Raw genomic sequence first — 57671 nt, 5'->3', positions numbered from 1 at the left:
TAAAATTAATTTTTACTTTCCAACCCGTACTTATCGATCATGTAAATCAACATCGTCATGTTCAGGGCGCCCATATCAAGTTCCCTTTTGTTTACCTGCTCGAACACATCATTCCTTGCATGATGCAGGTCAAAATATCTCGAGCCATCAGGCGACAGCCCGGCCAGGGGCGTGCCTAATAACCTGTTCAATGGACCTATGTCGGCGCCACCACCACCATCGCTGAACTGGTACACACCATAAGGAACAAACAGCGGCACCCAGGCCCGGATCCTTTCGAGTTTATCTTTCGCCAACGTAAAGCCGAAACTGCGCGGAGTGAATCCACCAGCATCACTTTCGAGGGCAAATACATGTTTTTCAGCTTTCCCTTTTGCTTCCTCTGCATATTTGTTACCACCACGGAGTCCATTCTCTTCGTTGGCAAACAACACTATCCGTATCGTATGCTTTGGCTTATATCCACTGGCCTTCAATGCACGCAATACTTCAATGGAATGAACGCAACCTGCCCCATCATCATGAGCGCCTTCAGCCGGGTCCCAGGAGTCGAGGTGCCCGCCTACTGTTATAAAGCGGTCGGGGAATTCAGACCCGGTGATCTCACCAATTACATTGTGCCCTTTGGCATCAGGATGGAACCGTGCTTCACTGCGATAGAAGATCTTGACTTCCTTTCCTGACCGGAGCAAGCCTATCAGTTTGTCTGCATCTTTCAACCCGATGGCAGCAGCAGGAATTTTCGGGTATGTGGAATCATATGAAGTAGTGCCTGTATGGGGATGATTATCGGCAGAGGCAGAAACGGACCTGATCATTACGGCAGCAGCACCGTATTTCGCGGCCAGGCTTGGTCCCTGGCGGCGGTATGCTCCGGATTCACCATAAGATTTTCCGGTTGACAGGTTACGGGGATTGAAGATGTTGTTATATACTACTATTTTCCCCTTGACCAGGTCCTTCTTTGCATCCAGGTCTTTGAAATCTTCAATAAGAATTGCAGGCAGGTAAATTCCATCCTGGTTTGTGCCGACAGAATTTCCCAGTGCCAGGATGTCGAGCCTGTTCTTCTCGGCTTTGCCGCCAACTGCACCAATGGTGTACCAGGATTCTTCCTTACCTCTTTCCCAGTGTGGCACCATACATTCCTGCAACCACACTTTATCGGCACCGGCAGCTTTCAAAGCCTCAGCGCCCCAGGCCTCAGCCTTATACATCCCCGGAGACCCTGCTAACCTCGGGCCTACCGATTTGCACAGTACACGGAGGTTCTCATAAGCTACTGGCGAACTAAGCACATCATCCGCCAGTTTTCTGAAGAAAACAGAATCTTCCTGGTGTTGTGCTGCTACAGCCTGGCTAAATAATAAAGCCGCCAACCAAACAAATCCTTTCATGTGGTGTTTTTTTAAAATTAGCTAAACATTTTTATCCATTACCTTCACAACCAATTTTTTACGCCTATGCGCATTGGAATCGTTTGCTACCCCACTTTTGGCGGTAGTGGTGTTTTGGCAACCGAGCTCGGAAAAGCCCTTGCAGATAAAGGTCACCAGGTGCACTTCATCACATACCAGCAACCCGTACGCCTGAACGAATTCAATGCAAATATCTTTTATCATGAAGTCAGGGTTCCCACTTATCCCCTCTTCGACTATCCCCCATATGAAACGGCGCTGGCTAGCACAATGGTTGATGTGATCATGAATAACCGGCTTGACCTGCTACATGTGCATTATGCCATTCCTCACGCCTCAGCTGCTTTTATGGCCAAACAGATCGTGATGAAAGCAGGTATCTCGATCCCTGTCATTACCACACTTCATGGCACCGACATTACACTGGTTGGGAGGGATAAGACCTATGCTCCAGTCGTAACATTTTCCATAAATGAAAGTGATGCCATTACTGCAGTGTCCAATAACCTGCGTGAAGAAACCTACAGGTCCTTCCGCATTGAAAAAGACATTGAAGTGATTCACAACTTTGTTGATGTGGCACGGTTCCGAAAGAAAGGCATCGATGCATTCAGGCGGGTAATTGCACCCTCTGGCGAGCGCATCCTGCTGCATGCTTCCAACTTCAGGAAAGTGAAGCGGATCGAAGATGTGGTTCGCATATTCAGCAATGTGGTAAAAAAAGTTCCGAGCAAATTGCTGTTTGTGGGCGACGGACCCGAACGTCCGGTTGCTGAAAGCCTGAGCCGCGAACTGGGCGTGTTCGATGAGATCAGGTTTGTCGGGAAACAGGAACAAATTGAAGAAATCCTCGCTATCTCCGACCTTTTCCTTTTGACTTCCGAATACGAAAGTTTCGGCCTTGCTGCACTTGAAGCGATGGCTGCTGGAGTTCCCGTGATCAGTACCAATGCCGGGGGACTGCCGGAAATCAATGTTCACGGCGAAACCGGTTTCCTGGCTCCTGTGGGCGATGTGGAAACGATGAGCCGCCATGCCATTGAACTACTCAGTAACAAAGAGCTTCTCAGCAGTTTCAAAAAGAACGCGATGGACCAGAGCGACCGTTTTGATATCCACCACATTGTTCCCCGTTATGAAAAGCTGTACAACAGGTTCTGCGACTGCATTGCCACAGTCTGATCACAACAGGTAATCACCGTTCATTGATTCCCCCCTTCGCAGTAAGAATAAATAACATATATTAGGTTACAATCTTATTGCGAATGACACATTCATTTACCAGGTTATTAGTCCGGGTTATTTTTCTGTTGTTCATTGCTCCACTTGCTGCAGGGGCCCAGAAAGGCATGACCATCCCGGTGGAATACTACAAACTGACTAACGGTCTTAAAGTGGTTCTCTCACCAGATAAACATGCGCCAATTGTGACGGTGGCGGTTTACTATAACATTGGCTTCCGGATTGAGCCGAAGAACCGGACAGGCTTCGCACATCTCTTCGAACACATGATGTTCCAGGGATCAAAGAATTTCCCAAAGGGCGAATTCGATAAACTTACTGAAAGGAATGGCGGCTTCAACAACGGGTCAACAAGATTTGACTTTACCAACTATTTCGAAGTGATGCCGGCACATATGCTCGAACCCATCCTCTGGGCTGAAGCCGACAGGATGAAAGGACTCGACCTGAACCAGGCCTCACTCACGAACCAACAGGGCGTGGTGAAAAATGAAGTAAAAGTTAACGTTCTCAACCGCCCGTACGGAGGCTTTCCATGGCTCGACATGCCGCAGTATGCAAATGAAAACTGGTACAATGCACACAATTTCTATGGCGATCTGAAAGACCTCGACTCCGCAAATCTTGATGATGTAAAGAAGTTCTTCGAAACTTATTATGCTCCCAACAATGCTGCACTTGTAATAGTCGGAGACTTTGAAACAGCCGATGCAAAAAAATGGATAGAGAAGTATTTTTCGGCCATACCATCGTCAACACTGCCTTCAACTCCTGACCTGGCCGAACCTGTACAACAGAAGGAAAAACGATTCACTAAAGAAGACGCGCTCATCAATAAACCTGCCATTGCCATCGCATATAAAATGCCGCCGCGCAATACGCCGGAATATTATGCAATGGGGCTTATTGATCAATTACTCGTAAAAGGAAAAGACAGCAGGCTTTACCACAGGCTTGTACAACAAAAAGGGATAACTGCCAATGTAAACGGTGGCATCAACTACCTCGGCAACATGTTCAATTACAACGGACCTATGTTGTGGATGACCGACCTGATTTATGACGGCACTGTTCCTTCAGACTCCATTATTACCCAGGTTGACCTTGCCATTGCTGACATCGGGAAGGAAGTGAGTGATGAGTCGATAAAACTTGCAATGGTGAAAATGCGCTCATTCCTGTATGATAACCTTGGTGGCTTTTATGGCATCGGTCTGGCAGATATGCTGGCATGCTTCGCCCTGTTCGATGATAACCCGTCGAGGGTGAATTCCCTTGAGCAGGAATTCAGGCAGGTCACCCCGGAACTGGTGCGTAAAACAATCAGTACCTACCTGACTCCCGGCAACCGTACTATCCTGATCACAGAACCAGCAAAAAAAGAATCAAAATGAAAGTAATTACCAGCATACTCACCTGCCTTGCCGTAACAACAACCGGCCTGCTTTCATTTGCCCAGGAAACATTGCCACCTGCCGGCAAACCCAAAGATTTCAAACTACCTGTCTATAAAAAGATGGAGCTCCCGAATGGAATGAAAGCGACCATGATCCCGTATGGCAATATTCCTAAAGTAACAGTGGAACTTGTGATCCGGACCGGCCAGGTACATGAACCAAAAGTCGCCCGGTGGCTGGCAAAATACACAGGCAAATTCCTGGAGGAAGGCAGTACAAAAAACGATCTCGCCAGTCTCTCGAAAAAAGTTGCTGCAATGGGCGGACGCCTGACTGTCAGTGTGGGTATGGAAACGATTTCGATCGGCGGTTCCGTATTGGCTGAATTTGCGCCTGAATTCCTGGGCCTTCTTGCCGAACTGGTAACCGATCCGGCATTTCCCGCATCCTCGGCAGATCGGCTTAAAAACGACCTTAAACGCGATCTCAGCGTGCGGAAGGCACAACCTGACGCCCAGGCTTCTGAAAAGTTCTTCACGATGATCTACGGCGACCATCCTTATAGTAACAAGCTACCTACTGAAGAAATGCTGGCGGCGCTTTCCGTTGAGAAGGCAAAAAAGTTCTATGCTGATAATTTTGGCGCACAGCGCAGCTCAATTTATATCGCCGGTAATTTTGACCAGAAGGCGGTTGAGCAGTCGATCACAAAAAGCTTCTCATCCTGGACAAAAGGACCAGCGATTAATTACCCTCCCGCTGTTCAGCAACGCAGCAATGAAATAGCTATAGTGGAGAGGCCCGATGCCCCGCAGACGGTCATCCTCCTTGGAACCCCCGTGCCTGATCCCAAAAGTGCCGAATACACCCAACTCGAAATAACGAACTCACTGCTGGGTGGATCATTCGGATCAAGGATCACGAGGAACATCCGTGAAGATAAGGGCTATACCTACAGCCCGTACAGTACCATCCAGAACAGGCAGAAAATGGCGGTTTGGTATGAGAAAGCTGACGTTACCAGTGAACATACTGCTGCATCTTTGGCAGAGATCAGTAAGGAAATACGCGGGCTACAGGAGAAAGCTCCTGATATAGAAGAACTTAAAGGAATTCAGAACTATGAAGCAGGAAGTTTTGTGCTGACCAATTCAAGTGCGGATGGCATTATAGATCAATTGGTTTTCATTGACATGAATAGTTTAAAGGACAGTTACCTTACCAACAGGATAAAGGATATTTATTCAGTTACTCCGCAACAGGTACAAAACATGACAAAAAAACATTTAAGGTATGAAGACATGACACTGGTACTTGTCGGAGATAAAAAACAGATAGACAATCAATTAGAAGAAATCAAAAAAACGCGTGCCGTAAAAAAAGCATTTTAGTAAAAAATGCAAATATTTCCTTGTTGATGTTTGCACGCCAACGATCGTAAAACGGACAAGATAATTTCAATATGCAGGGGCGCTGAAATCAGCGTCCCTGCTGCGTTTCATCGTGTACATAAAATTCCCCGATTCGACTTAAAGAATGCCCGCGATCATGATGCGGCGTTCATGGAAAAAATATTTTTACCCTGTAGCGCCCACTGGATAAGCCTCGTACAGAATTTGCATGTCCTTAACAGATGCTATCCCGTTTTTCTAATCAAAACTAAACGAACATGAGAAAGATTTCGTCAATCCTATTGACGCTATTGCTTGTGGGAGCTTTAGCGTACGGACAAACCCGTACTATTACGGGTCAGGTGAAAGATGACAAAGGAAATCCTGTTCCCTTTGCATCTGTAAAAGTCAAAGGCAGCTCAGCGGGGGTAGCTGCCGACCAGGAGGGGAACTTTAAGATTGAAGTTCCTGCCGGATCTACACTACAGGTTTCAGCAACAAGTTTCGAAACATTTGAGGTGGCAGTAGGCGATCAGACAGTCGTTCCTGTTACAATGAAATCAACGAGCAGTTTAAGTGAAGTTGTTGTAACCGCTTTGGGTATAAGAAGAAGTAAGAACGAGTTAGGCTATGCTGCACAGAAAGTAAACAGCGAAGATATCACCCGCGCACGAGATAATAATTTCGTCAACTCACTTTCAGGTAAAGTCTCCGGTGTACAGGTTAACCGCAACAACTCCATGGGCGGTTCAACCAATATCGTGATCCGTGGTTCAAAAACATTGAGTGGCTCAAACCAGGCATTGTTTGTTGTTGATGGTGTTCCATTCGATAACTCAAATACAAACACACAGGATCAACGTACCGGCCGCGGAGGCTACGATTATGGTAATGCAGCGGCAGACATCAACCCTGATGATATCGAATCAGTGAACGTGCTGAAGGGCGCAGCAGCAACTGCACTCTATGGTTCACGTGCATCCAATGGTGTGGTCATGATCACAACAAAAAAAGGTTCCAGGGGGCTTGGTATTACGGTCAACACCGGTATCACAATTGGAAAGGTCGATAAAGAAACTTTTATCACGCACCAGAAATTATATGGCGGAGGATATGGTCACTATTATGAAGATCCTTCAGGCCAGTTCCTTTATCGCGATATCAACGGCGATGGAACCAAGGACCTGGTTACTCCAACAAGTGAAGATGCTTCTTATGGTGCACGATTCGACCCGAACCTAATGGTGTACCAGTGGGATGCTTTCGACCAGGCAGGACCCAACTTTGGGAAAGCTCGTCCATGGCAGGTTGCCAATTCAACTCCGATCGATTTCTTCCGCGATGCGCTTACAACAAGCAATAGCGTCGTGTTCGACGGAGGTAATGACAGGGGATGGTTCAAGCTGGGTTATACAAAAAATACTGACAAGGGAATACTTCCCAACAGTAAGCTGAACAAGGACCTGGTAAACCTGGGTGCTCAGTATAATGTTACTGATAAGTTTTCTGTTTCCGGTAGCATCAACTTCTCGAAAGTTGATGGCTATGGCCGTTATGGTACGGGGTACGATTCAAAGAACCTGATGGGCGGTTTCCGCCAGTGGTGGCAGATGAATGTTGACATAAATGAACAGGAAGCTGCATATAAGAGGAACCTTCAGAACATCACCTGGAACTGGGCGGACCCTGCAGACCTCGTTCCGATCTATTGGGACAACCCTTACTGGACACGTTACGAAAACTATGAGAATGACTCCCGCATCCGCTGGTTCGGGAACATCACAGCAAACTACAAAATCACAGATTGGCTGAATGTAATGGGACGTGTTACACTCGACAATTACAATGAACAACAGGAAGAACGCATTGCAGTTGGTTCAATAGATGTTTCCAAATACAGTAAGTTCAATCGCAGCTGGCAGGAGTACAACTATGACCTCATCGTGAATGCGAACACAAACCTTACCGACGACATCAGCCTGAAAGGACTTGTGGGAGCTAACCTGCGCAGGAGCAAGCTGGAATCTACTCTTTCTACAACGAACGGTGGATTGTATGTTCCAAGGCTGTATTCGCTCTCCAACTCCATTAACCCGATTGAAGCACCAACCGAAGAGCTTAAGGAAATAGAGGTTGGTGGCGTGTTTGCACAGGCGAGTTTTGGTTGGCGTGACATGGTTTTCCTGGAAGGAAGCATTCGCCGTGACCAGTCCAGTACATTACCTGACGATAATGACGTGTATTGGTATCCTTCTGTTTCTTTGGGCTTTGTGTTTTCAAAGCTTGTTCAGCCTGACTGGCTGAGTTATGGTAAGCTACGTGCAAACTATGCAGAGGTTGGTGCTGATGCACCTCCGCTCAGTATACAGGACGTATATGACAAACCAACTCCCTACAATGGCATTCCGCTATTCTCTGTAGCACCTACAAAGAACAACCCCGAGTTGAAACCGGAACGCACCCGCAGTAAGGAAATCGGCCTTGAAATGGCTTTCCTGAACAGCCGGCTGGGATTTGATGTGTCCTACTACCGGACAAATACCATCAACCAGATCGTGCCCGTTGCCGTATCTTCTGCCACAGGATATGCGAACAGGTACATTAACACCGGGGATGTACAAAACCAGGGTTGGGAAGCATCAGCGTTCTTCGTTCCTGTGAAAAACAGGAATTTCAGCTGGACACTCAACCTCAACTTCACCCGGAACAGGAACGAAGTAATAGATATCTATACGGATGAATTTGGCAACGTGGTGGATAACATCCTGCTTGCAAACTTCCAGGGTGGTGTTTCCATTAATGCAACAAAGGGTGAACCATACGGAACCATCCGCGGAGCTAACTTTGTTTACCATGAAAATGGCAAGCCAATCATAGATCCTTCTACTGGTCGTTACATGTTCTCGGCAACGAGCAATGAAGTGATAGGTAACGCTAATCCTGACTGGATCGGTGGCGTTCAAAACACATTAAAGTACAAAGACTTTTCACTCAGTTTCCTCATTGACATAAAAAAGGGCGGCGATATATTTTCACTCGATATGTATTATGGCCTCTCAACTGGTATGCCTGAAGAAACAGCAGGGCTGAATGACCTCGGTAATCCATTGCGTAGCCCGATCGCGGAAGGTGGAGGTATCATTCGTCCGGGTGTACTACCTGATGGTAAACCCAATGACATCAGGGTAGAAGCAATCAACTACGGTGCATTTGGCTATCGTTATCAACCTGCAGCAGGATTCGTTTACGACGCCGGTTTTGTCAAATTGCGTGAAGTTGCAATTACCTATTCCATCCCGAAATCAATACTGAGCAAAATCAAAGGATTTAAGGGAATTGATTTTTCAATTATTGGAAGGAACCTTTGGATCATAGACAAGAATCTTCCTTATGCTGATCCTGAAGAAGGTCTCAGCTCAGGAAACCTCCAGGGGTACCAGGGTGGAGCTTATCCAACAACCCGCAACATTGGATTCAACCTGCGTCTTAAATTTTAAAACTTATGAACATGAAAAAGATATTCATAATTATAAGCGCTTTCCTGGTCCTTGTTGCTCCTTCATGTACCAAAAACCTGAACGATCCGCAGAAACAAGCGACCGTAGTGCCGCCAGGTTCATTGTTGACGAATGCTGAAAAAGAATTTGCAGATGCGATGACAACTCCGAACGTAAACTCAAATATCTTCAGGCTATTGGCACAGCAATGGGCACAGACAACTTATCCCGACGAAAGCCAGTATGACCTCAACACACGGAATATTCCCCAGAATTTCTGGAATGCCATTTATCGTGACGTGTTGAAAGACCTGAATGAATCAACAAAACTCGTGAATGAAGACCAGCTGCTTGACCCGGTTGTCAAAGCAAACCAGCTGGCCATGAATGAGATCCTCACGGTTCATGCTTATTCCGTTTTGGTAAATACATACGGCGATATCCCATATACACAGGCACTCACATTTGAAAACCTGCAACCTCAATATGATGATGCTGCAACAGTAATGGATGACCTGCTCGCAAGGCTCACAGCTGCTATTTCATCGATCAATGTTGATGAAGAAGGCTTCGGTGATGCCGATCTCTTTTACGGTGGTGATATGGCACAATGGGTGAAATATGGTAATAGTCTTAAACTGAAACTGGGTATGCTGCTGGCTGATGTTGATGAAGGGAAAGCCCGTGCGGCAGTCGAATCTGCAGTGGCCGGGGGAGTATTTACTTCATCAGCCGACGACCTGACCTTCCAGTACCTGGGTGCGCCACCGAATCACAATCCTGTATGGGAAGAACTGGTTCAGAGCGGCCGGAATGATTTTGTTGCGGCAAACACATTCCTGGATGCGCTGGTGGATATAGACGATCCCAGACTCGGAGTATATTTTACTGAAGTTCCGGATGTGGGAGGTTATAAGGGTGGCATTTATGGCACCAATAACAACTATAATTCTTATTCCCAGCCTTCAGAAGCATCAACAGAGCCTGATTTCCCGTCACCACTGCTTACTTATTATGATGTGGAATTCCTGCTTGCAGAAGCAGTAGAAAGAGGCTTTGCAGTTGGTGGATCTGCGGAAGAACATTATAATAACGCGTTAACCAATGCAATGGCTTCCTGGGGTGTTCCGGTAGAAGATATCTCTTCCTACCTCGCCAACCCGCAGGTGAATTATGCTACTGCATCAGGAGACTGGAGGGAAAAGATCGGAATGCAGAAGTGGTTCGCCTTATATGACAGGGGATGGGAAGCATGGACAGAGTGGCGTCGATTTGATGTTCCTGACCTGGTTGCGCCTCCTACTACTGTTGAACCGATTCCGTGGAGGTATACTTACCCGGTTGCTGAACAAAACCTGAATACGGCTAACTGGGAGTCAGCAAAAGGTAAATTACCAGGTGGACTCGATAAGACCAACATTAAACTGTTCTGGGATGTGAACTGATTCAAACAAATTTTTTGTGACGGGATGAAGCATCTGTTCTTTAATTGAGAAAAACAAAAGCAACCGATATGGTTGCTTTTGCTTTTATAAGATGCCTGCCATCACTTGTGCCGTAACCAATGTTCCGGGTTTAGGTTGGTGTTTTTGTCGTTCGTTATAATAAACTCAAGCTCACCGCGGCCGCTATCTTTTTCATCGAGTTTTCCGATCACCTGGCCGATCTTAACCTGGTTACCTTTTCCTACGGCTACCGATGAAAGATTACTGTAAGTAGTAAAATATTTTCCATGCCTCATGATCACACCCTGAACTGGTCCAACCGAAATTACTGATACCACTTCCCCATCAAATACTGCCTTCACCGAACTTCCCGCATCTGCTTCGATCGTTATGCCCGGATTGTCATAATCCACAGACAGACCTTCATATTTTTGCCGCCCAAAGCCCATTGCTATCCTTCCAGCATTCACCGGCCACGGGAGGCTGCCCCTGTTCTTTTCGAAATTATCCGAAACAAGCTTCACGTCTTCACTGCTTTCAAGTACACTTAACGGCTTATTTTCCTTTGCAGGTTTTTCCGGACGCGTTGCTGCGGTTGACTTGCCAGTTTCTGCATTATCTTTCTTTTCTTCTTTTGCGGCTGCAGCTCTTTTGGCTGCGTCCTCCTTTTCCTTTTTTTCCCTCTCTGCAGCTGCCCGCTTTTTAGCCTCGGCTATTTCGCGCCTGATTGCCGCACTGATTGCATTTTTCAACCTGGCATCCTGCTTCCTTTTGGCTGCCATATCGTTCAGCAGTTCCTTTTCCTGGCTTTTGATCTTTGATACTACGGCATCCTTTTCCTTTTTCTCGTCAGCGAGTACTTTGAACTGTTTGTTTTGCTCGTCAAGTGCCGCACTCTTCTCCGCCTTGTTTTTGTTTAGTCCATCGATCTTCTGCTGCAGCTGTGTCCACGTATTGCGATAGTTGGTAGCCTGTTGCTCACGATATGAGCGATATGACTTCAGGTAAGCCATACGCTTAAGCGCATCGTTGAAACTGCCGGCGGAAAAAATAAAGTTCAGGAAGTCGTAGTTGCTCCTGTTCATATATGCGTAAACCACACTCTCCTGGTATTGCATTTTCAGGGTGTCGAGTTCAGCCCTGAGCTTTACAATATCACGCCAGTTCTGGTTGATATTTCCCTGGATCAGTTCGATCTGGTTATTGATGTTCCGGATCTGGGATTCCCGCAGCCTTAGTTTCTTCTGAACAAGGTTCAGTTCGCTCAGGCTCTGGCGTTTGTATTTCTTGGTCTGGTCCAGCTGTTGGCGAAGCTCATCAATTTCCTGCTGTATCTCTGCCTGCTTCTTCTTCAGTTCTGCACTGCTCTGGGCCCTGGTAATAGCAAAAGAGGCCAGTAATACCAGGGAAAGAAGAATTTTTCTGATCATGCTTTTTCGATTAGTGGACGAATGTGTTCAAATATAAATCCCCTAACGATTACTGCACCGTATAATTTTTCGGAACCGAGAAAGGGTAGTTTAAACTTTCGTTAAAGCTGAATTGCTTGTACTCAAGCTCGACGTCAATTTTTGACTTCTCTGCGAGACTTATTTTCCGGAATGTGGCAAACGGGAAGCCGGCAACACCATTATATCCGCTGTACGACAGGTTGCAGGTCCGGTTCCGGGTAACATTCACATCATCGAGCTTGATGTGTTGAACGAGGAAACTTTCTTTATTTACCGTGATCAGGTTTTTGAACATACCACCAATACTGAGCAGTGAAATCGTATTGGCTTCGTTTTTATAGGAAACAATATTTGAGTCAATAAAGATGGGATTGCCGATGATCAGGTCCTGCAGTGTTTTAAAATCAAAGGGAATGCCCGCAACCTCCTGCAGGTAGTTCACTGATCTCAATTGCACTACCTTATCCTTTTTATTCAGCAGCTTCACACTGTCGGGCGTGATCAATACCCTGAAGGCCTCATAACTGAACACAGTCGCGTTGATGGATACCCAGATCAGGCTGTCTTTCCGCATCCTGATGAATACCGTCAGGTCCGGACCCTTCCCGTCTTTGTCCCAGTAATCCATTTTCATCTTCGCGGAAAAGGTCTGGTAATTGATCCGGTTCTTTTCAACACCCATCATCAGGGTATCAATCATCCGCAGGGAATCAGCACGTGAGTCTACCAGCACGATCTGCGCCGAATCTTTTTTGCTGATAACCGTATTGATCTTTTTCGTGGTACGACAACCTATGGCTGCCAACGCTATAATTATTGTAAAAAAAAATATCTGCCTTGTCATCAGTTAAGATTTACCCGTATGTCCGAATCCGCCGGCATTCCGTTCCGTTGAAGAAAGGGATTCCACTTCCACCCAGCTAACCTGTTCAACCTGCTGAACCACCATTTGCGCAATGCGGTCGCCAGGCATAATGGTCTGTTCTTCATTGGAAAGGTTGATCAGGATTACCTTGATTTCTCCCCGGTAGTCTGCATCAATCGTGCCCGGTGTATTCAGGCAGGTGATGCCCTGTTTAATGGCCAGGCCGCTTCTTGGCCTTACCTGGGCTTCATAGCCAATCGGAAGTTCAATGAACAATCCGGTAGGTACTAACGATCTTTCCAGTGGCTGCAGTTGTATCGGCGACGTTATCGATGCCCGGAGGTCCATTCCTGACGATCCAGCAGTGGCATAGGCAGGCAGGGGATGCGAAGAAGTATTTATTATTCTGACGTTGATCATGGGCGCAAAGGTAATTTTTACCGGCCAATTAAGCCTCAGGCAGCAGGGGTACCCGTTTTAGTGAGCAAGACCGACGCATAAGCTACCAGTCCCTCTTCCCTTCCTGCAAACCCCATTGTTTCGGTTGTAGTTGCTTTAATGGAAATATCGTCAATGGTCACCTGAAGCAATGTTGAAATTATTTCCCTCATGGCAGGCGCATATTTCATGATCTTCGGCGCTTCGAGGCAAACTGTACTGTCGACATTTACCACGCTGTACCCTTTCGCCTGTACCAGCTCATAACATTTTTTAAGCAGGATCTTGCTGTCGATGCCTTTATAGGCCGGATCGTTATTGGGAAAATGCATGCCGATATCGCCGAGTGCCAGTGCACCAAGCATGGCATCACAAATGGCATGCAACAGCACATCTGCATCGCTGTGTCCAAGCGATCCTTTATGATGGGGTATAGTAGTGCCGCCAATTACCAGGTCCCGCCCTTCGGCCAGCTGGTGAAAGTCAATTCCAAATCCTATTCTGTACATACAAAAAAAATTTCACCCGTCGGGTGGCACCCGACGGGTGGTGAAATAAAAACGTCCCGGCAAAGATGCGGGACGTTTATGAGAGTTTGATTGTAAATATTGTTATTCTTCAGACGGAGTGTCGGAGCCACCAGCGCCGAAATCGAAGATCAGGCTGAACCGGAGGGTGTTGGAAAGCGGATTCTGGTTTACACCGCTGCCGGAAGGAACTGTATACGCAAAGTTTAACCCGAATGCGTTGTAACGGAGGCCGGCACCAAGAGTGAAATATTTCCGGTTGCCTTTGGTCTTGTCCTCATAAAAATAACCGGCACGCAATGCAAACTGGTTCTGGTACCAGTATTCCGCCCCGGTAGAGATCGTCCACTCACGCAGTTCTTCGCTGAAACCGCCCGGTGCATCGGTGAAAGAGCTGAACCAGCTGTTAACCACCGACTTCGACCGGTATTCGGCAAGACCCACAGAGTCGCCCTGTAAAGGAGGAGTAGGAACCATTAACTTATTGAAATCCATTCCGAAAGTGATCTTATTGCTTTCGTCAAATACCTTGGTATATGCAGCGCCAAGTCCGAGGTTGGCAGGAATGAAATCTTTCTGGTTGGCATCGGTAGTATAACCGATCTTGGTTCCAAGGTTGGTAAGCGTAGCTCCCGCAGAGAAACCATTGCCAGCTTCGTTTGCACCATTATAATAGAAGCTCAGGTCGCCTGCAACTGAATTCCCGGCCTTGTAGGTAGTACCGTTAACGTTCTGTCCACCAACGAGGTTGGAATAGATATATCTTAATGCGATTCCCAATCCGACTTTATCAGACAGTTTGCGGGAGTAACCAAAATCCACCCCAAATTCGCGTGGACGGGTATTCCCGATATCATTGCCGGAGAAATCGGTCAGTACAATATTCCCCAGGTTAAAATAACGCATGGAGGTAGAGATAGCCTGGATGTCATCAAGTTTATAGTAACCGCTTAGTGATGCCAGGTATACATCGTTTAGCCCAAGCCGTTTGAGCCATGGCGTATAGGTCAGGCCAACCGCACCCTTACTTTCATTAAAAGGGGTTTTGGCAAGGTTCCAGAAGGGAGAGTTAACATCAGGCGACGTGGCTATTCCAACTTCACCCATTCCACCGGAACGGGCATCAGGAGATATGCGCAAAAAGGGAACTGCAGTAGTTACGACATTGATTTCGGTGGGTGCATTACTCTGTGAAAAAGCTTCACCAGTAAGGAGTCCGCCAGCGAACAACATTAAAGTCAGTTTGAGAGACTTTAGTTTCATGTGATGGTTTCTTTCGTTTTTGATTCACATGAAACGCCCGATTGGCCCGTATAACACAAAGAGATATTACCCTTTGAACAGTTCAGGGTTGCCTGGTCGTTTCAATAAGATCTTTGGGTAAATATTTCTCTATAAGCCGCTAAAATAATAATAAAAAATACAATTCACTATAACCTGACCAGTTTCTTCACCGCAATAGCCTGCCGGCCATCTGCTGTTCTGACAATGATCCTGTATACATAAATACCAGGCGAAACAGGATTACCCCTGTTATCCTTGCCGTTCCAATCCATGTAGGAACGGTTACCATAGGCAATTATTGTACCCTTAAGGGTTTTTACGAAACTGCCATTCATTGAAAACAACTGTATTTCAGTGTCAAGGATACTACCATCATTGTTGTGTTCGATCATAAAACGAACCGGTCCTGCCGAAGGGTTGGGCCACACACGCGACTCTCCCAACACCAGGTTGTTCCTTGATCTGACCATGAAATTCAGGTCATATTCATTGCTGTTATTCAGCACATCCCAGGCCTTGATCCGCATTTTATGCTTACCCTCTTTCAATTCCGGCAACCGGAAAACGAGGCTGCCGCTGCGATAGGTGTCGGTATCTGCCTCGAAAAATCCATTCAGTATATATATATGTGATGGATCCTCATCAATCATAACTGTAATATCATGCCCGATCCCGTTTCCTAAAATATTGATGCCTGACGTGTCCTGCAGGTGGAGCAGAAGTGCCGGCGTTTCGGAAGAAAGTCCACCATCGTGGAAACTGCTGTCATTGAGCCAGGCATTGATTTGGGGGCCTTCCCTGTCCGCGGGTGGCACATCCGATCCTGCAACCACGAGCCGGTCATATGCGCCATGTGCATCTGTGAGACTGTCCATTGCATAATAACTGATCCTCATTCTTCCGGCTGTATAGGTAACATCTTTCGGCACCACGAAAGAGAAGCTGAATAAGCCGTTCTTAACTGTTGCCTTGCCTTTAAACAGGTACCGGTCCTGGGCTTCGAAATCCTGCTTCAAGCTCGTGGCATCATTGGCCAGTGTCTGCTTTTCATATGACTGGTCCATCACCAGCGGGAACACAGTACCGTTAAAACCTGGTTTCGGTTGCCCGTTGCCGTCAGTCACCATGCCTTTGATGGTGATTTTCTGTAATGCGTTAACCGTATCGGCTGTTGAAGAAACAGCCTTATCATTTATATGAGTAGTCACCACATCATACCGGGGAAAGGCCAATGTCAATGCCGGATCTCCAAGCAGTGTGAATTTCAGGTTATTGAATACATCGCCTGATCGCTGGTAGGTAATGTTCTTCGCAACCATGACCGCTTCTCCCAGAGTCCGGTACCTACCTTCGGGGAGCCGCTGGAGGGCTGCTTCCAGGTAATTAGCATTCATGATACGGTTGCTGAAGGAAAATACCAGTCTCGTGGTCGTCATCAGCGCAATGGCACCCGCCCGCGGTTTTACCAGCAGGTATTCCCCCAGTGAGCTGATGGCAGGATTATCATAGGGCGCGAAATCGCAGGTCGCGGTTACAAATAACGGCAGGCGGCCTTTCTGGTCCCAGGCGTCAACTATCGGCTGTTCCAGTACAACTTCTTCTGCAAGGCGCCTGTAGCTGCCATGTCCGCTGTAATTCCAGATGAGTGTTCCACGCTGCATCCTGTCGCTGATTGCCTGGTTAACTGCCGGGTAACGCGCTCCTGCCGCATCACCCGACTGCCGGAAAGCGTCGAGATAGATCTTGTCAGCCAGGAACCTGTTGTTTTCCGCAAGGGAACGGGATACAAGTTCCTCCGCATCCTGGACGTGCAGATTGAAGTCTTCATCATCTGCAATGAAGGTGAGATCATTCCGCCATGCACCTCTTGCGGACGGATCATGATACATGATCACCTTGTCTATATAATCATTTGCCACGGTTTCGGTTTCCACCGGGATCCGCCCGATACCGATGTCGAGAAGATTTGTCACCAGCCCTGAATTAATGTCCTCATGATCATCGAGGAAACCGAAGAAGTCATCACTTGCATAGGTGGCGAGGGGATCAAGTGAATAGCTGCCCTGGTATGTCGGGACCTTATTGTTATTTCCGGGGATCCGGTATTTAAAGTCGTAGCTGGCGTCGCCTAATAATAATAGATAACGTGGTGCATTCTCACTGTTTCCTCCAGCACGATCATATAACATTTTGATGAAATCACGGATGGCAACAGGGTTGGGTTGTCCCCCGGAAAACTCATTAAACACCTGTTCTGCATTCACGACAAGACTTGAAATTCCATCGTGCTGCCGGTGCCAGGAAGCAAGCCGGTTGGCGGCAGCTGCTAAGCCGGGATGAGTAACGATCACCATTTGAGGAATTGCTGCCCCGTGCAAATCCTGGTTGGGGACAGCACCCTTAAAAACCGGTGTCATGGCATCTTCGAAAGCAATGTATTCCTCGGGGTTTTCATGTGCATCGGTAAACACTGCTTCACCGCCATTAAGTGTAAGCGCCATCTTCACCGGGCCAAAGGGCTCCGTTACGCGCCATACCTGCATACTGCCGGTTCCACCAGTCAATTGATATTTTGCAACCCTGCCAGTTCCGGCACCTGCCCATGTCCTGAAGCCGAGTTGCTGCCTGGCATATTGTAGCCGGCAATCTGCTATTACTGTTACATTATTCAACCAACCCATCGCAGAGGCATTCGAAGACTGAAAACTGTAGCTAAGCGCCGAAGTCCCGCCGGGAATGAAATCTGTTTCGCGGATGTCATCCCGCGCAAAAAGATCAAGTCCGGAAGATCCCACGGCTGCGATGCTGTGTTCCAGTACCTGTGCACCACCATATTTAATGTCAAAAGTTGAAGGACTTCCGACAGATCTTGCCGCAACTGAGGAAACCAGTGTGGCCGCTCCACCGGGAGCCAACTGGGGAATCGCCGGATCGATCGCTATTGTTGTTCCGTCCCCGGCAAGAAACCTTTCACCGTACCATTCCTTCCCGCTCGACAAAAGATTGAATGCATCTTTTTCGTAATAGAAACGGTATTGATAATGATCGACCTGGTGAGTAACGGGCGCGGAAGTTCCGCCGGTTTCAACTGTTTTTCCCACTCCACCGACAGTCACATACAGGTAGGTTGAATCGCTATAAAGATTGTGAACTGCAGTGAATCGTTTATTGGCAGGATCCCGCTTCCAGCCGGTTGCCCCTTCGGCGTAAAAAATAAAACGATCTCCGTCATTAAAGATCCCGTCACCGCCATCTTCCCTGGCGATGGCCAGTTCGTGCAGGTCGTCAGCATAAGGCAATGCGCAGGCTTCAGCGGGCTGCCCGCCGGCCTTCCCGAAGATCCGGAGCTGTGCTGAAGGAAATGGCAACGATATTCCCGCATGCTTTAAGAAGGCGGCATCCAATTTGTATATACCATGGTGCGGAATGGCGATCCGGAACCAGTTTCCGGTGGCCAGGACAGAATGTGCAGAGTATTGCCGCTGCGCGGAAAGGGAACCGGACAGAGAAAAGAAAATGGTTACCAATACAATTCTCAGCGTAAGCAGCATAGCCTTTCAAAAATAGTATAATCCCCGGGCCTTTTGCGTGTCTACGGGGCATTTGAACTGGTAATCTCGCTATATTCGCAGTCAGCTTTTTCAAAAAATACACAATAACCGGGACTGTCTCCCGTTATTACAGTCTAAAACCGGCTTAAATGGCTATCAATATGAACTGGAAAAACCTAACGATTCTCGTATCCTGCACAGTCCTGGTGGCATCGTGTAAAAACGGGGGATTGTTTAAAAAGAAACCGGAAAAATCAGATGTAACCGGCTGGAACTATAATGATAAAAACCAGGGTGGTTACCAGGTTTCCAAAGAAAAAGAGCAGCGGACAGGTCCGGGTCTCGTTTTCGTTCAGGGTGGTACCTTCACCATGGGTGCTTCTGAAGAAGATGTAATGGGTGACTGGAACAACCCTCCCCGCCGTGTAACAGTTAACTCTTTCTACATTGACAAATCGGAAGTGGCCAACGTTCACTACCGTGAATACCTGTACTGGATCAATAATGTGTTTGATGGTGATGAGCACCAGGCGATCCGTAACGCAGCTCTTCCTGATACGCTGGTTTGGCGCAGTGAACTCGCTTATAACGAGCCACTGGTTGAATATTATTTCCGCCACCCGTCATATAACTACTATCCTGTTGTAGGTGTAACCTGGAAACAGGCGAACGATTTCTGTCTCTGGAGAACCGACAGGGTAAACGAACTTGAACTGATCAAAAGAGGTTTCATCAACGAAAAATCACTGAAGAACATCAGTGGTATCGCTGAAGAAAACTTCAACACCAAATCATACCTGGCAGGTGAATTCCAGGCTACTCCTGGTAAAGCTGCCCGTTCTAAAAAGAACACACTTAAGAACCCCAACGGTACACCACGTACCAACGTTACTTTCGAAGACGGGATCCTGTTACCAGGCTATCGCCTTCCGACAGAAGCTGAGTGGGAATATGCTGCCCTTGGTTATGTAAACCAGAACCCGCAACCTTCCAAGAAAGAAGGAAAGCGTGGTGAGGAACTTATCGCCAACAAGCAAGTTTATTCCTGGAGCAATAACGTGAACGGAATGCGTGATACACGCCGCGGAAGCTGGCAGGGTACATTCCTCGCTAACTTCAAGCGCGGTTCCGGTGATAACATGGGTGTTGCAGGTGGTCTGAACGACCGCGCTGTGTACACTGCACCGGTTACCTCCTTCTACCCGAACGGATTCGGTATCTATAACATGAGCGGTAACGTTAACGAGTGGACTGCCGACGTTTATCGTCCGTTGTCTCTGACAGACGTTGATGATGTTGCTCCTTATCGTGGTAACCGTTACGAGACTGTTTACAAAGACAGTGCTACCGGTGCCATTGAAAGAGACAGCCTTGGTCGTATCAAGAACCGTTTCGTTACTGATGAAGAAAGCAAAAACCGTCGTAACTACCAGAAAGGTAATGTCATCAACTACCTCGATGGTGACTCACTGCTGCAGGGCGTGAACTACGGCTACGGTCTTACTACACTGATCAGCGACAAGAGCAGGGTGATCAAAGGCGGAAGCTGGAATGATCGCGCTTATTGGCTGAGCCCTGGTACCCGTCGATTCATGGAAGAAGACGTGGCAAGCAGCACTGTAGGTTTCCGTTGTGCTATGGACCGCGTAGGTAGTCCTGAAGGTAACGGCCGCAAGACCGGTATCAACTACAAACCAAGAAGACAAAACTCCCGCAAACGCTAAGGGATAAGATAGCCAAAACAAAAAAGCCATTCCGGTCGGAATGGCTTTTTTGTTTCTGGAATGCTCCCACAATTTTTACTTTTTACTTTTCACTTTTTACTTTTCTTTGCCCATGGCCATTTCACAACTCTACCAGATCTATCTTCAATATCCTTCCGTACAGACAGACACCCGGAAGCTAAAACAGGGCGACCTTTTTTTCGCACTTAAAGGCGACCAGTTCAATGGAAACAAATTTGCACAGTCAGCATTAGACGCAGGAGCTGCTTATGCCATCATCGATGAAGCGGAGTATCACACCGGCGATCGCACTATATTGGTAGAGGACGTGCTGACCACCCTCCAGCTGCTCGCGCTGCACCACCGCAAACAGTTTGATATACCCTTCATTGCCATAACCGGCAGCAACGGGAAAACAACTACCAAGGAACTGGTTCATGTTGTGCTATCTGCCGCCTACCGGACTTATACAACTGAAGGCAACCTGAATAACCATATCGGAATCCCCCTTACCATACTTCGAATCAAAGCTGATGCTGAAATGGCTGTCATCGAAATGGGCGCCAATCACCAGAAAGAAATTGAGAGTTACTGCAGGTTCACTGAACCAACACACGGATTGATCACCAATGTTGGTAAGGCGCACCTTGAAGGCTTTGGCGGTGTGGAAGGAGTCAGGAAAGGAAAGGGAGAACTATTTGATTACCTGCGGGCCACGAAAGGCACTGCGTTTGTTTTATGGGATGATATGCACCTCAGGCAAATGAGTGAAGGAATTCCCGTCATCCACAATTATGGCGTCACTGCTGGTGAAGTAACAGGTCACGCATTACAGAGCGAACCTTTCCTGAAAGTAATGATCGATTCCGGCGCTTCAGCCGGTGCCATTGAAACGCAGCTCGTAGGCGATTATAACTTACCGAATGTGCTTGCTGCAGTTACGGTCGGTAAGAGTTTCCGGATCAGTGATAAGCTTATCCGGGAAGCCATTGAAGCCTACCATCCTTCCAATAACCGGTCACAGCTGATGGAGATAAACGGTAATCATTTCATACTGGATGCCTACAATGCAAATCCCAGCAGCATGCGTGCGGCCATTGACAACTTCGCGCGGTTACACGCCGAAGATAAAGTGCTGATGCTTGGAGCGATGGCAGAGCTTGGTGAAGAAAGCCTTGATGAACACCGGGCAATAGTTTCCTTCATTGAGAAATTTAACTGGAAATCTGTTGTGCTTGTCGGCGGCGATTTCCGGAAGATCAAACATCCTTTTATTCAGCTTGAAAACAGTGCGGAGGCCCGTGACTGGTTCCGCGGTCAGACCTTCAATAACACGTACCTGCTGATCAAAGGCTCACGCAGTATGCAAATGGAAAAAGTGCTGCAATAGAATGTCATGATTTCAAATAAGCTTTCCGGTTTGCAGCAGAAAACTGGGCAGTAAGTGCCCGGATATTTTTTTCTATCTCATGCCGGTCTGCCTTCGATTTATTGAAGGATTGCTGAATCCAGTCTTCCAGCATCTGCGAATCGCGGCTTAGTATTGGCAGCACGGCAATTTTGCGAATGAAATTGGTCTGCACTACCCTATCCTGGTTATCGCCCAGTAGCTTCTGAACCCTGTCAATTTCATCTGCCGGCAGCAGGGTTAACAGTGCCGAAGGTTCCACTTCCATTTCATCGAGCCATGCCTTGTTGTACATTATATCTTTCAGGATCTTCCTCAATGCGTGTAGATTGTCATCATACAAAGGCTCCAGCACCTGCAACATCCATACACTGATCATCTCATGGAAATAGAAATCATAGTCTTTCTCCGCCGGGTGTTTCCATTGCTGAAAATCCATTTTACCGGGATCAACATCATCCAACACTGCAGCGAGATTTTTGCTATGTAATATCTCCTGCCCTTCCAGGAATTCCGCCAGTGATTTGCGGCCGAATTGCTGGGCAGCCATCTCCTGCATCAACTGGTTATCGCGTACTGCACCTGCAGCCCTGTAAATTTTCTTCCAGCCTTTTTTGATTTTTATTCCCTGCCCCTTTTCCAGCACATCCATCATCCTGAACAGTGCACGCATTTTTTTATAGGTTACCCTGAACTTGTGAATGGCTTCTTTCTCCTGCTCATGAATCATCTCCTTCCGCAGTTCATGCAGCTTGTCTGTACAGGTTTGTCCCAGGCCCGAAGGAGATTTAGCAGCCATACAAGGAATTAAATCTGGTAACTTTGCAAAAATTCAACCAGCCATGTCCGAGAAGAACAGCTATCCGGGGTACCTGCAGACTGTATTGACGAACCGGTGTCCCCGTTGCCGTGAAGGACGACTCTTTGAATCGACCAATCCATATACTTTAGGAAAGGTACTAAAGATGAACGAGCGTTGCCCGGTATGTAGTCAGCCAACTGAAATAGAAGTGGGGTTTTATTATGGTACCGCCTATGTGAGCTATGCCCTGACTGTCGCTTTTTCAATTGCAACTTTCATTGCCTGGTGGATCCTCATCGGCTTTTCCCTGCAGGATGGCGATTACAGGGTATTGTACTGGGGCATAACCAATGCTGTATTGATGATCGTGCTTCAGCCTGTACTGATGCGTCTTTCCCGGTCACTCTGGCTGAGCTGGTTCGTGAAGTTTGAACCTGACTGGAAGGATAAGGAAATAGACCGGCACACCCTCGAAAGGATGGTGCCGGACCATATGAAAAACTGGTAATCTTATACGTACCTGTTGACGAGATTTTCCAGGTATTCCTGGCGACCGCTCTTCACAGCAGGTTCGCCATTCTCAGCTGCAAAATTCCTCAGGTCTTCAAGGGTGAGTTTCCCTTCCTCAAAGGCCTTTCCATTACCGCTGTCGAATGATGCATATCTTTCTTTGCGGACAGACTTATACTGCGTCTGGGTAAGTATATTGTCTGCTGCAACCAGTGCACGGGCAAACGTGTCCATTCCACCGATATGCGCATGAAACAGGTCTTCCTTATCGGTTGAGTTACGCCTGATCTTTGCATCGAAGTTGATGCCACCGCCACCAAAACCACCAGCTTCAAGTATTACCAGCATAGCTTCGGTCAGTTCGCTGACGTTATTGGGAAACTGGTCAGTATCCCAGCCGTTCTGGTAGTCGCCACGGTTTGCATCGATTGAACCCAGCAATCCCGCATCAGCCGCTACCTGCAGTTCATGCTGGAATGTATGGCCGGCCAGTGTGGCGTGGTTCACTTCAATATTTAGAGAGAAGTCATTCAGCAGGTCATATGCACGAAGGAACCCGATCACTGTAGCACAATCATAGTCGTATTGGTGCTTCGAAGGCTCACAGGGCTTAGGTTCAATGAAGAATTTTCCTTTGAAACCATTTGCGCGAGCATAGTCTTTCGCCACGTGAAGGAAGCGCGCCATGTGCTCCTGCTCCCTTTTCATGTCAGTATTGAGAAGGCTCATATAACCTTCACGCCCACCCCAGAAAACATAGTTTTGTCCGCCTAAAGCAATCGTCGCATCCAATGCCGCCTTTACCTGGGCACCGGCATGTGCTACCACCTGGAAATCCGGATTGGTTGCCGCCCCGTTCATGTACTTGCGGCTTGAAAACAGGTTTGCTGTTCCCCAGAGCAATTTGATTCCACTTGCTGCCTGGTGCTCCCCGGCATGCTTCGTAATTGCCTGCAACCTTCTTTCATTCTCTTTTACATCATTGGTATAATCGACCACATCCACATCGTGAAAGCAATAGAAGGGCATGCCCAGCTTCTGCATGAACTCGAAGGCAGCATCCATCTTCTTCTTTGCGCGGTCAACCGCATCTTCAACACCATTCCAACCAAAATCATGCGTTGGTTCACCAAACGGATCGGAGCCATTTCCGCAGAAGGAATGCCAGTAAGCACAGGCAAACCTGAGATGCTCTTTCATGGTTTTACCCGCAACCACTTTATTTTCATCATACCACCGGAATGCAAGCGGGTTATCCGTTTGCGGACCTTCATACCGGATCTTACCGATACCTTCGAAATATTGTTTGTTTGTAGTCATAACGTTGATGGTTAAGTGTTTTATGATAACTGTTTATTCAACAGGTTCAGCCATTCGTAATAGGGACCTTCAAGGTCCGGGCATTGATCAGGGTGCACAGTAGCCAGTGGCTGGCGGCCTGCAAAGGCATCTCTCTCTGAGGAATAATACCCGCACCCGATTCCGGCACCCAATGCCGCGCCAACGCTGCCGTCAGATGGGTACAGCGTAACAGGCACACCGGTAGCAGCTACAAAGGATTCCAGGAAAACGTCACTCTGGAAAAGATTCGCCCTGCCAGCCCTGATTGCAGTCGGCTGCAGGCCGTTCTCCCGCATGATGTCAAGTCCATACCGGAAAGCAAATGCAATTCCCTCCTGTATCGCCCGGAACAAATGACCCTGGCCGTGATGATTAAGATCGATACCACTGAATTGAGCACCAGTCTGCCGGTTGCCCAGCATGCGTTCGGCACCATTCCCGAAGGGAAGTACGCGTACACCTTCACTGCCGGGCTTTACACTGTTACTCATAGCATTTAAAGCGGCATAGTCTGCATTTGCGCCAATTATACGTTTTGCCCAGTTATACAGGATGCCGGTGCCATTGATACAAAGCAGGACACCGGTCCGGGTCTTCTCCCTACTGTGGTTCACATGCGCAAAGCTGTTAACGCGCGATTGCGGGTCGAATGTCAGCTGGTCACTCACCGCATAGATCACCCCGGATGTTCCTGCTGTTGCAGCCACTTCACCGGGCTCAGTGACTCCGAGCGACAGCGCATTGTTGGGTTGGTCGCCAGCTTTATAACTAACCGGAATCCCGGGCTTTAACTGCAGCGCTGTTGCCACCTGCGAGTTCACCCGGCCATGTTCTGAAAAAACATTCTGGGTAGGAGCAAAAAGCGCTGTATCAAAACCGAAATGATTTAATATTTCCCCGCTCAATTCATGGCGGGTAAAATTCCAGAATACACCTTCTGAAAGTGAAGAGGGAGTAGTGGTAACGGCACCGGTTAACCGGTACGCGATATAATCGCCCGGTAACATTACATGGGCTATTTCACTGTACACATTTTTTTCATTCTCCTTCACCCAGCCAAGTTTGGACGCCGTGAAATTTCCCGGTGAATTGAGGAAGTGCTGCAGGCAATACCCGGGACCTATTGCCGTGTTTGCTTTTTCACCAGTAGCTACTGCACGACTGTCGCACCAGATGATTGACGGACGAAGAACACTGTATTCCCTGTCCGTTATCACGAGGCCATGCATCTGGTAGGCTATACCGATAGCGCCAATGTCAGAAGGCTGGTAGCCACCCTTTGCGTGGGCTTTGAGAACGGCAGCCTGTACATGGTGCCACCAGGTGTCAGGATCCTGCTCAGCCCACCCGGGTTGCGGGCTGCTGATAGGTGTTTCTGAATCAGGATACTGAACGGTTACCAGCTGCTGCCTGGTGGCAGCATCCACAACTGAAACCTTTATGGAAGAAGTACCGACGTCTATTCCCAGCAAAAGCATATGGCAGCGGCATTTAAACGTAAAACAAGGCCACTAAATTAGATTTCCGCTTTTAAGGATGCTGCTACTTTATTCTTAAACTCTGAAACTATTTTAATAATTTAGGGAAATACCGGGGCTAACGAGTGTTAAAATAGTTGAATAATGAAACCCATTCTGGAAAAACTGCCTTTGGCGGGTAACGACTCTTTTCTTGCCCGCACATTCACGACACCGAATTTTGAAGTGCCCTGGCACCAGCACCCCGAGCTTGAACTGATCCTCTTCCTTGAAGGCGAAGGAAGTGCTTATGCGGGTAACCATGTGGGTAGCTTTTCCTCCGGTGATATTTACTTCCTGGGAAGCAACCTTCCTCACACTTTTCAGAAAGCCCGTCCCGGTATGATGACCAGCGCAGTGGTGGTTCAGTTCCTTGCTGATTTCTGGGGAAAGGAATTGCTGCAATTACCGGAATCGCGTGAACTCAGGACCTTATTTGAAACGGCAAAAGTCGGATTGAAAATAAAAGGCGAACTGTTACAGCCACTTGCCAGGCTGGTGAAGGACCTGGAGCACGCAGCAGGATTTGACAGGTTGCTATTATTATGTCAATGCCTTTCACTCATAGCTTCGAAAAAAGAGTATGACCAGTTATCGAGCCATCATATGGCCAGTTTGCAAACCAAGCAACAGCAGCGGATGGACAGGATCTTCCAATATACGATCGATCATTTTTCTGAAGGTATCAGTCTTGACGAAATCGCTTCATTTGCCGGCATGAGTGTTCCTGCATTCTGCAATTACTTCCGCAAGAGAACAAAGAAAACTTATGTCGAATTCCTGAACGAGGTAAGAATTGGCAAGGCTTGCCAGCTGTTGATCGATACCACTAATAGTGTAGCAGGGATTGCTTATGAATGTGGCTTCAACACGCTTGCAAATTTCAATAAGCAGTTCCTGAAAGTAAGTGGAACGCAACCGGGACTTTACCGGAAAAAATTCAGTGAAAGCAGTCTATTGTAGATACTCCCTTGGGATCCGGATCTCCTTTACTACGTGTTCCAGGTTGTGCATAGAATGGCGCAGCTTGTGATGGAATTTTGCTTCTTCACGGAAACGGAAAAGCAATTGGCGGATGCTGTTCTTCTTCAGGTAAAAGTCAATAGTAAGCCGTGAATGTTTATTGCTTAATCTTTCCAGCGTATATACGGTAGTGTTAGTATGCCTGTCGTCCGTTTCACTGAACTGGATCTTGTTGGGGTTATAGCTGAAGCTGGCTGAATAGATGTTTACTTCCCCGGTGTCCATCAATACGCGACACCGCATGCCCACCCGCGGAAGGTGATGCGTGTCTTCTTCCACCTTTACGACGCCATCCTGCCAGCGATTGCGATAATTGAAGTTGCCACTTGCATGGAAGAGCGGGATCATGTGGCAATCATATTCCATCGATGCAGAGGCCACTTTAACTTTGTCTGAAATGTCCAGCCGTGCAGGTTCTTCGTCAGGAAGATCGTTCTTCAACTGGCTGAGTTGTGTATAGTGAAACTCGATTTCTCCTGTGTCTGTCTTTTTTACACTACGGTTCCACTTCATCCAGTTTGCGAGATATACGGGTTGATCGTCATGCAGCAGGTTGCGGGTCACCAGCCAGTATTCATGTTGTTCGATATCATTCTTTAGCAATTGGTGCGCAACGATGATGTCTTTGCCGATTAGCTTATTGAAGTTCCTTACGTTGTAGCCGGTAAACTCACCATAATGCGTAATGATCTTAAGGCTTAGGTTCACAGCGGAGAGACAGGCATTGCACTGGCAGTAACGGCGGATCTCGTACAATGACAGCCGGCGATGGAAGTCGCAGAACATCTTTTGCACCTGCCTGTACAAGGCTTCGATGTCCGGTGATTCACCGAAACGGTAAAACAAAATGGCATCGCCTTCGATTTCAGATACTTCCAGGTCAAGCTGGTTTGAGTTAATAAGTACTTCAAGCAATTCCTGGATGATCATCCGGCTATGGTCGATCTCCGTTTCATTGACGAACCGGGTAAAGCCGCTTATGTCAGGAATAAAAAGCAGCCCCTTGGTTTCCATTTTTTATTTAAAGATAAATACTTTTAGAACCATGAAAATTGCTCTTATCCAATCGCGGCCGGTAAAAGGAAACATCGAAAGTAACATCCGTGATCATGTGCGGCTGACGAGGCAGGCGGCGGATTCGGGGGCTGAATTTGCAGTGTTCCCGGAACTGTCCATAACGGGATATGAACCAACGCTGGCAAAAGATCTTGCCATGCAACCAGGTGATCCAAGGTTAGACATCTTTCAGCAGCTCAGCGATGGAGAGAGCATAACCATAGCTGTTGGCGTACCAACGAGCGGGGCAACCGGCACCCAGATCAGCCTGGTGGTTTTCCAACCCGGGACTGACAGGCAGGTTTATTCAAAGCAACATCTTCATCCCGATGAATTTCCCTTTTTTGTGAATGGAAACGACTCGTTGTACCTGGGTGATGAAAGGGGTAAAATTGCGTTGGCGATCTGTTACGAGATCTCGGTGCCGGAACACTCTTTTGAAGCGAATGAAGCAGGAGCAGCCATTTACATCGCAAGCGTTGCCAAGACTGAAAGCGGGACCAGGAATGCATTTGCCAGCTTACCGGTAATTGCAGCCAGGTATTCCATGCATGTGCTGATGGCAAATTGTGTCGGGTTATGCGACGGGGTTATTTGTACTGGCAGTTCTGCGGCCTGGAATAAGGATGGGCAACTTGTGGGTAAGCTCGACGGAGTAAATGAAGGGATTCTCATTTTCGATACGGAATCACAGGTGGTTATCTCGTCAACAAATGGATAGTTTCGGTTATGCCCTTCTGTTACTGACATTTCTTTTGATATGCGACCAGCACCGATTGCCCGGTAACCAGGTGGTGGTGTCCGTTCCGCATAAATTTAGATCCGATCGTGGCCATGCAATATGCAGCCATGTTCAGGATACTCCCATCCAGCATCTTTTCTTTTAATCCCAGCCATTTCCTGAGAGAATGATGTAGCATGGTCTTGTCGTAGAACGAACGATGAACGAAATGCAGTTTTTCGTGCACAATCTTCAGCAGTTTCAGGTCGAATAACTTAGCGACATAGCCAAGAGTTTTATCCGGCCATCGTGAAGCATGATGAGGCGGCATATTCAGATAAGAATTGACCACGACCCTGATGAAGGAGTCGTCACTTGGAACCGCCAGGATCAACCTGCCTCCCGGCTTCAAACAATGAACGGCCGCCTCAAGGAAATCACGTGGATTTGCCACATGCTCCAATACCTGGAAAAAACAAACGACATCATATTGCTGCTCATGCTGTGCAGCATGAATCCGGATGTCTTCATTCTTCATATTGATGCCATTATTCCGTGCCGTCAGGATCGCTTTTTCGCTGAACTCCAGTCCTAAATAAGAATGATAGTTGATATAACTGGTAAATTTTCCTTCGCCGGGACCGATCTCAAGAATATCGTCAGTGGGATGGACAAATACTGCTGCGTCCCTGTATTCCTGTTTGTCCTGCAGGTAATAATTCCGGTAATTCTGGAGTTCGTCATAAAACAGCCCGTCACCGATTGCCTGGGGCCAGTAAAACCGCAGGTTGCATTCTTCGCATTCCAGGTAGTCAATCGCGTTTCTGTTAAAAAAACGATCTACTGCCACCCCCGCCCTGTTCCGGTACAATCGCGACAGTTGTGGTGTTTCCAATGTGTCGACCCGGTGTAGTGCCGGGCTATTACAAAGAATGCAGTTCACAATTAGTTAAGGTCAATTCGTGTACCAAACCCGGCAGGATCGCATTCGGGATGAAAAATACCCACTTATTCTCCCTCCCATTCCCGGTAAAACCTGTCTACATACTCCTGCATAAAATGATGTCTTTCTCCGGCCATCCGGCGGCCTGTGGCTGTATTCATCCGGTCCTTCAATAAGAACAGCTTTTCATAGAAGTGATTAATAGTTGGTGCGTTGCTATTTCGGTATTCCTCTTTTGACATGTTCAGCTGGGGTTTAACAGACGGGTCATAAAGTCCCCGGTTTTTATACCCGCCATAACTGAATGCCCTTGCGATCCCAATGGCGCCGATGGCATCAAGACGGTCTGCATCCTGTACAATATCCAGCTCGCGCGAACGGGAAACCGGGTTGTCGTTGCCTCCCTTGAACGAGATATTCCGGATAATGTCCTGCACCCGGGTGATGGTATCCTGTCCAACCTGAATCGAAGCGAGGAATTCGCCCGCGATGGCCGGGCCTTTATCCTCGTCGCCGCCATGGAATTTGGCATCGGCAATATCATGAAGCAGGGCCGCCAGTTCAACCACGAGCATGTCTGCATGTTCACCTTCGGCAATCTTCCGGGCGTTTTTCCAGACACGGTAAATATGCCACCAGTCGTGCCCGCCTTCGGCACCTGCCAGCTGTTCCTTTACAAATTGGACTGTCCTTTCAATAGTCTCGCCGTGCTTCATGAGGTGCATTTGGCTGCAAAATACTGTAAAGGTTCTGCCCTGCCATCCATGTGTCAACCATGTGTCAACCATGTGTCAACCATGTGCCAACCATGTGCCAAACAGGCTGCTACAGAGGAGATGGTACATTGACGACACATGGTTCACACATGGTTTAGGGGTTTTGTGGGCTGAGATCGATAGTTTCTATTTCCCAAGCCTGCCCCGAAGCCGTTCCAAAGCCGTCTCAAGGCCGTCCAGGCCATAGAAAAAGGTAACAAAAAGGCTAAGCCGAGCCTGCGCTGAAGCCTAAATTATGGGAGAATCATGGGAGCTTGAGTATAGCGCAAGGCTACAAAAGTGCATGGGTGACAGGTACAGCGTGCATGGGTGACATGATGTGATGTAAATCCAGGCATGAAAAGTAAAAATCAACGGGATTAAGCTGCATGAATAACACAGATGACTTGTTTAGCCATTTCATTCAAACCCCTGACCATTTCATTTACAAACGCACCTGACTGCTGGTAAACAGGGAGATCCGGTTCGAACCTGGATTCTTTTACATTCAGCCTGACAGAATGGAAATAACCGAAAATTTTGACTGGCGTTGAGTCAAATAATTCTACCGTGAAATAGATGAAATTTTTCGAAGACTCCGAATTGGTGACCTTAGCTGGTACTTCTGAACCTGACCATGGGAAAGTGAATTCAAAGACCATATTTCAGAATTTAAGGTGAATAATACCCTGCTCTTAACCTTCATGATCTCTTCCCCGGCATACCTTAAACAAAAAGCACTCCAAAAAGTCCACCGCCTAAAATGACACCGGTTTCGGTACGCGCCCGATGACCATTTCAACCCTTTTCGCAAGGGCAAGCAGATCACGGTCACGCCCGGCTGGCGCATCGATCTCAATGCCCAGGGGAAGGCCTTGTGAGTTCAAGGCCATAGGGAGACTAATTCCGGGCACTCCTGCGCTGCTGGAAGGATGTGTGTTGCGGGAGAGGAAAAGGTCAGTTACTTCTTTACCATCAACTGAGAACTGCCACTGTTGCCCGATTGCGGGTGCAGCACAGGGCGTTGCAGGAAAGATCAACGCATGAGCCTGGCCGAAAGCCTGGGCAAACCGCCGCTGCAGCTCCTGCCTGTCCTTATGGAGCGCAGAATCATAAGTTTCGTCGGAGATGTATCCTGCGCCTGATGGCAGGACGGCCTGGGTCCAGATAGTCCTGAGGGGTTCACCAAGTCCCGCAAATAGCTGGTCGAAAGAAACGGGCACTTTATTGTCCTCCAGGAATTCGGAAACGGCAGGTTTCGTCTCGTGCAAAAAGATGGACCAGGTGGCACGCGCGGCCAGGGCGTGAAAATCGCTGCCTAAATCCACTTCTACCAGCTTGGCGCCCGCATCCCTGAGCTTGCGGAGTGTTTCCCGGAACAGGCTTTCAACCTGCGGGTCTATGTCCTCGAGATATTGAGGTGCATAGGCGAACGTTACGCCTTTCAGGTCGGTCGGCGAGTTTTGGCTACCGGCAGAATTCCCTGTAATTAGCAGGTCGACCAAATCACAGTCTTTCACACTCCGGGCCAGGAGTCCGGTGGTGTCAAGAGTTGAAGCTATTGGTGCCACACCTTTGCCAGGCCAGCGGCCCGGAGTTGGCTTATAACCCACCACACCACACAACGAAGCCGGAACCCGGATGGAGCCAACCGTGTCGCCACCCAGTGCTGCAGGAACTAGCCGGGCAGCTACTGAGGAACCTGCTCCACTGGAGGAGCCTCCGGTAACATGCGCCTGGTTGTAGGGGTTTTTTACCTGGCCATAATGTTCGTTGAATCCCGTCAGCCCGTATGACATTTCCACCAGGTTATTTTTTCCAAAAACGATTGCACCGGCATCTTTCAGAAGCGATACTACTTCAGCATCACTGGCCGGTTTGAAGTTGCGGGTAGCAGAGGTGCCGAAGGTAGTGGTCATCCCCTTTGTCATATAGCTGTCTTTCACCCCCAGCGGCACACCAAGCAACGGCGCATGATGGCCGTTCTGAAGCATATGATCGGCTAGCCGTGCCGCCTCAAGTGCTGACGCTTCATCGATCGTAATGAATGCCATCAGATCGGCGTGTGTCCGTGCCCGGTCGAGCAACCTGCCGACGTAACTCTCGGAAGTGAATTCACCGTTTTGCAGGGCGCGGGCTGCATCAACGAGTCCGAGCTCATACAGTTCAACAGAAGTGTCCGGAATGTTTTTGCTGGGTTTCATGGCTCATCATTTTGAATGGGAGATGGGAATGGGAGCCTTTACACCTTTTTAATTTTTGCAGGGTTTGTGACTGGAATGGCTTGTTCAGCGACTTGAATATTCAGTTTTATTTGCGGAGAGAGCGGGATTCGTAGGCGAGCGCCTCCTGGCGTTTCATTGAGTTTATTTGCTGCCATTTAAAACAATTGAAGTGATTCAATTTGGTGGTGTTTTAATGGCAGGATAAAGATAGCAATAACACCCGTATCTCTATTGTTCTTGCCTTTCCAATAGATTTTATCTATTTGGCGGTATAATTTAATTTACTTCTCTCTTGCAAATTGACGATAGGTTTATTATTTTATTCCTATGCGAATACTTTCAGTAGTCACACTCTCTGCTTACAACCGAGTAAATGACAAGGTTGGTAACAATAAAACAGTTGAAATCATTGGACCGGTTGAATACTCGTGAAAAGATTCAACAGGTTCTAAAATAGGTTCAAGTCCAAAATACACTTAGCTTAATTCATTCGTCTCATTGGAAATCAAAGGCATAGCGGTTACGAGCAGTAATACGTAGTAAAAATGGTAGCAAACACCTTAATAATATTACATGAAAAAACAAGTGAAAAAACAAGAAATCAAGATGACTGCCTTTAGGCAGGAAGGCGACCCATCAGACTGTAAGTCAACAGTTAGGATCAGTGGTCTGGGAAATATCGATTATATATGTGACAATTGCAATTCAGTTTTGATGGAAAATATTTTACAAAATAGTATGAGCGGAACTTTCAGGGTCTATTGCTGCAGGTGTGGATTGACTAATGAAATAGACTTTCCCGCAGTAAAATCTACTAACAAGTGATAGATCCCAAGTTGTCCCTTACCGTCTTTTAGTATAATTCTTTCCCTTTGGCATCGCGAAGCAAATAGACTTTTTTACCGACCTATTATGCTACCTATTGTAAATAAAAAAGCTGAAACACAATACCAGACTGTGATTCAGCTATACTAGTGCGGAGAGAGCGGGATTCGAACCCGCGATACCCTTTAGAGGTATACACACTTTCCAGGCGTGCTCCTTCAACCACTCGGACATCTCTCCGGATAATCGGGCCGCAAATATAGGGATTTCCTAGGCATTGGTCAATTCGCCCCGCAAAGAAGTTTCGAGCAACTCTTTGAGCCGGGCTCGTGAATGTTTCTGGGCGAGCAGGAACATCAGTTTGCCGAGTGCGGCCTCGAAGGTCATGTCGTAACCACTGACCACCCCCATCTCCTTGAGCTGCATACTCGTTTCATAACGGCCAAGTTCTACCGCACCACCATCACATTGCGTAATGTCAAGTAAGATCACTCCCCTTTTGATCGCTTTGCGCAGGCAGTTGATGAACCAGGGTTCAGTTGTGGCATTGCCGCTTCCAAAGGTTTCCAGGATCACGGCTTTTACCCCGGGCGTCTGCAGCACCCCTTCAACCGTTGCTTCGGTAATACCGGGAAAGATCTTCAGTACAGCCACAGACGAATCAAGCCGGCGATGAACTTTCAGGGGCTGTTCGCTGTGCCTGATGATGTATTCACGGTGATATTTGATGCTGATGCCGGCTTCAGCCAGGGCCGGATAGTTCATGCTGTAAAAGGCCTCAAATTTTTCGGCATTGTATTTTTTGGACCTGTTGCCCCGGAACAACTGGTAATCAAAATAAATGCATACTTCCGGAACTATGGCTTTACTACCCTTGCGGGCGGCCGCGATTTCCAGGGCAGTGATGATATTTTCCTTGGCATCCGTCCGGATCTCCCCAATCGGTAATTGTGAACCGGTGAGCACTACCGGCTTCGACAGGTTCTCCAGCAGGAAACTCAGTGCCGAGGCTGTAAAGGCCATGGTATCTGAACCGTGCAGGATCACAAATCCATCGTAGCGGTCATATTCCTTTTCAATGATCAGTGCCAGTTCCACCCAAACTTTCGGATGCATATTGGAAGAATCCATTGGCGGGTTGAACGCATGCACTTCAAATTCGTAACCCAGCTTCACAATCTCAGGGATATTGTCCCTGATCTCTTTGAACCCAATGGGTTTCAATGCGCCAGTGCCGGCATCGATGACCATCCCTACAGTTCCACCGGTATAAATGATGAGGATACGGGTCTTACCCTGTTTCCGGTTAGGTTTATTCATGAAGCAGTAAGTTTGAATAATTTTCTGGCGTTAGCGGTAGTTCGGGCAGCCACTTCTTCGCGGTCGACCTGGTAGATCTCTGCAAGCTTTGCTACCACATAGGGCAGGTAGGCGCTTTCATTCCGTTTCCCGCGGAAAGGTACGGGGGTCAGGTAAGGCGCATCTGTCTCCAGCACGATCTGGTCCAGGCTCAGCCGTTCGAGGACAGCCGGCAGCCCGGCGTTTTTATATGTCACCACCCCGCCGATACCCAGGTAAAAACCAGCGTCCGCTATTTGCTTTGCCTGTTCATAGCTGCCGCCGAAACAGTGAAATACCCCACCCAGCCCCTTCCCGATGTGTTCATTTACTATTTCAATACACTCCTGCGTTGAGTTACGGGAATGGATCACAATTGGCAGGGAATATTTTAGTGCGAGACCAATCTGCCTTCTGAATGCATCATACTGCTGGTTCTCGAAGGTGCGGTCCCAGTAAAAATCCAACCCGATTTCGCCAACCGCGGCAAAGCTCCGCTTCGACAGCCATTCTTCCACGAGCTTTAGTTCATCTTCCACATTCTCCTTGACATAACAGGGATGCAGACCCATCATAGCCACGCACTTACCGGGAAAAGCAGCTTCCAGGTCAACAAGATTCTGGTGTTCCGAACTGTCGATTGCCGGCAGGTAGATCTGTTCCACGCCAGCGGCTGTGGCTTTTTCTATGACCAATCGGATGTCTTCGCGGAATTCTTCGAGGTATAAATGACAGTGAGTGTCGATCAGGACCATCCGCCAAAGTTCAATAAAATTTAAAACTATTTTAAACGTTTTGGATACAACCGGGTCATATGACCACAAAAATCACGTCAAATGAAAATTTCCCAATCCACTAAAAGCTTACTGGCTGCCGTGCTGGTATCGGTCACGATGCTGTTCACAGCCTGCCAGAAAAATGCCGACAAAACGGCTGAAAATGAAGAAGTTACGCTGACTAAAAACTCAATGGAAGCGGAGGCGCAGAGTGAGGTACTTTTTGATGATGTATTCAACAACGTTATTGGTGTCAACGCATCCGTGGGGATTGGCGGTACCGGCGAGTTTCAGTCTGCCGCCCACTCCGACCAGCCCGGCACAGCGCAAGCAACCTGCTTCAATGTAAGCATGGAGTACCTGGATACCCAGGACACGTTTCCGGTAAAGGTTACTATTGACTTCGGAAACGGCTGCACCGGCCGCGATGGCAGGGTTCGCAAAGGCAAGATTATAACAGTATATACAGGTCACCTCATCTGGCCCGGAAGTGTCGCAGAAACCAGTTTTGAAGGTTATTACGTGAATGATATCAAGGTTGAAGGATCGCATCGTATTGAAAATAAGAGCAGTGCCAACGTGCTGAGCTTCGAAACCAGGGTAGTCCAGGGGAAGCTGACCAATGCCCAGGGGGACTATATCAACTGGAACAGGACACGGTTAATTACCCAGGTAGACGGACTGGGAACGCCATGGGTGCCGGGTGATGATGCATTTTCGGTTGTGGGTAACGGAAGCGGTACTGTTAAGAAGGGCGACCATACCAGCGAATGGACAAGTACCAATCTTGAGCCCCTGATCAAAAGGTTTAACTGCCGTTGGATCGTAAAAGGCAAACAGGCCATCCAGAGAAATGGCGGTTACCAGGGGGTTGTGGACTTTGGAAATGGTGATTGTGACAACAAAGCAATCCTAGTAGTAAACGGGGTTTCCGCAGAAATTACTTTGAAGTAATTAAAAAAATATTATACCTTTAAACCAGTTTTCATAGGGTACGGATTAAAAACGGGCCAGGGTTTCTACCCAGGCCCAACTTTTTTTTAGGGCACTCCGCCGGCTTCTCATTATATTTTTGGATAATTTATTTGTTCCTGTGTTTTCCCAGGATATCCATAGAAATAGTTTCAAATGTGTAGCCGGCGGACGAAAATCTCTCCAGGGTCCGGGGTAAAACGTACGCCAGCCTGTCCCACGCTTTCTCACTGTCATGGAATAATACGATCGATCCCGGCTGAACGTTTTTTTCAACCGACTTCCAACAGGATTCAGGTGTCCTGCTTTTATCAAAATCACCGGTAAGGATTGTCCACATTATAATTTCCCATCCTGTGTCCTGCAATGCCTTCGATTGGAATTGTGTCATCCTTCCGTATGGTGGACGGAATAATTTACTGTCAATATATTTTGCGGCTTCTTTAATGTCATCAAAATATTCCCGGGAATCTGTTTTCCATCCATTCCTGTGATTCATGGTGTGATTACCGGTTACATGTCCTGATGATAAGATCCGCGCATATACATCCGGATATTCGCGTGCATTTTTTCCTATACAGAAAAAAGTCGCCTTGGCATTATACTGTTGAAGGCGATCGAGCACAAATGGAGTAATCGTCGGATGCGGTCCGTCGTCAAACGTCAGGTAAATCTTCTTCTCATTAGTCTCCACTTTCCAATGACGCGAAGGGTAAAGGGCACGCAGCAGCGTGTTGCCAGAAGTCCAATATAACATGATACAAATCTAACGAGTTTGAAGTTGTTTATCTTTGCGGCTATGTCAACAAAAGTCCGTGTAAGATTTGCGCCAAGTCCCACCGGTGGCCTTCACCTGGGTGGAGTGAGAACAGTCCTTTACAATTACCTGTTTGCCCGTCACCATGGCGGAGAATTTGTTTTACGAATAGAAGACACCGACCAGGCACGTTTTGTGCCCGGCGCTGAAGAATATATTCTTGAATGCCTGCGCTGGTGTGGATTGGAGCCTGATGAGAGTCCCGTGCATGGCGGACCATTTGCTCCTTACCGCCAGAGCGAACGAAAAGAAATATATCGTGAGTATGCGGAGAAGCTTGTTGCTTCCGGCCGCGCCTACTACGCCTTCGATACTCCAGAAGAGTTGGAAGCCATGCGCAGTACCTACAAGTCCGAAGAAAATCCTTCACCGCAATACGATCACCGGCTGCGCGGAAAAATGAAAAACTCACTTACTCTTGGTGAGTCGGAAGTGAAGAAACTGATCGCTGATGGCGTACCCCATGTTATCCGCATCAACCTGCCTGAAAACGAAACGGTAAGCTTTACCGATATGATTCGCGGCGAAGTAAGTTTCAACACCGCAACTGTCGACGACAAAGTACTGCTGAAACATGACGGCATGCCGACTTATCACCTTGCCGTAGTGGTAGACGATTACCAGATGAAGATCACACATGCCTTCAGGGGAGAAGAATGGCTGCCCAGTGCGCCCGTGCATATTTTACTCTGGGATTACCTGGGGTGGAAAGAGTCCATGCCGCAATGGGCACACCTTCCACTCATACTTAAGCCGGATGGTAATGGCAAACTTAGTAAGCGTGATGGCGACAGGCTTGGCTTCCCGGTATTTGCAATGAACTGGAAAGATCCGCGCTCCAATGATTTCACGCAGGGATTCCGTGAAAGAGGGTTTCTGCCGGAAGCATTCGTGAACCTGCTGGCACTGCTCGGATGGAATGACGGAAGCGGTACTGAAATATTCACACTTGAGGAACTGACCGCACGTTTTTCTATGGACCGGGTACATAAGGGCGGGGCAAAGTTCGATTATGAAAAAGCAAAGTGGTTCAACCACGAATGGATCAAGCATGCGCCTGCAGAAAGACTGCTGCCTGATGTAAAGAAAGTGCTTGAACAGAATAACATTTCGGTTGCTGATGATAGTTATGTAGTTCGTGTTATTGATATGGTAAAGGAAAGATGCACTTTGCTTACAGACTTTTATGAGCAATCCGCATTCTTTTTCAACACACCTTCAACGTTGGAAACCGGGGCTGTACTGCCAAAATGGAATGCCGATAAAGAAGTATTCTTCAGGGAGCTTACAGGTCGGCTGGATGCACTGACGGACTGGTCGGCTGCTGAGATCGAAACAGCTTTCAAATCGCTTGCAGCAGAAAAAAATATCAAGGTTGGGGAATTGCAACTCCCCTTCCGCATCATGCTTGTAGGTGGCAAATTCGGTCCGGCCGTATTTGAGATTGCATCGATGATCGGTGCTGGTGAAACGGTTAAACGCATTAATGCCGGTTTGCAGCAACTGGCTGTTTCCTGACCTTATCCCAGGGCCTGCATCCGATTGAGAAGCGGCTTCCAGCGGGCGGTAAATAAAGAAGTAAGTAAAGCCTTGTCTTCCTTCGACAGCGTGATGGATGACGCAGTATTCTCACGAGCCTGTTCAACTGTCCGGATACCAGGGATTATGGTGCTGACTTCAGGGAAACTGAGTACAAATGCCAGTGCGAGAGCAGTTTTCGTGCACTGGTATTTGTTGCACAGGGGCCAGATGTCTTCTTCCAGGATGGTAAGTGCTTCATCCATAATCTCCGGCGTGAGACGGAAGTTGCGGTGGTCGTCGGCACCGAATTTCCTTTCGCGGGTGAACTTCCCGGTGAGCAATCCGAACTGCAATGGCATGCGGGCGATAATTCCATAGCCTTCACCGGATGCTTTTCCCATAATCTCAAGCGCCTGCTGGTTAATGAGATTAAACACAAGCTGAAACCCATCACCCACATTATTTGACATCATGAATTCAGCTTCAGGTGCCGGTTCAAAAGTATTGAGTGACAATCCCCAGTAACGGATTTTTCCCTGGCGTTTCAATGTTTCCATTGCGTCAATGCATTCACCGTTCTGAAGATGTTTCAGCCGGGCCGAATGCAACTGGTAATAATCGATCACATCCCGTTGCAGTCTTTGCAGGCTTTGTTCACACGCTTTCTGGATGTAATTGCCGGAATAATCCAGCACAATATTTTCATCGATATTCCGGTGGCCAACCTTGGTGGCAATGATTACATCCTGTTTTCCTTTGAGCACTTTTCCAAGTAATTCTTCCGAATGTCCCAGTCCATAAAAATCTGCCGTATCAAAAAAATTCAGTCCCTGTGCCAGGCTTTCATGAATGGCAGCAGCAGCGAGATTATCATCGGTAGCACCCCAGCCGATGGGAACATTTCCAACCATTGCGTTGCCACCGATTGCCCAGGCACCAAAGCCTGTTTCACTGACCTGGAGTGATGTATTGCCGAATTGCCGGTAGTTCATAATGCTATTTTGTAACAGTACTTAAATATAACCTCAAAACGCAAACCTCCCTATCTTTACCCAGCCATATGACTACAATAAATCGTCCCATACGCGTACTGGTTGCCAAGGTCGGACTTGACGGCCATGATCGCGGTGCCAAAGTGATTGCTACTGCTTTACGCGACTCCGGCATGGAAGTCATCTATACCGGTTTACGCCAGACTCCCGAGATGGTTGTGAATGCTGCCCTGCAGGAAGATGTGGATGCCATCGGTATCAGTATCCTGAGCGGTGCGCACATGACAGTGTTTCCACGTATTATCGAGCTGATGAAAGATAAAGGAATGGATGATGTGCTGCTCACCGGGGGCGGAATCATTCCTGAAGAAGATATGCAATCACTGCTTGGGATGGGCGTAGGAAAATTATTCGTACCCGGAACGACAACCTCGGAGATTGCAGGTTACATCAAAGGCTGGGTAAAGGAACACAGGAAATTCTGAAATATTTTTTATGTACCAGACGCTGCTCACTTCGGTCGAAGACCGCATCCTAACGGTAACGATCAACCGACCTGATAAACTGAATGCATTGAACCGGACCGTAATTACGGAACTGGCAGATGTCATTTCCAGGATTTATACGGACAATGATATTGCTGCGGCCGTTATCACAGGTGCCGGACCCAAAAGTTTCGTCGCCGGTGCCGATATCAGTGAATTCCTTGAGCTGGATGGAACCGGCGGGAAGAGTCTTGCCGAGAAAGGCCAGGAACAGGTGTTCAGCCGGATTGAAAATGCGCCAAAACCTATCGTAGCCGCAGTAAATGGTTTTGCGCTCGGCGGTGGTTGTGAGCTGGCCATGGCCTGTCATTTCAGGCTGGCATCAGAAAATGCAAGATTCGGTCAGCCTGAAGTAAACCTGGGACTGATACCCGGTTATGGGGGAACCCAGCGACTTACCCAGCTGGTTGGCAAAGGGAAAGCCATGGAGCTGATGCTTACCGGGGCAATGATCGATGCACGCGAAGCGCTGTCGCTTGGACTGGTAAACCATGTAACGACTGCGGACGAACTGCTGCCGCGGACGACAACCATTCTGAAAACCATCATTTCAAAGGCGCCGATGGCTATTTCCCGCATCATCGCCCTAACCAATATTGCAGCACTGGGCGATGCCGGCGGACTATCGCGCGAAGTTGCAGCGTTCGGAGAACTCTTTGATACAGCTGATGCGAAGGAGGGAGCAAAGGCGTTCCTCGAAAAAAGGACGCCTGAGTTCAGGGGCTCGTAACCATTTCCCTGCTAACTTCGCGGTCCATTACCAAACATTTTGCCACATGGATTACAGAATAGAAAAAGACACGATGGGTGAAGTAAAGGTGCCTGTCGATGCATATTATGGTGCGCAGACACAGCGCAGTATCGAAAACTTCAGGATTGCCCAGGATACGAATAAAATGCCTTTAGAGATTATCAGGGCATTTGCATACCTGAAGAAAGCGGCGGCACTTACAAACTTTGAAGCTGGTGTACTCCCGAAGGAAAAATCGGACCTGATAGGTAAGGTATGTGATGAGATCCTGGAAGGCAAACTTGACCAGTACTTCCCACTGGTGGTATGGCAGACCGGTTCCGGTACGCAAAGCAATATGAATGTGAATGAGGTGGTTGCATACCGGGGTCATGTCATGAACGGTGGACAGTTGGCTGACAAAGAGAAATTCCTGCATCCGAATGATGATGTAAATAAGTCGCAGTCGTCGAATGACACTTTTCCCACAGCGATGCATATTGCTGCATACAAGATGCTCGTAGAAGTAACTATCCCCGGCATTGAAAAGCTGCGGAATACACTTGCAGAAAAGAGCCAGCGTTACATGAATGTGGTTAAGATCGGTCGTACGCATTTCATGGATGCGACACCGCTTACAGTTGGACAGGAATTCAGCGGGTATGTATCGCAGCTGGATCATGGACTTCGTGCCATCAAAAATACACTTGCCCACCTTTCGGAGCTGGCGCTCGGGGGCACTGCAGTAGGAACCGGGATCAACACACCAAAGAACTATGCTGAAAATGTGGCAAAGCATATTGCGTCCCTGACCGGGCTTCCTTTTATTACAGCAGAAAACAAATTTGAAGCGTTGGCTGCGCATGATGCCATCGTGGAGTCGCATGGTGCACTTAAGACTGTTGCGGTGAGCCTGATGAAGATTGCAAATGATATTCGCATGTTGTCCAGCGGTCCGCGTTCCGGTATCGGGGAACTTTTTATTCCTGATAATGAGCCAGGCTCTTCAATCATGCCCGGTAAGGTTAACCCTACGCAGTGCGAGGCGCTGACTATGATCGCGGCACAGGTGATGGGCAATGATGTGGCCATAAATATCGGCGGTGCAACAGGTCATTTTGAATTGAACGTGTTCAAGCCCGTTATGATCTATAATTTCCTGCACAGCGCAAGGCTTATCGGTGAAGGATGTGTCAGCTTTAATGACAAGTGCGCTACAGGCATTGAACCGATCGAAGCGAACATCAATAAACATGTGAACAATTCATTGATGCTCGTAACTTCCCTAAACCCGCATATCGGGTACTATAAAGCGGCAGAAATCGCGCAGAAAGCGCATAAGGAAGGTACCACACTGAAGGAAATGGCAGTTAAACTCGGCTATCTCACAGCCGATGAGTTCGACAAGTATGTAATTCCCGCGAAAATGGTGGGGGAAATATAACAGGAAGACTCCGTTTCTTCCGATTGTGAAAGCCCGTTTCTTACGAAACGGGCTTTGCGCGTTTATACCCTTTTCGATGAATGCGCCCTTTTCATAGACAATGAGTTGGGCAATTAGTCGTTACTTAAGTGGTTCCATGTATATCTTAGCCTTGCCAATTATCCTTTTAGAAAGAAATTATCCGAAGCTATGGACAAACTTTACACATCAAACTGTGTATTCCTAGTTCGACTTACATATATACTTCTCTTACTGGTGACAAGCATGGCCACGGTACGGGCACAGGTGCCAGCACAGGTTACCAATGGATATAGCTATGTAAACGTCAGTAAACGAACTGTTGGAGGACCTGTTGAACCGGGAGATACACTTGAAATTCGTTACAGCGTACATATCAGGTGGAAGGGAACTGAAAATTCGTATGCCTCGAATATTTACCAGATGAGGTATTATGATGACCTGCCTACAAATACTACCATGATCACCGGCTCAAAGGCACTGCAGGTTATCACCAATGAGGGTGTGGCATTCAGGGAATATTCAAGCAATGCAGGCGATGACGCGGGTACATACCTGGCTTCACCTTTGCCCGGCCAGTACCGGATCAGAATCAACCTTGGCAGCAGTGGTGTCGGCAACGTTACCAATAATGCTCAAACCACTCTGACAGGCGGCGGTTCAGTCAATGTTAATACTCAAGCCGCGGGAAACACCCCAAAATGGTATTCCGGCCATCTCTTTTCAACAGCTTTCCGGGTAAAGGTAACCGGGGCAGTAGGAAGCATTATTGAATTAGGGAATGCCAGGTTCTTTTATGCCCTGTCTTCCAACGCTAAATATTCCGAAAACCTGAACCTCGGTGTCTCAAACTTCTATATCCAGATCTCCAGGCCACAGCCTTTATGCTCCAACAAATCAGGGACAAACTTTGCAGATGAATTTAGCGGAACATTCGGCAACGGCACCAGCCTTGGCCGTTCAACGGCTTTGCAGTTTCCGATCCCCGGTTTTAATTACATCTCTAACCCAAATTATAATAGCGCCGTGGATGACGGGATGTATGCCGTTACAAAAAATACAAGTCCGCGCCAGGCCTCAGGTAATGCCAATGCTACTGTAAAAAGAGATCCTAACTGTAGTTCCATCTCACCGCCGACGACCACCGCAAATAACTGTAATAACCGGATGTTTAGTTCCTGGGATATTATCGGAGATCATACGGGAACAAATGACGCCGCAGGCAACCTGCCGCCGGCCAATGGTGTAAATGGCGGGTATATGCTGTTGGTTAACTCCAATTATGTTACCGGCGAAGCATACAGGCAGTCGATTACCGGCCTGTGTCCAAATACCACTTATGAGTTTTCGGCATGGGTGAGGAATGTATGTACCTATTGCAGCTGGGATGCTAACCTGACGCGACAGAACGGGAATGGGGTTTTACCCAACCTGACATTTGTTCTTGACGGAATTGACCGTTACAGTACCGGGGAGATCGCTTATGGCGGCTGGGTAAAAAAAGGATTCACATTTACTACTGGTGCAACCCAGAATGCTGTGGTTTTCAGCATACGGAATAATGCCCAGGGCGGTGGTGGAAATGACTGGGTCATGGATGACATTACCGTATCAACATGTTCGCCCAATCTTACTATGAAACCATACGGAAACGCATCTGTATGTTTTGGCAACCCGGTAGATTTTGAAGCTGACGTACGGACCTTCTTTAATAACTACACCTCCTGGCGTTGGGAGAGAAGTTTGGACGGCGGTGCCACCTGGTCAAATCACAGTTCGGGAACAGTTCCGCAATCTGATCTTATCGATTCCAGTGGTACATATAAGTACACCGTTCCTGCTGTAAACTTCCTTGGCGACAGTGGGGCGCACGGAAATATTGTCCGCCTGCGGATCGCCACGACCCTAGATAATCTTAACAACAACAGTTGTTCATTTCTCGATTCCAAAAGCGTAGTTATATACGTAAACAATTGTCAGTGGGTACTTAGTACAGATATCACTTCATTCAGGGCAAGGAATATAAACAGTGGGGTAAACCTTAACTGGGATGCTGTGAATGAAACGGAAGGCATAATGTACGTGATTGAAAAAAGCACAGACCAACTGAACTGGAAACAGGTGGCGGAAGTCTCCGCTATTGTGGCGGGTGGGCAGAACAGTTATGCTGATCTCGATGCGGGACAGGTATATAAAACAACCTACTACCGGATCAAGATGGTACACCTGGACAAGACCAAATATACCCACCAGGTAACTGTGCAGCCTTTCGCCTCAGTTTTAGGCTCGCTTGCCCTGAAACCATTGCAGAATCCATTTACCAGCCAGTTGTCATTTGAGATCATTTCCCCTGAAAATGGCGACGCCGAGCTCGAATTAAGTGACATGCTCGGGAAAGGAGTGAAAAAAATCGCCCTTAAAGTGCATAAAGGAAACAGTAATCACGTTATAGCCAATACAACTTTACTGTCGGCGGGAACGTATGTGCTGACATTAAAAATGAAGGGTGAAGTGATCCAGAAAAAAGTAATTAAAATGAATAAATAATACTCATGTTCTGTTTTGGTCCGTTCCTTATATTTTCTTGACGACCAATATCCACTGAAAAACCAAAGGCTTGGTTTAAAAGGAAATGTTGTCAATTTCGAATATAGGGTTTAGCGCCCCAGCCTTTCCAGGCGGGGCTTTCTCTTTAATATGGTTGAACGATTTAAAGCGGTGCGGTGAAAGTACCTTCAGTTATTTCGCGATCCGATCCGTCTTCGCCGAAAACTGTTCCGGAAAAAGTGCCACTGACACTTTCGGAATTTATTGAAGTGATGATAATAGAAAAATTCATCCGGCTCATATCAACTTCATATTTGATATTTCCGTTGTTGAGGTAATTAAAAAGTGCTTCGGGGGAGGTATAGGTTCCGGGTTGAATATCATTCAATGCGCCTACCGCAAGCATGATATTATCCATTCCGTCATTACTAACGCCTTCGGCAGACAGTACTTTTATGCCTGTCACCTCTTCCACATAAGCCGTATCCATAATCCCTGAATATTCCTGGCCGCCTTCCACAAACCGCCAGGTGTAGATATTGGCTTTCCCTGATCCTTCTTCAAAACTGTTTTCTTTGGTACAGGAGGCGAATAAAGCCATAAGGGCTACGGCTAATAGAATCGGAAGGCTTTTTTGCATAGTCGTGTATTTTCGCTAGGAAACCTGCACGTCGTCATTCACCCTGGTGCTGGTTTCGATAGCCTGTTTACTGTTTTCCTTGTCCGTCTGAAGGAACCTTTTCTGGAACAGGAGCAAGGCAATTACACCAATCGAAATAGCTGCGTCCGCAATATTGAATACCGGGCTGAAAAATTCAAAGTCCTCTCCTCCAACAAACGGGAACCACGTGGGATATGTTGCCCTGATAATTGGAAAATAAAACATATCCACCACCTTTCCATGGAGAAACCCGGCATATCCTTTTTCTGGGAAGATCCTTGCGACTGATGTGTATGTACTTTCCTCGAAGATCAACCCGTAAAACATACTGTCGATCAGGTTCCCTAATGCACCCGCAAAAATGAGGCCTACGCAGATAATAAAGCCCCGGTGATGTCTTTTTCTCAGAATATCCCTCAGGTACCAGATGCCGAAAAGTACTGCCGCCATCCGGAAAAGAGTCAGTGCCATTTTTCCAAGCTCACCGCCGAATTTCCATCCCCATGCCATTCCCTCATTTTCCACGAAATAGATCTGTGCCCATTCGGCATTTTGTCCGAACGGACGGATCCCGCGGTCGTAGGGAGTGATTGGCTGGTGCGACTCATCCCAATGATAACTCAGGGGCATACTGGTCTTCACCCAGACCTTCAATGCCTGGTCTGCCACTAATATCAGGATGATCAATAATATTACATTTCTCGCCTTCATAATTATTGCTAAAGGGACAAAGATAACCGTTGCCGGCTTTCTAGTCCTGGTAATAAATTCTTTTAACTCTCTGCGAAATGCCCGTCAGCATTTCATAAGGGATGGTTCCTGCCCACCCTGCCAGCGTTGAAACCGAAAGGCCATGACCAAAGACAATCACCTCATCCCCTTCTTTTACGCCATCGATCCCGGTTATGTCGATCATGGTCATATCCATGCAAACACTTCCGATCACCGGCGCAAGGCTTCCCTTTACCAGCATCCTGCCGGTACCATTGCCGAGAACCCGGGGGTAACCGTCTGCATACCCGATCCGTACCGTCGCAATTAAGGCTTCATCCGTTACAATTCCTCTTCGGCCATATCCCACCGTTTCGCCGGGTGAAAGCTTTTTGATCTGGGCGATCGTCGTCCGCAGTGTAGACACTTCGTCGAGCGCCAGCCGGTGTAATGCGCTGCTGTCAATTCCATACAGGCCGATTCCAAGGCGAACCATATCGAACTGCCATTGCGGATGCCGCAGGATTGCCGCCGTATTCTCAATATGCCGGATAAAAGGATAGGCAATTGTTTCTTCGATCTGACTGCAGTAATGAACAAACAATTCTGCCTGGTCGTGGGTAAAACTATCGTGCCGGGGATCCTCACTTGCTGCGAGGTGGCTGAATACCGACTGAATGCGAAAACTATTGCCTTTCAGCAATACCAACAGTTCCTGGAAGTCCGATGATTCAAATCCCAGTCGGTGCATACCTGTTTCCATTTCCAGGTGCACGGGATAATACTGGATCCCTTCCTGCCGGATAAAGGATTCAAACTTGCGGAACAGCGGCAATGAATATAGCACGGGTTCTAGCCCGTATTCAACGAGCGAAGAGAATCCGGATGAAGCTGCATTCATAACCATTACGGGCAGATGGATGCCTGCTTTCCGTAATGCCACACCTTCATCCGTATAGGCTACGGCCAGGTAATCCACACCGTGGAACTGCAGCAGGTTTGCAATCTCAAAACTTCCGCTGCCATAACTGAATGCCTTAACCATGGCCATCAGTTTCGTCCCCGGCCTCAGCTGCTGCTGGTATTGCCTGAGATTGTTGAGCATGGCATTCAGGTTGATCTCCAGCACGGTCTGGTGTACCTGCATTTCCAGCTGCGCAGTAATTGCTTCAAACGCAAACCTTCTCGCCCCTTTGACAAGAATGGTCTCTTCATGAAAATGCAATTCATCAAAATGCTGCAGGAATGATTCAGTGGAGATGAAGGTCTGAACCTGGATCATCGCCGCCCGGAACAGATCTGCATGATCACTGATAACCGGACCGATTGCCAGTAATCTATTAACCCCGTAACGCTGAAGCAGCCGTGAGACGTTTTCATACAATTGTACCGAGGTGAGGCCGGTTTCCGGGATATCCGAGAGTATAACGGTCTTGTTGATGTGCTGTTTTTGCTGCGAGAGAAAATCAAGCGCCACTACCAGCGAACTCAGATCGGCTGAGTAACTGTCGTTGATCACCGAGCAATGATTGATCCCTTCTTTCAGTTCAAGGCGCATTGCCATTCCGTGCAACTGCGGGATCCTTTCCATGATGCGCTGAACCGGCACATCGAGGTATAACATGATGGCACAGCAGGTAAGGGCGTTATCGATAGAAGCTTCGTCGGAAAAGGGAATACTAAGTTGAAATTCCGCGGTGCCACACCTGATCCTTGCGACAGTATAGCTGTCGGCTTTAAATATTTCGTACACGTGCATGTCGGCGGATTCTTCCGAGCCCCAGCTGAACAGTGATCCGCGCGAATGATTGGCTTCCCTGAGCCAATTGTCGACCAGTGTATTCCCCTTCTTATAAATGACCGCTTCTGCATGCCTGAATAGCTTCCATTTTTCTTCCAGCTTTTCTTCCATCGAGCTGAAACCTTCACTATGCGCCATACCAAGGTTCGTGAAGACGCCGATTGTGGGGTAAATTATTTTTTCGAGGGCATCCATTTCGCCGGCCCTTGAGATCCCGGCCTCGAAAATCCCCAGTTGGTGTGCAGGCTGAATTAACCAGACGCTTAAGGGAACCCCTATCTGAGAGTTATAACTTCTCGGGCTGCGGACAATGAGCTGGTCAGGTTCAAGCAACTGGTTGAGCCATTCCTTGACAATTGTTTTACCATTACTGCCAGTAATGCCAATGACGGGGATGGAAAATTGCGAACGATGACGTGCGGCAAGTAATTGCAGTGCCGAAAGCGTATCGTCTACAAGAAGCAGGTTTGCCCCGGGCCAACGAACCGGATCAACCGGGGTGCTGACTACAAAATGCCGCACGCCCTGATGGTAAAGGTGATCAATGAACTGGTGACCATCGCGGTTCGCGGAGCGGATGGCAAAGAAGAGTGTGCCGCCCGGAAAAACCAGTTTCCGGCTATCGATCAGGAGATGAGATACATGACCATCTATGCCAGCCTGTAACCAGCTGGCATTAATAGCTGAAGCGATATCGGTTATATGATAATTCACAACTATCGTAAATCACTTTCGCCCTGTTGCAATTCTGTTTTTCCCGCACGACCGGCCGTACTGATCGAGTAAATGATTGAAGCGGTTATACAAAGCACAATCACAAGCAGCGAAACGAAAACAGGTACTTTGAAATGAACCATTTCAGCCAGCATTTTCAGACCGATGAATACGAGTACCACTGCTATGCCCTGCTGCAGGTAAGCAAATTTATTCACGGCGCCTTTCAGCAGGAAGAACAGGGAACGGAGCCCGAGTACAGCAAATATATTCGAAGTATAGATCACCAGCCGGTTCTGCGAGATGGCAAACACAGCAGGAATTGAATCAAGTGCAAATACAATATCTGTTGTGGCCAGCATGATGATCACTACAAACAGGTTTGTATAAAAGCGCTTTCCGTCCTGCACGATACTGAACTTTCCGTCACCATCATGCGAGACGATTGGCAACATGCGCTGAATGAAGCGGTACACTTTGTTCTCGGCAAGGTTTACCTCCTCGTCGTGCTTTGCGGTGAACATTTTAACTCCGGTGTACAACAGGAAGGCGCCAAAAAAATACAGCAGCCATTCGAAACGTTCGATCAGCACAATGCCTACCGAAATAAAGATGATCCTGAAGATGATTGCCATCAGGATACCTATCAGCAGTGCCCGCGGAATGAATTGTTGCTTCACCTTAAAAAAGGAGAAGATCAGGATGAATACAAAAATATTGTCGATACTGAGCGACCATTCCATCAGGTATGCGCTCAGGTATTCAATGGCTATTGTCTTGCCATCTTCAAACCAGATAAAAACAAAAAAAGCCAGGGCCAGCGAAACCCAGAAAATTGTTTGAACAAGCGCTTTCTTTATCGTGATCTCCGTCGTCTTCTTGCTTAATAACCCCAGGTCAAAAACCAGTGCGATCAATAATACCACCCCAAAGACCAGGTAGGTTAATTGTTCAGATGTCATGCTCTAACTTTTTGGTAACGTCTTTTTTTCATCCATTGATAAACCAACCCGAATAACAATATCAATATTATGGGCAATACTATGTTAACTACCTGCCAGTAAGATTTTTTCTCATCCAGTTTTTTCCTGTCGAGCAACCGCAGGGTGAAATCCTTTCCTCTTGTTTCCAGGATGCCGGTCTCATCTACCAGGTATTCAACGCAGTTCTGGATAAAATCACGGTTGGCATACTGGTATTTGGTATACGCATTCATGCCCATCGGCAAAGGTCCTTCATTCTGCGTAACTGCGTTCAATGCAATATCACCATCCGCAATCACGATCATTTTATTTTCGGGCGACTGCATGCTGATGTCCTGGCCAGCCTGCTGCCATAAGCTCCGTTGTTCTGCCGTTACCCGATTGTTGTATAATGACGTGAACCTGCCTTCCAGCAGAACTGCAACCGGAATATGTGCCTTATTGAACATTTTAAGATCATCTTCCGTTTCGATGCTTTGCCAGCTGACTTTTGCCGGCGTGGCAAGGGTTCGTGAGTTCTGCGAAGTGGCAAGCAGGATGCTTTTATTGATACCGGGAGCGGCAACTGTATCGATGGAATTGGGAAACTGGGCAACTACATCGTCGAGGTTTTTTGCCATGGGTTGACCATTGTAATTGGAAAGCCGCGGGAAATATGGCCACGGCAACAGTTCAATCTGCGGTTTACCACCCATGCTTCCCACAACGGAGGGAATACGGTCTGCATTCAGGTCCTGCACAAGGTCCTGGTTTACACGTACACCATACCGGAATAACATGTCGTCTATATCGAGTCCCCGGTCGAAGGCGATAAATTCGTTTTGTGTCCGCTGCAGGCTGTCCATCTCCGCGTAAAGGTTGTCGATCATCCAGATGATTCTGCCTCCATGCATCACGTACTGGTCAAGCTTGAATTTTTGATCTTCACTGAAAGTGACAACAGGTTTAGTGATGACCATTGCCTTAAACACGGGCGGAATAATGGCAACACTGTCAATCGGCAGGATCCGGAATGCATAGTTCTTCTTCAGCACATTTTCGATGAGGTCGTATACCTGGTAAGATACCGGCTCTCCGTTTCCAACCAGGTAACCAACCATGGGTACAGTATCCTGCCTCAGCTGGCGGATGGCATTGGCAAATTTGTATTCCAGCAGGGCTTCTGCTTTGTTGAGTGATTCGAGTCCACCTTCCGAACTCACGCCCTGCAGCAGGTCGATAGCGGTTGTACGTCCCTTGTAAGAGATCACTGCACCGGGGAAAACGAGGCGCTCTTCCTGTCCCTCCCCTTCTTTCGTTTGTGCCTTAATGTTAGTCGGGCGCAGTCCCAGTTGTGCCAGTGAATCATAGAGGGAAAGCCTGGCCGTATCCGCCATGCCATCACCTGGCTTGCTGAAAGTGAACCGGAGATTGGATCTTCCGGCAGCTTTGAATTCGGTAAGCAGGTCATTGGTGCTGGCTGCGAGCTTCCTGAAGCCCGCCGGCATTTCACCGTTGAGCAGCACGTCGATTGTTACCGGCGCATCGAGGCCTGATAACAACTTCCGGGTCGGTGTGGAAAGGGTATAACGTCTTTCTGCAGTAAGGTCGGCTCGATAGGGCACATAGGCGGCGATCCAGTTCAATAAGAAAAGGATGACCAGTATGATCAACCAGTAGAGCCTCGATTGCTGTATTTTCTTCATGGAGTATTAGCGAACTGCGATTTTTCTGTTGGTGATAAGAAGGAAGAAGGCAATGACGCTTCCAAAATAGATGATGTCCCTGCTGTCGACCACACCTTTACTGATGCGGCTATAGTGGAAGTCGATACCGATCATTTCGAGAAAATAATCCGCGTTGCCCTGGAAGGCGGGCAACTTACTGATAGCAGTAAATCCTGTATACATGACGAAACAAACAAAAGCGCTCACAAGGAAAGCTACAACGCTGTTGGATGTGAGACTGCTGCACCAGGTGCCGATGGCTGTAAATGAAGCCGCAAGCAGTACGAGCCCGATGTATGAACCGGTAGTAGCCCCAGTATCAATTCCCCTGTCCATTGACAGTGCCTGTACGCTGAATGCATACACAATCGTCGGTAACAAAGCGATTAGTACAATGAAGAATGCGCCCAGGAATTTTCCGAACACCAGGTTACCAGGTGTGACTGGCCTTGTTTTAAGGATTTCGAATGTGCCGGTGCGGAATTCATCCGACCAGCTTCGCATGGTCACTGCCGGTACAAGGAAGAGCAGGATCCACGGTGCCAGTTCAAAGAATTTTTCCAGGCTTGCATATCCGTATTCAAGGATGCTTGAATCGGGAAAAACAAACAGGAAGAGGCCGTTGAGCAGCAGGAAAATGATGATTGCGACCAGCCCGGTTAAGCTTCCAAAAAACTGGCGGAATTCTTTGTTACAGATAGACCACATAAATTCAAAAATAAGTTTTCCCGGCCTAGCCGCCTGCAGAAACAGGGATTTTGTTGTGATTAATTAGCCTGATTCCAATATATTCGTTCTCCCACTTTAACGGGCATACGCCCGGTAACTGAAACCAACTGCAAAAATGAATCCCGCCAAAAGGCGGGATTTGTTTTATTGTGCATTCGGTATGCAGGGCAGCATAACCGCAGATCAATCAGACTGCAAAACTTTCTCCGCAGCCGCAAGTCCGGCTGGCATTAGGATTGCTGAAATAGAATCCCTTACCATTTAACCCGTCAGAGAAATCCAGGGTGGTATTTACCAGGTACAGAAAGCTCTTCAGGTCAGTAACCACTTTAACTCCATTGTCTTCAAACACCTGGTCCATGGGTTTAGACTCGTTATCGAAGTCAAGTTTATAGCTAAGGCCGGAGCAGCCGCCGCCAACTACAGATACACGCAGAAAATACTCCGAAGCATTTTCTATGCTGGCGTCCTGCATCAGCTTTGCCACTTTTTCCCTCGCTTTATCACTTACATAAATCATATCGATCAATTTGAAGTTTACCGTTTACGTTACATATATAACACAAACCTATATGGTAAAGTTCTTAGTGAATTCTTTCTTCGAACTGAAGTTCTTCCAGGCCATTTTTCTTCCTGTAATCGTTGATGGCAGCTTTGATTGCGTCTTCGGCGAGAACGGAGCAATGGATCTTTACTGGCGGAAGATTGAGTTCTTCCACGATCTCCATATTGTCGATCTTGAGAGCGTCATCAACAGATTTGCCTTTCAGCCATTCAGTAGCCAGTGATGAAGATGCTATCGCTGATCCGCAACCAAAGGTTTTGAATTTTGCATCAGTTATAACTCCTGTAGCATCATCCACTTCGATCTGCAAACGCATTACGTCACCACATTCAGGTGCTCCTACGAGGCCGGTACCAACGTTCTTTTTTGCTTTATCGAGAGTACCCACGTTCTTGGGGTTCTGGTAGTGATCAATGAGTTTTTCTGAGTAAGACATATTTAAAATTAAAAAGTAAAATGTAAAAATTTAAAAGGGCATCACCCATTAGTGATGGGCCCATTCAATGGTGTTGAGGTCAATTCCTTCTTTGAACATTTCCCAGAGGGGGCTCATTTCGCGGAGCTTGTTCACAGTACCGGAAACATGTTCAATAGTGTAATCGATCTGCTCTTCGGTAGTGAAGCGGCCGAGACCGAAACGCAGGGAAGAGTGAGCGAGATCGTCACCAAGTCCAAGTGCTTTCAGCACATAGGAAGGTTCCAGTGACGCCGACGTACAGGCAGAGCCTGAAGAGAGGGCGATGTTCTTGTTAAAGCCCATCATGAGTCCTTCGCCTTCAACATATTTGAAAGAGATGTTGGCAACGTGCGGGAGACGATGTGCGGTGCTGCCGTTTACATACGCTTCTTCGAGCTTGAGTAAGGCAGATTCCAGCTTGTCGCGCAACGCGCTGAGTCTTTTTGATTCTGTTTCCATTTCCTGGCTTGCCAGTTCACATGCCTTTCCGAAACCAACGATACCCGGAACGTTGAGGGTACCTGAACGCATGCCGCGCTCGTGGCCGCCGCCATCCATTTGGGCTGTCACCTTAACGCGGGGGTTCTTCCGGCGGACATACAGTGCACCAATTCCCTTTGGTCCGTACATTTTATGTGCGGAGAATGCGAGCAGGTCAATTCCGTCCTTCTGAACATCGACAGGGACTTTGCCAACGGCCTGGGTGGCGTCAGTGAAGAAAAGTACGCCTTTCTTACGGGCGATGGCACTGATCTCACGGACAGGCATTACCGTACCGGTCTCGTTATTGGCATACATGATGGCAATAAGGATAGTGGTTGGACGGATAGCCGCTTCCAGTTCGGCCAGGTCGATAAGTCCTTCATTATTAACGGGCAGGTAGGTTACCTCACCGCCTGATTTTTCAATGTGCTTACAGGTGTCCAGGACAGCCTTATGCTCTGTTACACAGGTGATTACGTGGTTTCCTTTGCTGGCATACATGTCATAAACACCTTTGATAGCCAGGTTGTCGGCCTCTGTTGCTCCCGAAGTGAAGATAATCTCCTTAGGATCAGCACCAATCAGCTTGGCAACCTGCTCACGCGCATAATCAACAGCTTCTTCTGCCGCCCAGCCAAAGGGGTGGTTGCGACTTGCCGCATTACCGAAATGCTCGGTAAAATAAGGAAGCATAGCCTCTACCACGCGCGGATCACAGGGTGTAGTCGCATTATTATCAAGATAAATCGGGAGTTTCAACATAAATTCTTTGCAATTTTCTGGAACACAAAATTAGCCCAATTGAACGAGATTTCGGAGGGTGAAAACACCATTATCCTTTATTTCCGGAAATCGAAACAGGTATGCATCTGGACTGTTAAACTGGCTTTAACATGCTGTTTACCATTAGCTTTACAACAAAAAATGCTGAAAGTGGAACATATAGGCATAGCCGTCCAGAGCCTGGCGGAGAGCCTTCCCCTTTTTGAAAAGCTCCTTAATACTCCCTGCTACAAGATCGAGGAGGTGGAAAGCGAGCAGGTCAGGACTGCCTTCTTTGCAACCGGGGTAAACAAGATCGAATTGTTGGAAAGCACGTCACCCGAAGGGGTGATTGCACGGTATCTCGCCAAAAGAGGAGAAGGCATTCATCATATCGCTTTTGAAGTGCAGGACATTGAAAGTGAGATGAAAAGGCTTGCCGGGGAAGGGTTTGAGCTATTGCAGGAAAAGCCGAAGAGAGGGGCAGATAATAAGCTGGTCTGCTTCCTGCATCCGAAGGGGACGAAAAATGTTTTGGTGGAACTGTGTCAGGAAGTTGAAGTCAATAAGTGAGTGGGGCGAGGAAGACCGTAAGAAGAAGCTAAGAAGAAGCTAAGAAGAAGCTATCGGCACACTCCAAAAGTGCCTGACCGGAACATAAAACATGCTACTGAGGATACAGGTAGGGATATAGAACGGTTATACAATCACCATAGAAATTTGTATGAACGGATAAGAATTAAGGCTGATAACAGCACGAAATTGCAATTTCCGATTAAAATGCATGGTTAGGGACCGTCAGGATTCCAGCTCGGTTTTGTTGAGGCCGAGTTTTTCTACCGCGACCTGTGCGGCGACCTGGCTGGCGTCTTTCTTATTATACGCCTTTCCCTGCGCGATCAGCTGGCCGTCGACGATGGCACCGATGGTGAAGAGCCGGCGCCCGCCTTCGAATTTTTCTTCGAGGGTTTCAAATTCGAGATTCTTGCCATTCTTGTTTGCCCAGCCGTAAAGCTTGTTTTTGTGGTTGATCTCGAGGTTTTCCAGGTCATCCATGAACATATAGGGCAGGATGATCCGTTTCAGCACCCAGGTGTGGGTCTCGCGGAATCCTTTATCGAGGTATACTGCGCCGACCACCGCTTCCAGTGTATTACCGAAGATCTGGCTGACTTTGAGCGAGTTATCAAACTTGTTAAAATAAACGATCTTTTTAAGACCCATTTTGATGGCCACATCATTCAGGGTTGCCCTGTTCACCATCTTACTACGCATTTCCGTAAGGAAACCTTCTTCGCGGTAGGGGTATTTTTTAAAAAGGAAATCCGCGACAATACCGCTAAGGATGGCGTCACCGAGATACTCGAGCCGCTCATTATTATCGGCAGCACCATCCTTAACCGAACGGTGAGTCAGTGCTGTTTTGTACAGGTCGGTATTACCAGGTGAAAATCCCAGCACATTCTTCAATTGCTTTTTGAATGCCGCTGTTTCCCCGGATCCTTTAAAAATACTGTCAAATAAACCCACAGGATGATTGGTTGATTAGTACCATAATCAAGTTAAGCGATTGCTGGCATACTTTATCAATCAACCTTCAAATTTCTTCACAATAACGCAGGCATTGTGTCCACCGAAGCCGAAAGTATTGCTAAGTGCGGCTCTGACAGGACGTTGCTGCGCTTTATTGAACGTGAAGTTCAGGCGTGGATCGAGTTCTGGGTCGTCTGTAAAGTGGTTGATGGTCGGGGGAACGATGTCGTGAACCACAGCTTTGATGGCAGCGATGGCTTCAATAACTCCTGCTGCACCAAGGCAGTGACCGGTCATCGATTTGGTAGCGCTGATATTCAGGTTGAAAGCGTGGTCACCGAATACGTTCATGATGGCTTTTACTTCCGCAGCATCGCCTAGCGGAGTAGAAGTTCCGTGGGTATTGATATAGTCGATATCCTCAGGCTGCATTCCTGCGTCCTGGAGGGCAGCGATCATCACATTCTTGGCTCCGAGACCTTCAGGATGTGGAGCGGTGATATGGTGAGCATCGGCAGTTGCGCCGCAGCCGGCTATTTCGCAATAGATCTTCGCGCCGCGTGCTTTGGCATGTTCGAGTTCTTCGATAACCAGGAGACCTGCTGCTTCACCCATTACAAAGCCGTCGCGGTCCTTGTCATAGGGTCGGCTGGCTGTCTGGGGATCGTCGTTCCTTTCGCTCATGGCTTTCATGGCATTGAATCCACCTACACCTGCTTCGCTGATCACCGCTTCGCTACCACCGCTGACAATGATATCAGCTTTACCCAGCCTGATGAGATTTACCGCTTCCATGATGGCGTTGGTACTGCTCGCACAGGCACTTGTAACAGCGAAATTGGGTCCGCGAAGGTTATGTCTCATGGATATCTGACCGGCAGCGATATCCAGGATCATCTTGGGAATAAAGAAGGGGTTGAACCGCGGAGTGCCGTCGCCTTTGGCAAAGTCCATCACTTCATTCTGGAAAGTGATCAGACCACCGATTCCGCTACCTACAACAACACCGATCCTGTCGGGGTTGATATTGTCCGGGGTCAATCCTGCATCAGCCATTGCTTCGTCAGAAACAACCAGGGCGAACTGGGTAAAACGGTCGATTTTGCGCGCCTCCTTCTTATCAAGAAACTGTGTAGGGTCAAAGTTTTTTACTTCACAGGCGAATTTGGTCTTGAACTTTGAAGCATCAAATAAAGTGATTGTATTGGCACCGGGAACACCATTGATCAGTCCATTCCAATACTCCTCGAGTGTATTTCCCACCGGAGTAAGTGCCCCCATGCCTGTTACTACAACTCTTTTAAGTTCCATGTAGTTTGCCGGATTTTAAACGTGATAAATCCGCCTTCTCAGCCGGAAAATGCTTTCGAAAGGCGGATTAAATATGCCTGAAACGGAATCCCGTTTACTTAGCGTGCTCTTCTAAATAAGCAACAGCCTGGCCAACAGTAGTGATGGTTTCAGCCTGCTCATCTGGGATAGAGATATTGAATTCCTTTTCGAAAGCATT

48 protein-coding genes and 1 tRNA gene are annotated in these 57671 nt (G+C 47.7%); 17 read left to right on the top strand and 32 right to left on the bottom strand.

Annotation, left to right across the window (positions count from 1 at the left end; translation table 11 throughout):
- Positions 1 to 5: 5 nt before the first annotated feature.
- On the bottom strand, positions 6 to 1397 hold the full coding sequence (locus OI18_RS06650; RefSeq protein WP_039138293.1) for a M20/M25/M40 family metallo-hydrolase: 1392 nt from the start codon (positions 1395 to 1397) through the stop codon (positions 6 to 8).
- A gap of 66 nt (positions 1398 to 1463) precedes the next feature.
- Between OI18_RS06650 and bshA the strand changes: the two genes are divergently transcribed.
- The 5 genes from bshA to OI18_RS06625 all read left to right on the top strand — a co-directional run bounded on the left by bshA (position 1464) and on the right by OI18_RS06625 (position 10390).
- Positions 1464 to 2600, top strand: coding sequence for an N-acetyl-alpha-D-glucosaminyl L-malate synthase BshA (gene bshA / locus OI18_RS06645; protein WP_039138289.1), 1137 nt, complete (start codon positions 1464 to 1466; stop codon positions 2598 to 2600).
- Positions 2601 to 2683: 83 nt separating this feature from the next.
- Positions 2684 to 4054, top strand: coding sequence for a M16 family metallopeptidase (locus OI18_RS06640; RefSeq protein ID WP_052272943.1), 1371 nt, complete (start codon positions 2684 to 2686; stop codon positions 4052 to 4054).
- Positions 4051 to 5448 (top strand): M16 family metallopeptidase, encoded by a 1398-nt coding sequence (locus tag OI18_RS06635; RefSeq protein WP_039138288.1) that lies wholly within the window; start codon positions 4051 to 4053, stop codon positions 5446 to 5448. Before OI18_RS06640 ends, OI18_RS06635 begins: the two co-directional genes overlap by 4 nt.
- Positions 5449 to 5726: 278 nt before the next feature.
- Positions 5727 to 8945: a SusC/RagA family TonB-linked outer membrane protein gene (locus OI18_RS06630; protein ID WP_039138286.1), complete on the top strand. Its 3219-nt coding sequence runs from the start codon at positions 5727 to 5729 to the stop codon at positions 8943 to 8945.
- Positions 8946 to 8956: 11 nt separating this feature from the next.
- Entirely contained in the window at positions 8957 to 10390 is a 1434-nt protein-coding gene (locus OI18_RS06625; protein WP_039138473.1) for a SusD/RagB family nutrient-binding outer membrane lipoprotein, read from the top strand.
- A gap of 101 nt (positions 10391 to 10491) precedes the next feature.
- Here the strand turns inward: OI18_RS06625 and OI18_RS06620 are convergent, their stop codons facing one another.
- From OI18_RS06620 to porU, 6 genes are all read right to left on the bottom strand, one after another.
- Entirely contained in the window at positions 10492 to 11820 is a 1329-nt protein-coding gene (locus OI18_RS06620; protein ID WP_052272942.1) for a murein hydrolase activator EnvC family protein, read from the bottom strand.
- Positions 11821 to 11869: 49 nt separating this feature from the next.
- On the bottom strand, positions 11870 to 12685 hold the full coding sequence (gene lolB1, locus OI18_RS06615) for a lipoprotein insertase outer membrane protein LolB1 (RefSeq protein WP_082037874.1): 816 nt from the start codon (positions 12683 to 12685) through the stop codon (positions 11870 to 11872).
- A gap of 3 nt (positions 12686 to 12688) precedes the next feature.
- Positions 12689 to 13126, bottom strand: coding sequence for a dUTP diphosphatase (gene dut, locus OI18_RS06610; RefSeq protein ID WP_039138284.1), 438 nt, complete (start codon positions 13124 to 13126; stop codon positions 12689 to 12691).
- Positions 13127 to 13161: 35 nt separating this feature from the next.
- Positions 13162 to 13653 carry a 2-C-methyl-D-erythritol 2,4-cyclodiphosphate synthase gene (ispF, locus tag OI18_RS06605; RefSeq protein ID WP_039138283.1) on the bottom strand — a complete coding sequence of 164 codons (492 nt, stop codon included), beginning with the start codon at positions 13651 to 13653 and terminating at the stop codon, positions 13162 to 13164.
- A 102-nt stretch (positions 13654 to 13755) separates the two neighbouring features.
- Positions 13756 to 14934, bottom strand: coding sequence for a type IX secretion system outer membrane channel protein PorV (gene porV, locus OI18_RS06600; RefSeq protein ID WP_052272940.1), 1179 nt, complete (start codon positions 14932 to 14934; stop codon positions 13756 to 13758).
- A 167-nt stretch (positions 14935 to 15101) separates the two neighbouring features.
- Positions 15102 to 18506: a type IX secretion system sortase PorU gene (gene porU / locus OI18_RS06595; protein ID WP_039138282.1), complete on the bottom strand. Its 3405-nt coding sequence runs from the start codon at positions 18504 to 18506 to the stop codon at positions 15102 to 15104.
- A gap of 149 nt (positions 18507 to 18655) precedes the next feature.
- Here porU and OI18_RS06590 point away from each other — a divergent pair, with 149 nt between their 5' ends.
- On the top strand, positions 18656 to 20230 hold the full coding sequence (locus OI18_RS06590) for an SUMF1/EgtB/PvdO family nonheme iron enzyme (RefSeq protein WP_052272939.1): 1575 nt from the start codon (positions 18656 to 18658) through the stop codon (positions 20228 to 20230).
- A 112-nt stretch (positions 20231 to 20342) separates the two neighbouring features.
- On the top strand, positions 20343 to 21620 hold the full coding sequence (locus OI18_RS06585) for a UDP-N-acetylmuramoyl-tripeptide--D-alanyl-D-alanine ligase (protein WP_039138280.1): 1278 nt from the start codon (positions 20343 to 20345) through the stop codon (positions 21618 to 21620).
- A 4-nt stretch (positions 21621 to 21624) separates the two neighbouring features.
- On the opposite strand, the gene OI18_RS06580 is transcribed toward OI18_RS06585, so the two are convergent.
- Positions 21625 to 22437: a CHAD domain-containing protein gene (locus OI18_RS06580; protein WP_039138279.1), complete on the bottom strand. Its 813-nt coding sequence runs from the start codon at positions 22435 to 22437 to the stop codon at positions 21625 to 21627.
- A gap of 43 nt (positions 22438 to 22480) precedes the next feature.
- Between OI18_RS06580 and OI18_RS06575 the strand changes: the two genes are divergently transcribed.
- Entirely contained in the window at positions 22481 to 22948 is a 468-nt protein-coding gene (locus tag OI18_RS06575) for a DUF983 domain-containing protein (protein WP_039138277.1), read from the top strand.
- Positions 22949 to 22950: 2 nt separating this feature from the next.
- Here OI18_RS06575 and xylA read toward each other — a convergent pair whose 3' ends face one another.
- Both xylA and OI18_RS06565 read right to left on the bottom strand, forming a co-directional pair.
- Positions 22951 to 24270, bottom strand: a complete 1320-nt coding sequence (xylA, locus tag OI18_RS06570; protein WP_039138274.1) for a xylose isomerase — start codon at positions 24268 to 24270, stop codon at positions 22951 to 22953.
- Positions 24271 to 24290: 20 nt separating this feature from the next.
- Complete coding sequence (locus OI18_RS06565; protein ID WP_039138271.1) at positions 24291 to 25769, bottom strand: xylulokinase; 1479 nt, start codon at positions 25767 to 25769, stop codon at positions 24291 to 24293.
- A 144-nt stretch (positions 25770 to 25913) separates the two neighbouring features.
- On the opposite strand from OI18_RS06565, the gene OI18_RS06560 reads away from it, so the two are divergent.
- The gene (locus OI18_RS06560; protein ID WP_039138269.1) at positions 25914 to 26771 is read left to right on the top strand and encodes an AraC family transcriptional regulator; all 858 of its coding nucleotides are present in this window, start codon (positions 25914 to 25916) and stop codon (positions 26769 to 26771) included.
- Here OI18_RS06560 and OI18_RS06555 read toward each other — a convergent pair.
- Entirely contained in the window at positions 26763 to 27845 is a 1083-nt protein-coding gene (locus OI18_RS06555; protein WP_039138267.1) for a DUF2652 domain-containing protein, read from the bottom strand. The genes OI18_RS06560 and OI18_RS06555 overlap by 9 nt on opposite strands.
- Positions 27846 to 27876: 31 nt before the next feature.
- Between OI18_RS06555 and OI18_RS06550 the strand changes: the two genes are divergently transcribed.
- Complete coding sequence (locus tag OI18_RS06550) at positions 27877 to 28608, top strand: carbon-nitrogen hydrolase family protein (RefSeq protein WP_039138265.1); 732 nt, start codon at positions 27877 to 27879, stop codon at positions 28606 to 28608.
- A gap of 19 nt (positions 28609 to 28627) precedes the next feature.
- Here OI18_RS06550 and OI18_RS06545 read toward each other — a convergent pair whose 3' ends face one another.
- The 8 genes from OI18_RS06545 to OI18_RS06515 form a co-directional block, all read right to left on the bottom strand.
- A complete protein-coding gene (locus tag OI18_RS06545; protein WP_160290201.1) occupies positions 28628 to 29503 on the bottom strand; it encodes a class I SAM-dependent methyltransferase in 876 nt (291 codons plus the stop codon).
- 113 nt (positions 29504 to 29616) lie between these two features.
- Positions 29617 to 30267 (bottom strand): HD domain-containing protein, encoded by a 651-nt coding sequence (locus tag OI18_RS06540; protein ID WP_039138464.1) that lies wholly within the window; start codon positions 30265 to 30267, stop codon positions 29617 to 29619.
- Between the two features lie 419 nt (positions 30268 to 30686).
- Complete coding sequence (locus tag OI18_RS06535; protein WP_039138260.1) at positions 30687 to 30968, bottom strand: hypothetical protein; 282 nt, start codon at positions 30966 to 30968, stop codon at positions 30687 to 30689.
- A gap of 96 nt (positions 30969 to 31064) precedes the next feature.
- Complete coding sequence (locus tag OI18_RS06530) at positions 31065 to 32510, bottom strand: amidase family protein (RefSeq protein ID WP_039138259.1); 1446 nt, start codon at positions 32508 to 32510, stop codon at positions 31065 to 31067.
- 38 nt (positions 32511 to 32548) lie between these two features.
- Entirely contained in the window at positions 32549 to 32686 is a 138-nt protein-coding gene (locus OI18_RS24655) for a hypothetical protein (protein WP_160290200.1), read from the bottom strand.
- Positions 32687 to 33508: 822 nt separating this feature from the next.
- Positions 33509 to 33596, bottom strand: a tRNA-Ser gene (locus OI18_RS06525).
- Positions 33597 to 33626: 30 nt separating this feature from the next.
- Positions 33627 to 34676, bottom strand: a complete 1050-nt coding sequence (locus OI18_RS06520; RefSeq protein ID WP_039138245.1) for an asparaginase — start codon at positions 34674 to 34676, stop codon at positions 33627 to 33629.
- Complete coding sequence (locus tag OI18_RS06515) at positions 34673 to 35449, bottom strand: TatD family hydrolase (RefSeq protein WP_039138462.1); 777 nt, start codon at positions 35447 to 35449, stop codon at positions 34673 to 34675. The genes OI18_RS06520 and OI18_RS06515 overlap by 4 nt, the downstream gene beginning before the upstream one ends.
- Positions 35450 to 35530: 81 nt before the next feature.
- Between OI18_RS06515 and OI18_RS06510 the strand changes: the two genes are divergently transcribed.
- On the top strand, positions 35531 to 36424 hold the full coding sequence (locus OI18_RS06510) for a hypothetical protein (RefSeq protein WP_152616756.1): 894 nt from the start codon (positions 35531 to 35533) through the stop codon (positions 36422 to 36424).
- A gap of 127 nt (positions 36425 to 36551) precedes the next feature.
- Here OI18_RS06510 and OI18_RS06505 read toward each other — a convergent pair whose 3' ends face one another.
- The gene (locus tag OI18_RS06505) at positions 36552 to 37199 is read right to left on the bottom strand and encodes a polysaccharide deacetylase family protein (RefSeq protein WP_039138239.1); all 648 of its coding nucleotides are present in this window, start codon (positions 37197 to 37199) and stop codon (positions 36552 to 36554) included.
- Positions 37200 to 37241: 42 nt separating this feature from the next.
- Between OI18_RS06505 and gltX the strand changes: the two genes are divergently transcribed.
- Entirely contained in the window at positions 37242 to 38777 is a 1536-nt protein-coding gene (gltX, locus tag OI18_RS06500; RefSeq protein WP_039138237.1) for a glutamate--tRNA ligase, read from the top strand.
- Positions 38778 to 38779: 2 nt separating this feature from the next.
- Here gltX and OI18_RS06495 read toward each other — a convergent pair whose 3' ends face one another.
- A complete protein-coding gene (locus OI18_RS06495) occupies positions 38780 to 39772 on the bottom strand; it encodes an aldo/keto reductase (protein WP_052272938.1) in 993 nt (330 codons plus the stop codon).
- Between the two features lie 68 nt (positions 39773 to 39840).
- Between OI18_RS06495 and OI18_RS06490 the strand changes: the two genes are divergently transcribed.
- The 4 genes from OI18_RS06490 (at position 39841) to OI18_RS06475 (ending at position 45056) form a co-directional block, all read left to right on the top strand.
- Positions 39841 to 40257, top strand: a complete 417-nt coding sequence (locus OI18_RS06490) for a cobalamin B12-binding domain-containing protein (protein ID WP_039138234.1) — start codon at positions 39841 to 39843, stop codon at positions 40255 to 40257.
- Positions 40258 to 40267: 10 nt separating this feature from the next.
- Positions 40268 to 41047 carry an enoyl-CoA hydratase-related protein gene (locus OI18_RS06485; protein WP_039138233.1) on the top strand — a complete coding sequence of 260 codons (780 nt, stop codon included), beginning with the start codon at positions 40268 to 40270 and terminating at the stop codon, positions 41045 to 41047.
- A 46-nt stretch (positions 41048 to 41093) separates the two neighbouring features.
- A complete protein-coding gene (gene fumC, locus OI18_RS06480; protein ID WP_039138231.1) occupies positions 41094 to 42491 on the top strand; it encodes a class II fumarate hydratase in 1398 nt (465 codons plus the stop codon).
- Positions 42492 to 42755: 264 nt separating this feature from the next.
- Positions 42756 to 45056, top strand: a complete 2301-nt coding sequence (locus OI18_RS06475) for a T9SS type A sorting domain-containing protein (RefSeq protein ID WP_160290199.1) — start codon at positions 42756 to 42758, stop codon at positions 45054 to 45056.
- A gap of 163 nt (positions 45057 to 45219) precedes the next feature.
- On the opposite strand, the gene OI18_RS06470 is transcribed toward OI18_RS06475, so the two are convergent.
- From OI18_RS06470 to OI18_RS06430, 9 genes are all read right to left on the bottom strand, one after another.
- Positions 45220 to 45696: a hypothetical protein gene (locus tag OI18_RS06470; protein ID WP_152616755.1), complete on the bottom strand. Its 477-nt coding sequence runs from the start codon at positions 45694 to 45696 to the stop codon at positions 45220 to 45222.
- A 15-nt stretch (positions 45697 to 45711) separates the two neighbouring features.
- Complete coding sequence (locus OI18_RS06465) at positions 45712 to 46428, bottom strand: lipoprotein signal peptidase (RefSeq protein WP_039138226.1); 717 nt, start codon at positions 46426 to 46428, stop codon at positions 45712 to 45714.
- Positions 46429 to 46468: 40 nt separating this feature from the next.
- A complete protein-coding gene (locus OI18_RS06460) occupies positions 46469 to 48943 on the bottom strand; it encodes a bifunctional UDP-N-acetylmuramoyl-tripeptide:D-alanyl-D-alanine ligase/alanine racemase (RefSeq protein WP_039138224.1) in 2475 nt (824 codons plus the stop codon).
- 2 nt (positions 48944 to 48945) lie between these two features.
- The gene (locus OI18_RS06455) at positions 48946 to 49905 is read right to left on the bottom strand and encodes a TerC/Alx family metal homeostasis membrane protein (RefSeq protein ID WP_039138219.1); all 960 of its coding nucleotides are present in this window, start codon (positions 49903 to 49905) and stop codon (positions 48946 to 48948) included.
- Positions 49902 to 51611 carry a gliding motility-associated ABC transporter substrate-binding protein GldG gene (gldG, locus tag OI18_RS06450; RefSeq protein WP_039138208.1) on the bottom strand — a complete coding sequence of 570 codons (1710 nt, stop codon included), beginning with the start codon at positions 51609 to 51611 and terminating at the stop codon, positions 49902 to 49904. Before gldG ends, OI18_RS06455 begins: the two co-directional genes overlap by 4 nt.
- A 6-nt stretch (positions 51612 to 51617) precedes the next feature.
- Positions 51618 to 52340, bottom strand: coding sequence for a gliding motility-associated ABC transporter permease subunit GldF (gldF, locus tag OI18_RS06445; RefSeq protein WP_039138206.1), 723 nt, complete (start codon positions 52338 to 52340; stop codon positions 51618 to 51620).
- A 208-nt stretch (positions 52341 to 52548) separates the two neighbouring features.
- Positions 52549 to 52881, bottom strand: coding sequence for a HesB/IscA family protein (locus OI18_RS06440; RefSeq protein ID WP_039138204.1), 333 nt, complete (start codon positions 52879 to 52881; stop codon positions 52549 to 52551).
- Between the two features lie 64 nt (positions 52882 to 52945).
- Positions 52946 to 53362 carry a Fe-S cluster assembly scaffold IscU gene (gene iscU, locus OI18_RS06435; protein WP_039138201.1) on the bottom strand — a complete coding sequence of 139 codons (417 nt, stop codon included), beginning with the start codon at positions 53360 to 53362 and terminating at the stop codon, positions 52946 to 52948.
- A 48-nt stretch (positions 53363 to 53410) separates the two neighbouring features.
- Entirely contained in the window at positions 53411 to 54628 is a 1218-nt protein-coding gene (locus OI18_RS06430; RefSeq protein ID WP_275451272.1) for an IscS subfamily cysteine desulfurase, read from the bottom strand.
- Positions 54629 to 54667: 39 nt separating this feature from the next.
- Between OI18_RS06430 and mce the strand changes: the two genes are divergently transcribed.
- On the top strand, positions 54668 to 55201 hold the full coding sequence (mce, locus tag OI18_RS06425; protein ID WP_240312730.1) for a methylmalonyl-CoA epimerase: 534 nt from the start codon (positions 54668 to 54670) through the stop codon (positions 55199 to 55201).
- Positions 55202 to 55426: 225 nt separating this feature from the next.
- Here the strand turns inward: mce and rnc are convergent, their stop codons facing one another.
- On the bottom strand, positions 55427 to 56158 hold the full coding sequence (rnc, locus tag OI18_RS06420) for a ribonuclease III (protein ID WP_052272936.1): 732 nt from the start codon (positions 56156 to 56158) through the stop codon (positions 55427 to 55429).
- A 60-nt stretch (positions 56159 to 56218) separates the two neighbouring features.
- Positions 56219 to 57472, bottom strand: a complete 1254-nt coding sequence (gene fabF / locus OI18_RS06415) for a beta-ketoacyl-ACP synthase II (protein ID WP_039138198.1) — start codon at positions 57470 to 57472, stop codon at positions 56219 to 56221.
- Between the last annotated feature and the right edge of the window lie 199 nt (positions 57473 to 57671).

The organism is Flavihumibacter solisilvae, assembly GCF_000814475.1.
GTDB lineage: Bacteria > Bacteroidota > Bacteroidia > Chitinophagales > Chitinophagaceae > Flavihumibacter > Flavihumibacter solisilvae.
The sequence above is the reverse complement of the archived record's forward strand: the minus strand, read 5'-3'. Positions and strand labels throughout refer to the sequence as shown.

Bases quoted from the DNA above. Each gene is read 5' to 3' on its own strand.
- lolB1 (WP_082037874.1), bottom strand. From the start codon at position 12,685: ATGACAAGGCAGATATTTTTTTTTACAATAATTATAGCGTTGGCAGCC.
- OI18_RS06640 (WP_052272943.1), top strand. From the start codon at position 2,684: ATGACACATTCATTTACCAGGTTATTAGTCCGGGTTATTTTTCTGTTG.
- OI18_RS06455 (WP_039138219.1), bottom strand. From the start codon at position 49,905: ATGACATCTGAACAATTAACCTACCTGGTCTTTGGGGTGGTATTATTG.
- OI18_RS06475 (WP_160290199.1), top strand. From the start codon at position 42,756: ATGGCCACGGTACGGGCACAGGTGCCAGCACAGGTTACCAATGGATAT.
- OI18_RS24655 (WP_160290200.1), bottom strand. From the start codon at position 32,686: ATGGCAGCAAATAAACTCAATGAAACGCCAGGAGGCGCTCGCCTACGA.
- OI18_RS06535 (WP_039138260.1), bottom strand. From the start codon at position 30,968: ATGGTCTTTGAATTCACTTTCCCATGGTCAGGTTCAGAAGTACCAGCT.
- bshA (WP_039138289.1), top strand. From the start codon at position 1,464: ATGCGCATTGGAATCGTTTGCTACCCCACTTTTGGCGGTAGTGGTGTT.
- OI18_RS06630 (WP_039138286.1), top strand. From the start codon at position 5,727: ATGAGAAAGATTTCGTCAATCCTATTGACGCTATTGCTTGTGGGAGCT.
- OI18_RS06510 (WP_152616756.1), top strand. From the start codon at position 35,531: ATGAAAATTTCCCAATCCACTAAAAGCTTACTGGCTGCCGTGCTGGTA.
- OI18_RS06465 (WP_039138226.1), bottom strand. From the start codon at position 46,428: ATGAAGGCGAGAAATGTAATATTATTGATCATCCTGATATTAGTGGCA.
- xylA (WP_039138274.1), bottom strand. From the start codon at position 24,270: ATGACTACAAACAAACAATATTTCGAAGGTATCGGTAAGATCCGGTAT.
- OI18_RS06575 (WP_039138277.1), top strand. From the start codon at position 22,481: ATGTCCGAGAAGAACAGCTATCCGGGGTACCTGCAGACTGTATTGACG.
- OI18_RS06560 (WP_039138269.1), top strand. From the start codon at position 25,914: ATGAAACCCATTCTGGAAAAACTGCCTTTGGCGGGTAACGACTCTTTT.
- OI18_RS06490 (WP_039138234.1), top strand. From the start codon at position 39,841: ATGACTACAATAAATCGTCCCATACGCGTACTGGTTGCCAAGGTCGGA.
- OI18_RS06495 (WP_052272938.1), bottom strand. From the start codon at position 39,772: ATGAACTACCGGCAATTCGGCAATACATCACTCCAGGTCAGTGAAACA.
- OI18_RS06555 (WP_039138267.1), bottom strand. From the start codon at position 27,845: ATGGAAACCAAGGGGCTGCTTTTTATTCCTGACATAAGCGGCTTTACC.
- fumC (WP_039138231.1), top strand. From the start codon at position 41,094: ATGGATTACAGAATAGAAAAAGACACGATGGGTGAAGTAAAGGTGCCT.
- OI18_RS06530 (WP_039138259.1), bottom strand. From the start codon at position 32,510: ATGAAACCCAGCAAAAACATTCCGGACACTTCTGTTGAACTGTATGAG.
- OI18_RS06440 (WP_039138204.1), bottom strand. From the start codon at position 52,881: ATGATTTATGTAAGTGATAAAGCGAGGGAAAAAGTGGCAAAGCTGATG.
- OI18_RS06485 (WP_039138233.1), top strand. From the start codon at position 40,268: ATGTACCAGACGCTGCTCACTTCGGTCGAAGACCGCATCCTAACGGTA.
- OI18_RS06540 (WP_039138464.1), bottom strand. From the start codon at position 30,267: ATGAAGCACGGCGAGACTATTGAAAGGACAGTCCAATTTGTAAAGGAA.
- ispF (WP_039138283.1), bottom strand. From the start codon at position 13,653: ATGTACAGAATAGGATTTGGAATTGACTTTCACCAGCTGGCCGAAGGG.
- fabF (WP_039138198.1), bottom strand. From the start codon at position 57,472: ATGGAACTTAAAAGAGTTGTAGTAACAGGCATGGGGGCACTTACTCCG.
- porU (WP_039138282.1), bottom strand. From the start codon at position 18,506: ATGCTGCTTACGCTGAGAATTGTATTGGTAACCATTTTCTTTTCTCTG.
- iscU (WP_039138201.1), bottom strand. From the start codon at position 53,362: ATGTCTTACTCAGAAAAACTCATTGATCACTACCAGAACCCCAAGAAC.
- gltX (WP_039138237.1), top strand. From the start codon at position 37,242: ATGTCAACAAAAGTCCGTGTAAGATTTGCGCCAAGTCCCACCGGTGGC.
- OI18_RS06635 (WP_039138288.1), top strand. From the start codon at position 4,051: ATGAAAGTAATTACCAGCATACTCACCTGCCTTGCCGTAACAACAACC.
- gldG (WP_039138208.1), bottom strand. From the start codon at position 51,611: ATGAAGAAAATACAGCAATCGAGGCTCTACTGGTTGATCATACTGGTC.
- OI18_RS06565 (WP_039138271.1), bottom strand. From the start codon at position 25,769: ATGCTTTTGCTGGGAATAGACGTCGGTACTTCTTCCATAAAGGTTTCA.
- gldF (WP_039138206.1), bottom strand. From the start codon at position 52,340: ATGTGGTCTATCTGTAACAAAGAATTCCGCCAGTTTTTTGGAAGCTTA.
- OI18_RS06585 (WP_039138280.1), top strand. From the start codon at position 20,343: ATGGCCATTTCACAACTCTACCAGATCTATCTTCAATATCCTTCCGTA.
- OI18_RS06515 (WP_039138462.1), bottom strand. From the start codon at position 35,449: ATGGTCCTGATCGACACTCACTGTCATTTATACCTCGAAGAATTCCGC.
- dut (WP_039138284.1), bottom strand. From the start codon at position 13,126: ATGATCAACGTCAGAATAATAAATACTTCTTCGCATCCCCTGCCTGCC.
- OI18_RS06550 (WP_039138265.1), top strand. From the start codon at position 27,877: ATGAAAATTGCTCTTATCCAATCGCGGCCGGTAAAAGGAAACATCGAA.
- porV (WP_052272940.1), bottom strand. From the start codon at position 14,934: ATGAAACTAAAGTCTCTCAAACTGACTTTAATGTTGTTCGCTGGCGGA.
- OI18_RS06650 (WP_039138293.1), bottom strand. From the start codon at position 1,397: ATGAAAGGATTTGTTTGGTTGGCGGCTTTATTATTTAGCCAGGCTGTA.
- OI18_RS06620 (WP_052272942.1), bottom strand. From the start codon at position 11,820: ATGATCAGAAAAATTCTTCTTTCCCTGGTATTACTGGCCTCTTTTGCT.
- OI18_RS06625 (WP_039138473.1), top strand. From the start codon at position 8,957: ATGAAAAAGATATTCATAATTATAAGCGCTTTCCTGGTCCTTGTTGCT.
- OI18_RS06470 (WP_152616755.1), bottom strand. From the start codon at position 45,696: ATGCAAAAAAGCCTTCCGATTCTATTAGCCGTAGCCCTTATGGCTTTA.
- OI18_RS06520 (WP_039138245.1), bottom strand. From the start codon at position 34,676: ATGAATAAACCTAACCGGAAACAGGGTAAGACCCGTATCCTCATCATT.
- OI18_RS06590 (WP_052272939.1), top strand. From the start codon at position 18,656: ATGGCTATCAATATGAACTGGAAAAACCTAACGATTCTCGTATCCTGC.
- OI18_RS06580 (WP_039138279.1), bottom strand. From the start codon at position 22,437: ATGGCTGCTAAATCTCCTTCGGGCCTGGGACAAACCTGTACAGACAAG.
- OI18_RS06430 (WP_275451272.1), bottom strand. From the start codon at position 54,628: ATGTTGAAACTCCCGATTTATCTTGATAATAATGCGACTACACCCTGT.
- OI18_RS06505 (WP_039138239.1), bottom strand. From the start codon at position 37,199: ATGTTATATTGGACTTCTGGCAACACGCTGCTGCGTGCCCTTTACCCT.